General features: G+C 61.9%; 48 protein-coding genes (1 of these 48 running past the window's edge). 7 read left to right on the forward strand and 41 right to left on the reverse strand.

Going from position 1 to position 57,671, the window contains the following annotated elements; genetic code table 11:
• The 7 genes from MOV61_RS03095 to MOV61_RS03125 form a co-directional block, all read right to left on the reverse strand.
• Nucleotides 1-1,066 (reverse strand): beta-galactosidase (locus MOV61_RS03095; RefSeq protein WP_247135494.1); only part of this gene is annotated, 1,066 nt, incomplete at its 3' end.
• Between the two features lie 109 nt (nt 1,067-1,175).
• Nucleotides 1,176-1,967 carry a 2-oxo-tetronate isomerase gene (gene otnI, locus MOV61_RS03100; RefSeq protein WP_247135495.1) on the reverse strand — a complete coding sequence of 264 codons (792 nt, stop codon included), beginning with the start codon at nt 1,965-1,967 and terminating at the stop codon, nt 1,176-1,178.
• Nucleotides 1,968-1,979: 12 nt separating this feature from the next.
• Nucleotides 1,980-3,686: an ABC transporter ATP-binding protein gene (locus tag MOV61_RS03105; protein ID WP_247135496.1), complete on the reverse strand. Its 1,707-nt coding sequence runs from the start codon at nt 3,684-3,686 to the stop codon at nt 1,980-1,982.
• Nucleotides 3,687-3,696: 10 nt separating this feature from the next.
• Nucleotides 3,697-4,887, reverse strand: a complete 1,191-nt coding sequence (locus tag MOV61_RS03110; protein WP_247135498.1) for an ABC transporter permease — start codon at nt 4,885-4,887, stop codon at nt 3,697-3,699.
• 10 nt (nt 4,888-4,897) lie between these two features.
• The gene (locus MOV61_RS03115) at nt 4,898-5,884 is read right to left on the reverse strand and encodes an ABC transporter permease (protein ID WP_040124307.1); all 987 of its coding nucleotides are present in this window, start codon (nt 5,882-5,884) and stop codon (nt 4,898-4,900) included.
• 109 nt (nt 5,885-5,993) lie between these two features.
• Nucleotides 5,994-8,102, reverse strand: coding sequence for an alpha-amylase family protein (locus MOV61_RS03120; RefSeq protein WP_247135499.1), 2,109 nt, complete (start codon nt 8,100-8,102; stop codon nt 5,994-5,996).
• An 87-nt stretch (nt 8,103-8,189) separates the two neighbouring features.
• Nucleotides 8,190-10,115, reverse strand: coding sequence for an ABC transporter substrate-binding protein (locus MOV61_RS03125; RefSeq protein ID WP_247135500.1), 1,926 nt, complete (start codon nt 10,113-10,115; stop codon nt 8,190-8,192).
• A 171-nt stretch (nt 10,116-10,286) separates the two neighbouring features.
• On the opposite strand from MOV61_RS03125, the gene MOV61_RS03130 reads away from it, so the two are divergent.
• The gene (locus MOV61_RS03130; protein ID WP_247135502.1) at nt 10,287-11,336 is read left to right on the forward strand and encodes a LacI family DNA-binding transcriptional regulator; all 1,050 of its coding nucleotides are present in this window, start codon (nt 10,287-10,289) and stop codon (nt 11,334-11,336) included.
• Nucleotides 11,337-11,378: 42 nt separating this feature from the next.
• Here the strand turns inward: MOV61_RS03130 and kduI are convergent, their stop codons facing one another.
• From kduI to MOV61_RS03170, 8 genes are read right to left on the reverse strand one after another with little or no spacing between them, the layout of a single operon-like run.
• Nucleotides 11,379-12,227, reverse strand: a complete 849-nt coding sequence (gene kduI / locus MOV61_RS03135) for a 5-dehydro-4-deoxy-D-glucuronate isomerase (RefSeq protein ID WP_247135503.1) — start codon at nt 12,225-12,227, stop codon at nt 11,379-11,381.
• Between the two features lie 35 nt (nt 12,228-12,262).
• Nucleotides 12,263-13,408 carry a glycoside hydrolase family 105 protein gene (locus tag MOV61_RS03140; protein WP_247135504.1) on the reverse strand — a complete coding sequence of 382 codons (1,146 nt, stop codon included), beginning with the start codon at nt 13,406-13,408 and terminating at the stop codon, nt 12,263-12,265.
• 6 nt (nt 13,409-13,414) lie between these two features.
• Nucleotides 13,415-14,929, reverse strand: coding sequence for a glycoside hydrolase family 28 protein (locus MOV61_RS03145; RefSeq protein WP_247135505.1), 1,515 nt, complete (start codon nt 14,927-14,929; stop codon nt 13,415-13,417).
• A gap of 4 nt (nt 14,930-14,933) precedes the next feature.
• Nucleotides 14,934-16,190 (reverse strand): ABC transporter substrate-binding protein, encoded by a 1,257-nt coding sequence (locus MOV61_RS03150; protein WP_247135506.1) that lies wholly within the window; start codon nt 16,188-16,190, stop codon nt 14,934-14,936.
• A 33-nt stretch (nt 16,191-16,223) separates the two neighbouring features.
• A complete protein-coding gene (locus MOV61_RS03155; protein WP_247135508.1) occupies nt 16,224-17,333 on the reverse strand; it encodes an ABC transporter ATP-binding protein in 1,110 nt (369 codons plus the stop codon).
• Nucleotides 17,334-17,337: 4 nt separating this feature from the next.
• Entirely contained in the window at nt 17,338-18,243 is a 906-nt protein-coding gene (locus tag MOV61_RS03160; protein WP_247135509.1) for a carbohydrate ABC transporter permease, read from the reverse strand.
• A 2-nt stretch (nt 18,244-18,245) separates the two neighbouring features.
• Nucleotides 18,246-19,130: a carbohydrate ABC transporter permease gene (locus MOV61_RS03165; RefSeq protein ID WP_040124324.1), complete on the reverse strand. Its 885-nt coding sequence runs from the start codon at nt 19,128-19,130 to the stop codon at nt 18,246-18,248.
• Nucleotides 19,127-19,300 (reverse strand): hypothetical protein, encoded by a 174-nt coding sequence (locus MOV61_RS03170; protein ID WP_247135510.1) that lies wholly within the window; start codon nt 19,298-19,300, stop codon nt 19,127-19,129. The genes MOV61_RS03165 and MOV61_RS03170 overlap by 4 nt, the downstream gene beginning before the upstream one ends.
• A 164-nt stretch (nt 19,301-19,464) precedes the next feature.
• Here MOV61_RS03170 and MOV61_RS03175 point away from each other — a divergent pair, with 164 nt between their 5' ends.
• The gene (locus tag MOV61_RS03175) at nt 19,465-20,373 is read left to right on the forward strand and encodes a helix-turn-helix domain-containing protein (protein ID WP_247135511.1); all 909 of its coding nucleotides are present in this window, start codon (nt 19,465-19,467) and stop codon (nt 20,371-20,373) included.
• Between the two features lie 26 nt (nt 20,374-20,399).
• Here the strand turns inward: MOV61_RS03175 and MOV61_RS03180 are convergent, their stop codons facing one another.
• From MOV61_RS03180 to hutI, 5 genes are read right to left on the reverse strand one after another with little or no spacing between them, the layout of a single operon-like run.
• Complete coding sequence (locus MOV61_RS03180) at nt 20,400-20,978, reverse strand: HutD family protein (RefSeq protein ID WP_247135512.1); 579 nt, start codon at nt 20,976-20,978, stop codon at nt 20,400-20,402.
• 3 nt (nt 20,979-20,981) lie between these two features.
• Nucleotides 20,982-22,655: a urocanate hydratase gene (gene hutU, locus MOV61_RS03185; RefSeq protein ID WP_247135513.1), complete on the reverse strand. Its 1,674-nt coding sequence runs from the start codon at nt 22,653-22,655 to the stop codon at nt 20,982-20,984.
• Nucleotides 22,656-22,668: 13 nt separating this feature from the next.
• Nucleotides 22,669-23,487 (reverse strand): N-formylglutamate deformylase, encoded by an 819-nt coding sequence (gene hutG, locus MOV61_RS03190; RefSeq protein ID WP_247135514.1) that lies wholly within the window; start codon nt 23,485-23,487, stop codon nt 22,669-22,671.
• A 1-nt stretch (nt 23,488) separates the two neighbouring features.
• A complete protein-coding gene (gene hutH / locus MOV61_RS03195) occupies nt 23,489-25,024 on the reverse strand; it encodes a histidine ammonia-lyase (protein WP_247135515.1) in 1,536 nt (511 codons plus the stop codon).
• Nucleotides 25,021-26,274, reverse strand: coding sequence for an imidazolonepropionase (hutI, locus tag MOV61_RS03200; RefSeq protein WP_247135516.1), 1,254 nt, complete (start codon nt 26,272-26,274; stop codon nt 25,021-25,023). The genes hutH and hutI overlap by 4 nt, the downstream gene beginning before the upstream one ends.
• A gap of 97 nt (nt 26,275-26,371) precedes the next feature.
• On the opposite strand from hutI, the gene MOV61_RS03205 reads away from it, so the two are divergent.
• On the forward strand, nt 26,372-27,718 hold the full coding sequence (locus MOV61_RS03205) for a formimidoylglutamate deiminase (RefSeq protein ID WP_247135517.1): 1,347 nt from the start codon (nt 26,372-26,374) through the stop codon (nt 27,716-27,718).
• Nucleotides 27,715-28,440, forward strand: a complete 726-nt coding sequence (hutC, locus tag MOV61_RS03210) for a histidine utilization repressor (RefSeq protein ID WP_247135518.1) — start codon at nt 27,715-27,717, stop codon at nt 28,438-28,440. The genes MOV61_RS03205 and hutC overlap by 4 nt, the downstream gene beginning before the upstream one ends.
• Nucleotides 28,441-28,501: 61 nt before the next feature.
• Here the strand turns inward: hutC and MOV61_RS03215 are convergent, their stop codons facing one another.
• The 13 genes from MOV61_RS03215 to MOV61_RS03275 form a co-directional block, all read right to left on the reverse strand.
• Nucleotides 28,502-30,139: an FGGY-family carbohydrate kinase gene (locus tag MOV61_RS03215; protein ID WP_247135519.1), complete on the reverse strand. Its 1,638-nt coding sequence runs from the start codon at nt 30,137-30,139 to the stop codon at nt 28,502-28,504.
• A 2-nt stretch (nt 30,140-30,141) separates the two neighbouring features.
• Nucleotides 30,142-30,870 (reverse strand): SDR family oxidoreductase, encoded by a 729-nt coding sequence (locus tag MOV61_RS03220; protein WP_247031375.1) that lies wholly within the window; start codon nt 30,868-30,870, stop codon nt 30,142-30,144.
• Between the two features lie 86 nt (nt 30,871-30,956).
• The gene (locus MOV61_RS03225) at nt 30,957-32,018 is read right to left on the reverse strand and encodes an ABC transporter ATP-binding protein (RefSeq protein WP_247135520.1); all 1,062 of its coding nucleotides are present in this window, start codon (nt 32,016-32,018) and stop codon (nt 30,957-30,959) included.
• A gap of 152 nt (nt 32,019-32,170) precedes the next feature.
• On the reverse strand, nt 32,171-33,604 hold the full coding sequence (locus MOV61_RS03230) for an FAD-dependent oxidoreductase (protein WP_309493642.1): 1,434 nt from the start codon (nt 33,602-33,604) through the stop codon (nt 32,171-32,173).
• 109 nt (nt 33,605-33,713) lie between these two features.
• Nucleotides 33,714-35,009: an extracellular solute-binding protein gene (locus tag MOV61_RS03235; protein ID WP_247135524.1), complete on the reverse strand. Its 1,296-nt coding sequence runs from the start codon at nt 35,007-35,009 to the stop codon at nt 33,714-33,716.
• A gap of 39 nt (nt 35,010-35,048) precedes the next feature.
• The gene (locus MOV61_RS03240; RefSeq protein ID WP_040124357.1) at nt 35,049-35,882 is read right to left on the reverse strand and encodes a carbohydrate ABC transporter permease; all 834 of its coding nucleotides are present in this window, start codon (nt 35,880-35,882) and stop codon (nt 35,049-35,051) included.
• Nucleotides 35,872-36,741: a carbohydrate ABC transporter permease gene (locus MOV61_RS03245; RefSeq protein WP_244447595.1), complete on the reverse strand. Its 870-nt coding sequence runs from the start codon at nt 36,739-36,741 to the stop codon at nt 35,872-35,874. Before MOV61_RS03245 ends, MOV61_RS03240 begins: the two co-directional genes overlap by 11 nt.
• A gap of 57 nt (nt 36,742-36,798) precedes the next feature.
• Complete coding sequence (locus MOV61_RS03250) at nt 36,799-37,899, reverse strand: LacI family DNA-binding transcriptional regulator (RefSeq protein ID WP_247135525.1); 1,101 nt, start codon at nt 37,897-37,899, stop codon at nt 36,799-36,801.
• A gap of 95 nt (nt 37,900-37,994) precedes the next feature.
• A complete protein-coding gene (locus MOV61_RS03255) occupies nt 37,995-39,731 on the reverse strand; it encodes a M14 family zinc carboxypeptidase (protein WP_247135526.1) in 1,737 nt (578 codons plus the stop codon).
• On the reverse strand, nt 39,728-40,573 hold the full coding sequence (locus MOV61_RS03260) for an ABC transporter permease (RefSeq protein ID WP_247135528.1): 846 nt from the start codon (nt 40,571-40,573) through the stop codon (nt 39,728-39,730). The genes MOV61_RS03255 and MOV61_RS03260 overlap by 4 nt, the downstream gene beginning before the upstream one ends.
• Before the next feature lie 5 nt (nt 40,574-40,578).
• Nucleotides 40,579-41,502 carry an ABC transporter permease gene (locus MOV61_RS03265; protein ID WP_247135530.1) on the reverse strand — a complete coding sequence of 308 codons (924 nt, stop codon included), beginning with the start codon at nt 41,500-41,502 and terminating at the stop codon, nt 40,579-40,581.
• 68 nt (nt 41,503-41,570) lie between these two features.
• Nucleotides 41,571-43,106, reverse strand: a complete 1,536-nt coding sequence (locus MOV61_RS03270) for an ABC transporter substrate-binding protein (RefSeq protein WP_247135531.1) — start codon at nt 43,104-43,106, stop codon at nt 41,571-41,573.
• Nucleotides 43,107-43,143: 37 nt separating this feature from the next.
• On the reverse strand, nt 43,144-44,976 hold the full coding sequence (locus MOV61_RS03275; RefSeq protein WP_247135533.1) for a dipeptide ABC transporter ATP-binding protein: 1,833 nt from the start codon (nt 44,974-44,976) through the stop codon (nt 43,144-43,146).
• 349 nt (nt 44,977-45,325) lie between these two features.
• Between MOV61_RS03275 and MOV61_RS03280 the strand changes: the two genes are divergently transcribed.
• Both MOV61_RS03280 and MOV61_RS03285 read left to right on the forward strand, forming a co-directional pair.
• The gene (locus MOV61_RS03280) at nt 45,326-46,528 is read left to right on the forward strand and encodes a mandelate racemase/muconate lactonizing enzyme family protein (RefSeq protein ID WP_247135535.1); all 1,203 of its coding nucleotides are present in this window, start codon (nt 45,326-45,328) and stop codon (nt 46,526-46,528) included.
• A 33-nt stretch (nt 46,529-46,561) separates the two neighbouring features.
• Nucleotides 46,562-47,455 carry a DMT family transporter gene (locus MOV61_RS03285; protein WP_247135576.1) on the forward strand — a complete coding sequence of 298 codons (894 nt, stop codon included), beginning with the start codon at nt 46,562-46,564 and terminating at the stop codon, nt 47,453-47,455.
• A gap of 61 nt (nt 47,456-47,516) precedes the next feature.
• Here the strand turns inward: MOV61_RS03285 and MOV61_RS03290 are convergent, their stop codons facing one another.
• The 5 genes from MOV61_RS03290 to MOV61_RS03310 form a co-directional block, all read right to left on the reverse strand.
• Nucleotides 47,517-48,524, reverse strand: coding sequence for a TRAP transporter substrate-binding protein (locus MOV61_RS03290; RefSeq protein WP_247135536.1), 1,008 nt, complete (start codon nt 48,522-48,524; stop codon nt 47,517-47,519).
• Between the two features lie 33 nt (nt 48,525-48,557).
• The gene (locus MOV61_RS03295; RefSeq protein WP_247135537.1) at nt 48,558-49,835 is read right to left on the reverse strand and encodes a TRAP transporter large permease; all 1,278 of its coding nucleotides are present in this window, start codon (nt 49,833-49,835) and stop codon (nt 48,558-48,560) included.
• Entirely contained in the window at nt 49,835-50,368 is a 534-nt protein-coding gene (locus tag MOV61_RS03300) for a TRAP transporter small permease (protein WP_247135539.1), read from the reverse strand. Before MOV61_RS03300 ends, MOV61_RS03295 begins: the two co-directional genes overlap by 1 nt.
• Nucleotides 50,369-50,659: 291 nt before the next feature.
• Nucleotides 50,660-51,415: a FadR/GntR family transcriptional regulator gene (locus MOV61_RS03305; RefSeq protein ID WP_247135577.1), complete on the reverse strand. Its 756-nt coding sequence runs from the start codon at nt 51,413-51,415 to the stop codon at nt 50,660-50,662.
• 35 nt (nt 51,416-51,450) lie between these two features.
• Nucleotides 51,451-52,896 carry an FAD-binding oxidoreductase gene (locus MOV61_RS03310; protein WP_247135540.1) on the reverse strand — a complete coding sequence of 482 codons (1,446 nt, stop codon included), beginning with the start codon at nt 52,894-52,896 and terminating at the stop codon, nt 51,451-51,453.
• 180 nt (nt 52,897-53,076) lie between these two features.
• Between MOV61_RS03310 and denD the strand changes: the two genes are divergently transcribed.
• Nucleotides 53,077-54,060, forward strand: coding sequence for a D-erythronate dehydrogenase (denD, locus tag MOV61_RS03315; RefSeq protein WP_247135542.1), 984 nt, complete (start codon nt 53,077-53,079; stop codon nt 54,058-54,060).
• A 191-nt stretch (nt 54,061-54,251) separates the two neighbouring features.
• Here the strand turns inward: denD and MOV61_RS03320 are convergent, their stop codons facing one another.
• The 3 genes in view from MOV61_RS03320 to MOV61_RS03330 are tightly spaced (each overlapping or abutting the next) and all read right to left on the reverse strand, a layout consistent with a single transcriptional unit that may run on beyond the window.
• Nucleotides 54,252-56,045, reverse strand: coding sequence for an ABC transporter ATP-binding protein (locus MOV61_RS03320; protein ID WP_247135544.1), 1,794 nt, complete (start codon nt 56,043-56,045; stop codon nt 54,252-54,254).
• Nucleotides 56,039-57,037 carry a glycosyltransferase family 2 protein gene (locus tag MOV61_RS03325; protein WP_247135546.1) on the reverse strand — a complete coding sequence of 333 codons (999 nt, stop codon included), beginning with the start codon at nt 57,035-57,037 and terminating at the stop codon, nt 56,039-56,041. Before MOV61_RS03325 ends, MOV61_RS03320 begins: the two co-directional genes overlap by 7 nt.
• Nucleotides 57,037-57,671: the 3' portion of a glycosyltransferase family 2 protein gene (locus MOV61_RS03330; protein WP_247135547.1), read on the reverse strand. Its footprint extends 469 nt past the window's final position; the window shows 635 of its 1,104 coding nt (coding positions 470-1,104); the start codon falls outside the window, past its right edge; the stop codon is at nt 57,037-57,039. The genes MOV61_RS03325 and MOV61_RS03330 overlap by 1 nt, the downstream gene beginning before the upstream one ends.

Raw genomic sequence — 57,671 nt, forward strand, 5'->3', positions numbered from 1 at the left:
CCGCGAACGAAGTCATGCTCCAGAGGCGGATATCCTCGGGCTCGGCGACGCGGCCGTCATCCTTGTCGCGGCCGATCACCTGCGGCTGCAGCCACAGCGGACCGCCCTGGCGCTCTGCATGCCAGAAGGGTTTTCCACGCGCGGCGGCGCGGTTGATGTCGACGCCGTACCAGTTCTTCCAGGCTTCCGAACCCTTGCGCGCCTGGATCCAGGTAAAGCCGTAGATCTCGACCTTGGAGGCCGCAAGCCAGTCGTCGCAGCCGTTCGCTGCCATGTTGGGGATCGCGCCTGATATGCCGTGGGCGGCGATCGTGTTTTTCGGATCGACGGCGCGGATGGTGTCGATGCGCCATTGCATCTGGTCGTAGAAATTGTCGCGCTTGAACTGCAGCCAGTCTATGCATTCCGGATAGGGCGCCATGTGGACCGGCGGTTCGACATCCTCCCATTCCGCATAGCTGTAGCGATGCCAGGCCTTGGCGAGCACTTTCAGCGTGCCGTATTTTTGCTCCAGCCACTTCCTGAAAGCCGATTTGGCGTAGCTGCTGTAATCGACATCGGCGGAATAGTTGCACTCGTTCCAGACGTCGTAGCCGTAGATTGCCGGATGGTCCTTGTAGTGGGTGGCGAGCGCGGTCAGGAACCTGCCGGCCGCTTCCTTTACTTCGGGGCAATTGAGCGTCAGCGCGCCGGCGCCGCCGCCATTGTTGGAAAAGCCGCCGGTCGCCGCCGAGACGCCCATATAGGAGCCGAGCCTGGTGCCGTCGGCATTGACCTGCAGCGCATCGGCATATTTGCGCACCGCCCAGTCGGGCACGGCGTGGATCAGTTCGGCGATGACCGTCTTGATGCCATTCTGGGCCGCGAGGTCCATCTGCCGGTCGTATTCCTCCCAGTCGTAGACGCCGGGCGCGGTTTCGATCGCACTCCACATGAACCAGTGGCGGAAGATGTTGAGGCCGTCTTCTCCCGCCGTTGTGTAATCGCGCTCCCAGTCTTCGCGGGGCGGATTGGACTTGCGGAAATAGACGGCGCCGTAGGGGAATTGGATATCGTTTCTGAGCATGGTCCTGTCCTTCTTGATCGATGTTCGGACATGGCTCCGCCTTCCGGAGAAAGGCTCCGGTATGGAAGTGGCGTCGATGGTGTCCGGTTAGGTCGGAAACGCGTTGATCTTAGCGTGGCCCTCCGCCGAGATGGGGTTTCATCCACCCAAGGCCTTCGCTGGTGCCGGCCTTCGGCCGGTATTCGCAGCCGACCCAGCCGTCGTAACCGAGGCGGTCGAGTTCGCGGAATATGAAATCGTAGTTGATCTCGCCGGTGCCTGGCTCGTTGCGGCCGGGATTGTCAGCGATCTGCACGTGGGCGATCCTCTCCTTCAGGCGGGTGAAGGTCGGGATGAGATCGCCCTGCATGACCTGCATGTGGTAGAAATCGTACTGGATGTAGAGATTGTCGGAGCCGACCTTGTCGAGGATGCGTTCGGCATGATCCGTCGTCGACAGGAAGAATCCGGGAATGTCGCGCAGGTTGATCGGCTCGATCAGCAGCCTGACGCCGGCATCGGCGCAACGCGGCGCGGCATATCTCAGGTTGCCGACCAGCACCTCTTCCAGAACATCGACATCCGCACCCTTCGCCACGAGGCCGGAGATAACGTTGACCTGGCAGCAATCGAGCGCCTTGGCATAATCAAGCGCCAGGGCCACGCCGTCGCGGAATTCCTGGATGCGGTCCGGCAGGCAGGCAATGCCGCGCTCGCCGCCGGCCCAGTCTCCCGAAGGCACGTTGAAGAGCGCCTGGACGAGGCCGCCCGCCTTCAATGCATCGACGACCTTTTCCTTCGGCTCGGCATAGGGGCCGAGATATTCGAGCCCGCCGAAACCGTCCTTCGCGGCGGCCGCGAAGCGATCGAGGAAGGGCAGGTCCTGGTAGAGGAAGGAGAGATTGGCGGAGAATTTCGGCACTGGCGCTGTCCTTTAGAGAACGGGTGCGACGAAGCGGTGCCGGTGCAGCATGCGCTTGTCGCGGGGGTCGGGATTGGGAACGGCGGAAATCAGGCTCTTGGTATAGGCCTCCTGTGGCGCCGTGCAGATCTGCTCGGCCTCGCCGAGTTCGACGATCTTGCCGCGATGCATGACGGCGACACGATCGCAGAAATAGCGCACCACCGAAATGTCGTGCGAGATGAAGATGAAGCTGAGGTTCAGCCGTTGGCGGATATCGAGCAGCAGGTCAAGGATCTGGCTGCGGATCGACACGTCGAGCGCCGACGTCGCCTCATCGGCGATGATGATGCGCGGATCGAGCGCCAGCGCCCGGGCAATGCCGATGCGCTGCCGCTGGCCGCCGGAAAAGGCGTGCGGATAACGTTCCATGCCCATCGGATCGAGCCCGACGAGGCGCATCAGTTCGGCGACGCGTTCCTCGAGCGCCTTGCCCTTGGCGAGACCGTTGATGATCAGCGGGTCGCCGATCACTTCCTTGACCGTCATGCGCGGGTTGAGCGAGGCGAACGGATCCTGGAAGACGAGGCGGACCTCCCGATGGAAGCCGCGCAACTCCTTCTTGGTCAGGCTGGTGACCTCGACCTCGCTGCCATCCTTGTTGCGGTAGACGACGGTGCCGGTGGTGGGCTCGACGGTGCGCAGGATCAGCCGGCCGAGCGTCGTTTTGCCCGAGCCGCTTTCGCCGACGATGCCGAGGTTTTCACCGGGATAGAGATCGAAATTGGCGTCGTCGACGGCGCGCAGAGAACTGGTTTTGCCGTGCCAGCCGAACGTCTTGCCGAGATTGCGCACCGAAAGGATCGGCCGCAGCGGCTGCGACGACAGGGCCACCGCCGGCACCCTGCTTTCGACATGCCGGGTGAGCTTCACCGTCGAGGCGAGAAGCTGGCGGGTATAGGGATGCTGTGCGTCATGGTAGATCGCGTCGACCGGCCCACGCTCGACGATATGACCGAAGCGCATGACCGCGACGTCGTCCGCCACTTCGGCGACGATGCCCATGTCGTGGGTGATCAGCAGCATCGCCATGCCGCGTTCCACCTGCAGCCGCTTGATCAGATCGAGGATTTCGGCCTGGGTCGTGACGTCCAGCGCCGTCGTCGGTTCGTCGGCGATCAGGATGTCTGGATTGCCGGCGAGCGCCATGGCGATCATCGCCCGCTGCCGCATGCCGCCGGAAAATTCGAACGTGTAGCGGTCCGCCATCTGTTCCGGATTGGGGATTTCCACCTGGCGCAGCAGTTCGACCGTTTTCGCCCGCGCGGCGCGTTTGTCGAGATCGCTGTGCAGGCGGACGGCTTCGGTGATCTGCGAGCCGATCGTGTGGACCGGAGACAGCGAACTCATCGGTTCCTGGAAGATCAGGCCGATCCTGCGGCCGCGGATGGCGCGCATGGCTTGGCCATCCGGATCGAGCCTGGCGATGTCGGTGACTGCGCCGGCGTTGCGCAAAAGGATGCGCCCGCCGACGATGCTGCCGGGCCGGTCGACGATCTGCAGCAGCGAACGGGCGGTGACGCTCTTGCCCGAGCCGCTTTCGCCGACGAGGCAGAGCGTCTGGCCGCGCTTCAGTTCGAAACTGACATTCTCGACGGCATGCAGGATATGGGTCCGCAACCGGAAATCGATCGAGAGGTTTTCGACGGAGAGGACGACGTTTTCGGCCGGATCGGTCATGGTTTCCTCCTCAATTGTCATAGGGGTCGGCGGCATCGCGAAGGCCGTCGCCGAAGAAATTGAAGGACAGCACGGCGACGATCACCGCAAGCGAAGGCCAGATCAGCAGCCATGGCGCCGTCGCCACCGTGCGGATGTTCTGGGCGTCCTGCAAAAGCACGCCCCAGCTGACGACCGGCGGTTTCAGGCCGATGCCGAGGAAGGAAAGCGAAGTTTCGGCAACGATCATGGTCGGCACGGCAAGCGTCACGACGGCCAAGATATGGCTGGTCAGCGACGGCAGGATATGGCGGAAGATCAGCCGCTTTTCACTCGAACCGTCGAGCATGGCAGCGGTGACGAAATCCTCGCTGCGAAGGGCGAGGAAACGGCCGCGCACCTCGCGCGCGAGACTGGTCCAGCCGAGCAGCGATACGATGATGGTGATGACGAAATAGACGTTGACCGGCGACCATGTGAGTGGGATCGCCGCAGCAAGCCCGAGCCAGAGCGGGATGGTCGGCATGGCGCTGACGACCTCGATCATGCGCTGGATCACCGTATCGACCCAACCGCCGTAAAAGCCCGATATCGACCCGAGCACGACGCCCAGCACAAGCGACATGACGACGCCGACGAGACCGATCGACATGGAAATCCGGGTGCCGTAGACCAGCCGCGAGAAGACGTCGCGCCCGAGGCGGTCGGCGCCGAGCAGATACATCGGATCGTTCGGATTGATCGGGCCGATCAGGTGGCGGTCCATCGGGATCAGCCCCCAGAGTTCGTAGCGCGGCCCTTTGACGAACAGGCCGACCGGCACGACTTTGGTGTCGTCGACGACGAAGGTTCGGCGCAGCGCCACCTTCTCGATCTCGACCTTGTAGCCCTTCACATGGAAATTGAACTCCGTACCGCCGTCCGGCTTGGTGATAAAGAAGCTCAGACCCTGCGGCGGCGCATAGGTATATTGCGGCCGAGAGGTCGAGGGCAGGCTGGGCGCCAGGAATTCGGCAAACAGGCCGATCAGATAAAGCATCAGGATGACGATGCCGGCAAACATCGCCACCTTCTGGCGGATCAGCTTGCCGGCGATCAGCTTCCAGGGGCCGACGGTTGCGGTCGAAACGGTCTTGCCGGCTTTGAGCGGACTGATCGAAGGGCCGTCGGCGACGGTGTGGACGGGGCCGGAATAGGTTCCGAATGTCTCGTGCGTGCTCATGCCACCTCCCTCAATTGAACCGGATGCGCGGATCGAGCAGCGCCAGCAGCAGATCCGATAGCAGCATGCCGACAAGGGTGAGGGCACTCAAAAGCAGGATGAAACTGCCGGCGAGATACATGTCCTGCGACACCAGAGCCCGGAACAGCAGCGGGCCGGCGGTCGGCAGGTTGAGCACGATGGCGGTGATCGTCACGCCGGAGACCAGATGCGGCAGCACCCAGCCGATCGCCGAGACGAACGGATTGAGGGCGATGCGCACCGGATATTTGAGGATGACCTTGTATTCCGGCAGGCCCTTGGCGCGGGCGGTGATCACATAGGGCTTGTGAAGCTCGTCGGTCAGGTTGGCGCGCAGGACGCGGATCAGCGCCGCCGTCCCTGAGGCGCCGATGATGATGATCGGGATCCACAGATGGGCGAGGAAATCGCCGACCTTGGCAAGGCTCCAGGGGGCCTCGGCAAATTCAGGAGAGTTGAGGCCGCCGACGCTCTGGCCGAGATAGCGGTAGGCGAAATACATCAGCACCAGCGCCAGGATGAAGTTCGGCACCGCAAGCCCGATGAAGCCGAAGAAGGTGAAGACGTGGTCGCTGATCGAGTGGCGGCGAACGGCGGAATAGATGCCGATCGGCAGTGCGACGATCCAGACGAACAGCAGGCTCAGAAGCGAGATGACCAGCGTCGAACCCATCCGGCCCCAGATCAGGCCGGAGACGGGCTGGTTCCACTCGAACGAATAACCGAAGTCGCCGCGGCTGACGATGCCCCAGATCCATTTGAGATACTGGATGTAGAAGGGGTCGTCGAAGCCGTAGATTTCCTTCAGCCGCTCGATCTGGGCCGGATCGACCGCCTGGCCGCTGTCGCTCATCGTGGCGATCATCGACGTCAGGTAGTCACCCGGCGGCAGCTGGATGATCAGGAACGATATCAGCGACATGCCGAACAGGGTCGGGATCATGTAGAGCACGCGCTTGAAGATGTAGCCAAGCATCGGAATAGTTCTCCTCCCGTTGAAGGCACCGCGCAGGCGCCACCTTCGGATCTCCATCCGCTACCGGCCCTTTGAGGCCGGCAACGCTCCTCCATTTTAGGCTCCCACCCTATTTCCAGGTGAGATGCAGTACCTCCAGCCGCTCTATTCCCGGCACGTCCACCTCCGCGCGTCCATCCTTCACGCTGAAGCTTGCCGCCCGGTCTGCAACGACGAGCCAGGCTTTCGCCACCGACTTGCCTTCTGGAACTTCCACCGAAACGGTCTGGGCCGCCAGGGGGTAATTTTCGCGTATCGGCCCTTTCATCATCATCGGATTGGTAAGGTTGAAGAGGCTGAGCGCGATCCCCTCGGCGTTTTCCCTTAGCGCGAGGTCAATGACGCCCGGGCCTTTGACGGTGACGCGCGGGGTGTTGCCGAGCGCCCAGTGGACGGCGTTGGACAGAAGCCGGGCGTGATCGACGGCAAACACTTCCCAGAAGATTTCGCCGATATTCCAGGGAATATAGACCGTGCGGCCACCCCTGCCGGTTTCGCAGGCGACGACGGCCGCCCCTTCCGGGTCTTTACGCGGATAGACTTCCTCCATCGGCAGATCCGGGAAGTCGGGCACGTACAGGAAAGGTGTTTCAGCGCCCGCCGCAGGCTCGACATGGATCAGCCTTGTGCCGCCCATGATCCGCTCGGCGCCGTCAAAGCCCTTGTTGACCGGGTGGTCGCCGGACAGTGCCACATAGGTGTTCTTGACGATGCCGCGCGGGCCGGAGACGAATTTCGCCCCAAGCACGTCCGACAGGCCGAATTCGGGCCGGGTCTTGCCGAATTCGTCGCGAAGCGAGGTCTCGTAGGAGGCAACGATGCTGCCGCCGCGCGCTACATAGGCGCGGATCGCCTCGTTCTGCGCATCCGAGAGGCAGGAGGCATTGGCAAGGATGATCACCTTGAAGCGGTCGAGATTATCCCTGATGAGCACCTGATCGGACAGCAGCTCGAAGGGCAGGCGTGCCTCGACCAGCGCATGGTAGACGCCAAGGTCGTGTTTCTCTGCCGCGTGACGTTCTTCCGGCGCCCAGTGGCGCAAGGTCGTCGACGGGTCGATCACAGCGATTTCCGCGGTCGGCGTCATGCTTTCGAGGACCGGCTCAACGGCCGACTGCAGCACGAAGGCCTCGGCGACCGGCTCCACCCAGCGCTTGTCGGGCACCACGCCGTTGAATTTCGTGAACCAGGCGAAAAGCCCATGGGCCGTGCCGTTGTTGATCCACAGCTGCATTTCCTCGCCGGAGGTCACCGCATCCTTCCAGCGGTATTCCTCCTCCGGACCGATCGAGGTGATCAGCACCACGGGGCGATCGGCGAAGGTGGCGCGGATGCGCTTGCCGTTGCGCCCCGCCGACCAGCCGAGCTCCAGTCCCTTGCGGCCCTGGTGGTCGACGACGAGGAAGGGGCAATGTTTGGTGATGACGGAGAGGTCGAACTCCATCAGCGACGCGCCGCTCATGTTGGGGATGAAGCTCGCATGCGGTCGGATGGCTTTGACCGCGTCGTCCCACTGGGCGATCATATCGGTCAGCACGCGGCGGCGCCATTGCAGCCAGGCCTGCCAGGCCGGGTCTTCGGCATCCGCCTTCTTGGGCAGGGTGTAGCCGGACATGTCCTTGAAACGGCGGGCGCTGTCTTCGCTATAGTCGACGCCGTGGCCCTGCCAGCGATTGGCGAAGATCGCGTCGATATCGTATTCGCGGACGATCTCCTTCACCACCTCCGGCATGAACACCGAGCTGTAGTCGCCATAGGCGTTGGCGACCCAGACATCCGGATAGGCCCAGTGACGGCGCGGCGCGCCGTCGGCATTGATCATCACCCATTCCGGATGGGCCTTGGCCGCATCGTCATGAATGGCATGCGGGTCGACGCGGGCCATGACATGCATGTCGAGCTTGCGGGCCGCATCGACGAGCGCGCCGAAGATGTCCTTGTCGCCCAGATATTGGCTGACGTAGTGATACGGAACCTTGCTTGGATAGTAGGCGATGTAACCGCCGGCGCTGAGGCAGACTGCGTTGGATTTCGTGCGCTTGAAGACGTCGATCCAGAAGGCGGGGTCGTATTTGTCCGGATCGTCCTCGACGAAGGTCAACTGGGTCCAGCGCGTCGCGGTCCTGAACCAGTCCGGGGTCCGCAAGGTATCGGTGTTCTGTCGTCTCGCCTCAAGCATGATAGCGTCCAATCATCGGAAAAGGGGTGCCCTCGGCGCCGGCCGGGTGAGACCGGCGCCCGGAAAACATCGGAATGTGCGAGGCCGTCAGACCTTGTAGAACTGCTCCGGCATGGTCGGGGCAGGGGTCGGCCAGCCGAACGAATTCGGCATGGTCTTGGTGATGTTCTTCATGTTGTTCTTGACGATGCCGTAGCCGTCCGGCGGCTGCGAAATGCCGAACACGTAGAAGGTTTCCGCGGCTCCCTGCAGGAGCTGTTTCATGATCTCGCGCTGGCCTGCCTGGTCCGAGGTCGCCTTCAGCTTGTCATAGAGTGCAAGCTGCTTCTTGGTGTCTTCCGGCGGTTCCTCGGCATTGGCGTTCTTGGGATCGAGATACCAGAGCTGCCAGGCCGGGGCATACATCGCATTGCTGTCGGTCGGCACGTAGTAGCGCGGATCGAGCATCGCCGCGACGCCGCCATTGGCGCCGAACTGGTGTGCGGTGGCGTCGAAGTCGCGGCCCTGGCGAACGCGGGTTTCCCAGAGGGAACGGTCCATGGTGCGCATCTGCGCATCGATGCCGACCGCCTGGAACATCGGGATGACCAGCTGGAAGAGATCGAGGAAGATCGGCCGCGCCTGGTCGATCTCGAAGATGATCGTCAGTCGCCGGCCCCTTTCGTCGAGACGGAAATTCTGGCTGTCGCGCTTCGGGATCAGTTCGTCGAGCATGGCATTCGCCTTGTCGACGCTGTACTCGGTGAACTGCTTGGCAAGCTCTTCGTTATAAAGCGGATCGCCTTCCTTGATCGATGGCTGGGCGGGCGCGCCCTGGCCAACAAGCACTGCGTCGATCAGGGTCTGGCGGTCGAGCGCCGTCGACAGGGCCGCGCGGAACTTCTTGTTGCGGAAGAGCTTTCGCTTCGTCTCGTCATTGTGGTTCAGGTTGAAGATGAAGTTCATCACGTTGGCCTCCGTCGAGGTCAGCGTGTAGAAGTCATAGCCGCCCTGCTTGCGCGCGTCGTAGAGAACCGACTTGTTGTTGGGGGTGGCGATATACTGGTCCATCAGGTCGATTTCGCCCTGCATGCATTTCAACAGCAGTACCTGCGGATCGGCGACCATCTGGTAGACGATGCGGTCCATATAGGGGAGCTGATTGCCCTCGGTATCGACCTTCCAATAGTAGGGATTGCGCTCGGCCACCACTCGTTCGGTGTTTTCGCCCGGCGCGATCGTGAACATCCAGGCGTTGAGGCAGGGCTTCTTCGAGGAATTGAGGAAGAAGGCGTTGTCGTCCTGGAAGCCGGAGGCCGATTGGAATGCGGCGATCCAGCTCTGGAAACCGCGCTGTTTGGCCAGCTCATCCGCCTTCGGATTGTAGTCGATATGGAACTGTTCGAGATAGTGCTTGGGGCAGCGGGTGGTGTGGTCCAGGTTGGACCATGCGACCTGCAACGGGAACATACCGTTAGGTTTTTCGAAGATGACCTTGAAGGTCTGCTCGTCGACTACTTCCAGCTTGGCGGGCTTGCCAGCGGTTTTCCAGTGGCCCTGGCTGGTGACGGCGACGCGCTTGTCGGTGAGCACCGTGTCATACCAGAACTTGACGTCGGCCGTGGTGTAGGGATGCCCGTCCGACCATTTCATGCCCTTGCGCAGCCGGATGGTGTAGACGGTCGAGTCCGCGTTGCCTTCGAAGGCTTCCGCGACATTCAGCGTCACGCCGGACCAGTCCGGCGTATAACGCAGCAGCGGTTCATAGGCCTGGTAGCGGAACAGCATGGAGAGCGAACCGCCGCCGACCAGCGCCAGCTTCCAGTCGCCTCCGTATTTCCCGACGCTTTCGACCGGCTTGATGACAAGTGGGTTGGCGGGCAGCCGGTCCTTGATAGGGGGCAGGGCGCCGCTGGCGACCTTGTCCTTCAAAAGGCTTGCTTCCTTGTAGTCGACGGCTAAGGCCGGCAGAGCCGGCAAAATCAAAACGGCCGAAGTCCCGGCCAGAAACGCGCGACGTTTCAGCTTGATCATGGGTGTCTCCTCCACACAGTCCCCGCCGTCACCTATTATTTCCCTTGGGCGTGGATAACGAAAAGTTTGCATTCGAATACTGTTAGGTAAAGTGTTATGTAGCGTTGTTTGGCAAAATTGCGTTTTGCAGTGCAGCAGTGTAGCCACACGGTAGCTGCAGGGGGATGGGCAATGAAGAGCAGGGGGCGGGTTACCTTACAGACCATCGCGCGCGAGGTCGGCCTTTCGAAATATGCGGTATCCAGATCGTTATCGGGCAAGAGCGGCGTCAGCGAGGAAACCCGCGAGCGGATCCGCGAAACAGCCCTGCGTCTCGGCTATAGCAAGCCCGCCAGCCAGACCACGCCGGGCGATATCGCGGTGGTGTTTCACGATCTCGATCCGGTCAATAGCGAGCTGCACATGCAGATCCAGAACGGCGTCCAGGCAGAGGCGCACAGGCTCGGCATGGCTCTCAGGATGCTGTGGACCCATAGCCAGGGGCAGCTTGAAGAACTGGCCCGAACCTGCGCCGGGCTGCTGCTGGTCGGACCTCACGACCGCGAGGCGATCCGCGCCGCCATGGCGACCGGCACTCCGATCATCCGGTTCGGCTGGGTCGATCCGCTGGAGGATGCCGATCAGGTCTCCGGCACCGACCACGAGGCAGGACAGGCGGTGATCCAATACCTGGTAGACCTCGGTCACCGTTCCATCGCCTATGTCCATGGCACACCCGGCTATCGCGGCCGCCGCGAGCGCTTTTATGGCGCCCGCGAAATCGCCGAACGTCACCCGGATGTCACGTTGCATGTCCTGCAGTTCGAGGAGGAGAATGGTTTTGCCGAAACCTATCGCGCACTGAAGGAAGAAGGCGCGCGACCGACCGCCTTCTTCTGCGCCCATGACGGCCTGGCGCTTACCGTCGTTTCCGAGCTCCTGGGCCAGGGCTATCGCATTCCCGATGATGTCTCGGTGGTCGGTTTTGGCGATTTTTCGCCGGCAAAACAGATCTCGCCGGCGCTGACGACGGTGCGCATGGAAGGCCAGGAATGCGGAGCTGTCGGCCTGCGGCTGCTGCTCGAGCGGATCGAGAACCCCCGCCAGCCGGGAACCCCCGCCCGCAGGGTCCAGGTCGCGTCGAGGATCATCGAGCGCCGCTCCACCGGGCCATGCAGGGACCCGGCGCATCCACGCGATCGTGCGGCGCCTCGGCAGGAGCCACGCATCGTGTCCGTCTGACGGAGCAGATCGGCGCTCCGCTGGCGGATCGATTTCGAGGGCCTATTTGAGGCTCTTCATATCCACCATGTCCATGTCGGTGAAGGACTGGTTGTCACCGGCCATGCTCCAGATGAAGGCGTAGGCGCCGGTGCCGGCACCGCAATGGATCGACCAGGGCGGCGAGAGCACGGCCTGTTCGTTGCGGATGATCAGATGGTTTGTCGCCGCCGGTCGGCCCATCAGGTGAACGACGAAGGCATTTTCCGGGATTTCGAAATAAAGATAGGCCTCCATCCGCCTGTCATGCAGATGCGCCGGCATGGTGTTCCAGACGCTGCCAGTCTCCAGCCGGGTCAGCCCCATCAGCAACTGGCAGGTCGGCAGCACCTTCGGATGCAGGTACTGGTAGAGCTTGCGCTTGTTCGATGTGGCGCTATCGCCGAGATTGTTCTCGATCGCTTCTGCGCTGCTGATGACTCGCGAGGGTAAGGCGGCGTGCGCCGGCGCGCTGTTGATATAGAATTTCGCGGGCGCAGCCGGGTTGTCGCTCTCGAACAAGATTTCCTTCGTTCCCATGCCGAGATAGAGCCCGTCCATCGGCTGGAGTGCGTAAGCCCTGCCATCGGCGATGACGCGACCCGATCCGCCGATATTGATGAGGCCAAGCTCGCGGCGTTCCAAGACGTAATCCGCGCCGACAAGTTTCGCCAGCTCGCTGCCGATGCCGACGCTTGTCTGTGTCGGCGTGACGCCTGCCACCAGCATGCGGTCGTAGTGGGTATAGACAGCCTGCAATGTCCCCGCGACGAAGAGATCCTCGATCACGAAATTTTCGCGCAGCTCCGCACTCGTCATGCGCTCCGACTGGCTGTAGTGAACGGCATGGCGCGTCCGGACATCGATCGTCATGGTCTGTTTTCTCCTGTTTTTTGGCGCGTACGCTGCTATCGCTTGAGGGCAGCGGTGAGCTCGACCCGGCCCTCCGGCTGCGCAGACTGTGACATCATCGATTGCGTGTCCAGCAGCGTTTCCGCATAGGCCATCATCATCGGTCCGACACCCTTGATGTCGTCGGCGCGGATTTCCTCGGAGAGGTAATAACCGACGGTGCCGTCGCGATAGCGGCCGTTGAAGCCTCCGAGACCCGCAACGCAACAGATGTTATGGAGCCGGAGCCGTCCATCCGCATCCCGCCGCAGTTCCTGTGCGACGAGCGATTGCAGGCTCGCCCGACCGGCCTCGGAAACACCGGCCGGGCCGCCGAGCCGCGCGAGCTTCTGGAGGAAATAGGAGAACATCGCGGTCGCCGAGCTTTCCGGGTAGTTCTGCGCTTCGTCCGGCCGGTCGATCACCTGCAGCCAGCGGTGATCCGCAGTACGAAGAGCGATGATCCGGGACGCCAGTGCCGCGGCGCGGTCGGTCAACTCCCGCCGCGCAGCGCCGACGGACAGGTTTTCGATGATGTCGACGAAGGCCATCGCCAGCCAGCCGATCGATCTTGCCCAATGGGCCGGGGAAAGGCCGCTTTCGGCGTCCGCCCAAGCCTGTTGCCGGGCCTCGTCGTAACCATGGCGATAAAGATCCGCCTGCCGGTCATGGGTGAGGTCGAGCGCGGTGGTGAACTGCCGAAGCGCCTCCTCGACCATCTGGGGATCGGAAGCCGCGCGGGCATATTCGACCTTGAAGGGCAGCGCCATGTAAAGCCCGTCCAGCCAGATCTGATGCGGGTAACGCAGCTTGTGCCAATAGACGTTGCTGCCGGTGCGCGGATGCGTTTCGAGCTGCCGCGCCAGTGGGGCGGCGGCGTCGAGCCAACGGGGTTCTCCCGTCAGCCGATGGAGAAAGACAAGGGCCCGGCCGGGCAGGATGTTGTCGATGTTGAACTCGTCGATCTCGTAGCCGACAAGCCGGCCCTGCGCATCGATCTGGCCGCTCACCAGCCGGATGAGATGATCCAGCCATGGGCGCTCGCCGGTCGCCTCGTAAAGCGCGATCAGGCCGCGATAGAGGCAGCCGTCCTCGTAACACCAGGCGCCGCCTTTGTAATATTGGTAATCGCGGGCGTAAGTCTCGAAATAGTCCTGAAGCATCGGATTTCAGTCTTGAGCTGGATGAATGGAAACCGGAGAAAGTCGCGCAAGGCGGCTGAAAACGGCGTTTTCCGCAATGATCCCGGCATGCCGGAGCGGCAGGAGGAGAGAGGCCATTTCCGGCACTTCGGCCTCGGCATCTGGCGCGAAGGAGACGGAGTAGTTTTCGAAGGCAATGTCCCGGATTGCCGCCTCCGGCAGTCCGTAGAAGACGGCGGCGGCCGTTCGCGCGCCTGAAACGGTGACGTTTTTCACGGTGATCGAGCTGATGCTCGGTGTTTCCGTGGAGACCGGCAGCGGCGACCGGGACTGGACGTAATCGGACCGGCCGTCGGTATCGCAGAAATAGAAGGAATTGACGGCGACCGGGGTCGCCACGTCCTCCATCAGGCTGTCGGTCAGCCGGATGTCGGCGACCGTGCCGCCGCGTCCCCTGCGCGTCTTGATGCGCAGCCCGCGGTCGGTGCCCCTGAAGTGACAGTTGCGGATGGCGATGTCGCTGATGCCGGCGCTCATCTCGCTGCCGATGACGACCGCACCGTGGCCGCGTTCCATCAGGCAGTTCTCGATCCGCACATGCTCGGTCGGGCGGTCCGGTCCGCCGAACGGGCTGCGTTTGCCGGCCTTCAGTGCGATGCAGTCGTCGCCGACCGAAATGTGCAGGCCGACAAGATGGATATCGGAGCTGCTTTCGGGGTTGAACCCGTCGGTATTCGGAGAATCCGGATCGTTCTTGATCGTCAGGTCCGCCGCGACAAGCCCCTTGCAGAGGACCGGATGGACCGTCCAGGACGGCGAGTTGCGGATGGTGAGGCCGGAAAGCGTGACGTTTTCGCAGGCCGAAAGGAAGACGGTACGGGGGCGTCTGGCGCCCTGGCGGGTCTCCTTCGGCCATGACCACCAGTCGCCACGATCACCGCCGCCATCAATGACGCCGGTGCCGGTAAGATGCAGGTTCCGGCAATCGATCGCGTTGATCAGGCTGGCGTAACAGGGCTCTGCCACGCCTTCCCATGTGCCGAGAATGCGGCCATCCGCATGACGCGCCGGCAGGATCGGAAAGTCTTGCCTGCTGGCGATTGCCGCGAGCTCCGCGCCGTCCTCGACGAGCAGGGTCATGTCGCTCTTGAGGAAGATCGGACCGCTCAGCCAGCGCCCGGCCGGTATTCTCAGCGTGCCGCCGGGAGCGAGCACCGCGATGGCCCGCTGGATCGCCAACGTGTTGTCTCGTGCTTCAGTCGAGGCGCCGAAATCGCGGATGTCGATCAGGGCCGTTTCCTGCCGTGTGGTAAATTCGAGCCGGGCTTCGCCTGTATACAGGTGATAGGCAGCGCCCGGCTCAAGGGAGGCGACGGTGAAGACGACCTTCGACGTCGTCCCCTCGGCGACCAACGCGCCGTCGATCTCCCGAACCTGCCAGGCAAGCGCTTCCTCGCGCGTGTGGAGATGCCTTTCGGCATCGACGCGGAAGGTCGCGCTGCGGGGGCCGGTGATCAGGAGTTCGATGGCGACGTCCGTCACGTCCTCAGATCCCCGTCAGCGCCTGGTTGATGCCAGCGATGATCTCGGTCGCGGCATCCTTGGAGGATTGCTGGCCATAGGCGAAGGCTTCGAAATTGGTGTCGAAGACTTCAGTGACGCGCGGATGCTCGTTGAGCGGCGAGACGCCGGGGCTGGTCGGCTCCATCACCCGCTTGTAGGCTTCGATCTGCACCGGCTTGATCTTGCCTTCCTTGGTCAGCGTATCGAGCGCTATCTTGCTGGAGGGAATGCCGCGCGTGGCGCCCATGATCTTGACCGCTGCCGGATCGTTGAGCAGGCAATTGAGCACCTGGGCCGCGCCCTTCGGGTCCTTGCTGTTCCTGGAGATCGAAAACAGCATGGAGGGCTTGCGATAGACGCCGTCGGTCTTGGCGCCCTCGATCGTCAACAGCTTCACGGGCACCAGTTCCTGGCCCTTTTCCATCGGCGTGGCGATCTTGCCGTAGGTGCTGTCCCACTGGTAGGTGCCGGCGATCTGACCCTTGGCCCATTTCTGGTTTTCATGCAGCGGGGTGTTGCCGCCGGCAGCAACCGTCTTCCAGCTCTCGATGACGCCCTTGTCGACCAGGGTCTTGTAGAATTCCAATCCTTCGACGAGTTCGGCTTCGCTCCAGGCGACCTTGTTGGTGGCCGGGTCGATCAGGTCCTTGCCGGTCTTCTGGGTGGTGCGCAGGATCACCATCAGGCGGGCATCGAGGGCGGCACCTTCGAAGGGATAAAACTCCTTGCCGAGCTTTTCCTTCATCTTCGGCGCGGCGGCGATCAGCTCCTCCCAGGTTTTCGGAATCGGGATGCCGGCCTTGTCATAGGTGGTCTTGTTGAACATGAAGACCCGGCCGGTGGTGGAGACGGAAATGCCGTTCAACTTGCCCTTGACGGTGCCGCTGTCGAGGTCCGGCTTCGACCACTGGCTGAGGTCGATGATGTCCTTGTACTGGTTCAAATCGGCAAAGCCGTCGCCGTTCTTGGTGAACAGCGGCAGCCAGGGCCAGTTCACCTGCATGATGTCGGCCTCGGTGCGACCGGCGAGCTGGGTGGCGATCTTTTCCTGATGGCCTTGGAAGCCGGTGAATTCAGGCGCGATCGTGTGGCCGAACTTGGCACCGCAGAGTTTCAGGGCCTCCTGGGTTGCGATATGGCGGTCGTCGCTGCCCCACCAGGACATGCGCAGATCCGAAGCGAATGCGGTCGAAAGGCTGGTGGCGGCAAACAAAGCCGCCGTCATGATCATGGTTCTCATTTTGGCTCCTCCCAAGTTGGAACGATGCAGTTTTCAAATCGCCAGGCTGATATTTTCCCCGGACTGGCGGTCGAACAGATGGACGCCCTTCGGGTCGGCGGAGAGCCAGACCCAGTCGTCGCGAAGTGCTGCGCGGTCGTAGGACGCGGACGGCACGACGGCGATCAGGCGTTTCGGGCCGATGTCGACATAGAGGTAGACTTCGTGGCCCATGAACTCGATATGGGTAAGCTTGCCCCTGATGGTGCCGGGCGTTTCAGCTACGGCGATGCGCAGATGCTGCGGACGGATGCCAAGCGTGACGTGCTCGCTGCGTCCGGAAATCCGCTTGGTGAACTCGTCGCCGAGCGTGATCACCTGGTCTGCCGCCCGCACGCTGTTGTCGCCCTCGAACGTGCCGTCGAGGAAATTCATCTCCGGGCTGCCGATGAAGCCGGCGACGAAGGTGTTGGCCGGGCGGCTGTAGAGCGTCACCGGGTCGGCGACCTGCATGATGTGGCCGTCCTTCATGACGCAGATGCGGTCGCCCATGGTCATGGCTTCTGTCTGGTCGTGGGTGACGTAGATGACCGTCGCCTGCTGGTTTTCCGCCTTCAGCCGCTTGTGCAGGTCGGTGATGCGAACGCGCATCGAGGCGCGCAGCTTGGCATCGAGATTGGAGAGCGGTTCGTCGAACAGGAAGACCTGCGGTTTCTTGATCAGCGCCCGGCCGACCGCGACGCGCTGCGCCTGGCCGCCGGACAGCTGTTTTGGCAGCCGGTCAAGCAAGGGGTCGATCTCCAGCAGGCCGGCGACATGGTTCGTCGCCTGCTCGATCTCGGCACTGGGACGGCGCTTCAGCCGCATGCTGAAGGAGAGGTTCTTGCGCACCTTCATATGCGGATAGAGCGCGTAGTTCTGGAAGACCATGGATATGCCGCGGTCGCCCGGCGTCTTGTCATTGACCAGTTCGCCGCCGATGCGGATCTCGCCGCCGGTGACCCGTTCCAGCCCTGCGATCATTCTGAGCGTGGTGGACTTGGCGCAGCCGGAGGGGCCGACCAGCACCATGAACTCGCCGTCTTCGACATCGAGATTGATGCCATGCACCGCGCGGAAGGTACCATAGTCTTTTTCGAGGTTTCTCAGCTGAAGACGCGCCATGTGACTATCCTTTGATCCCGCCGGAGGAGATGCCGTCGATGAAATATTTCTGGGCGAGGAAGAAGACCGCGAGCGCCGGCGCCAGCGACAGCACCGACATCGCCAGAACCCGGTTCCATTCGAAGGCTTCGGTCGTGTCGATCGACAGTTTCAGCGCCAGCGAGATCGGGTATTTTTCGACCGAAGAGATGTAGATCAGCGGCCCGAGGAAGTCGTTCATCGTCCACATGAACTGGAACAGGCATACCGAGATCAGCGCCGGCATCAGCAAAGGCACGACGATGAAGACCAGCGTCTGGATGGTATTGGCTCCGTCGACGCGAGCAGCCTCTTCCATGTCGCGCGGGATGGCGCGCAGGAACTGCACCAGCATGAAGACGAAGAAGGCATCGCCCGCCAGTGCCGAAGGCACCCAGAGCGGCAGGTAGCTGTCGAGCCAGCCGAGATCGCGGAAGATCAGGTATTGCGGAATGCGGGTGACCACGTTCGGCAAAAGCAGCGTCGCGATCAGCGCGGAAAACAGCACTTTCTTGAACGGAAAATCGAAACGGGCAAAGCCGTAGGCGACCGCCGTGCAGGAAATCGCCGTACCGATCACCTTCGGGATGACGATCCACAGTGTGTTGATGAAGAACGTGCCGAAGGAATAGGGCGTCGAGGTCTTCCAGCCCCTGATATAACCGTCGAGCGTCGGGTGTTCCGGCCAGAAGCCGGGGTTGGAGAAGATCTCCGAATTGGTCTTGAACGAGGCGCCGATCAGCCAGATCAGCGGATAGAGCATAAGCAACCCGACCACGGTCAGCAGTGCGTAACGCAGCACGGCATTGAAGCGGTGGCGGCGCGTTTCGCGGCTGCGGACGACGTCGATGTCGCGGGCTGCTGGAGAATTGGAGAGGATGTGATCGGTCATGGTCAGCTCCTCTTGTCGCCGGCGTAATAGACCCAGTGGCGCGAAGACCAGAAGGCGATGAGGGTGAGGGCCATGATGATCAGGAACAGGACCCAGGCGATCGCCGAGGCATACCCCATGTCGAAGCGCTTGAAGGCCTCGTCATAGATATAGATCGGCAGGAGATAGGTGGATTTCAGCGGGCCGCCTTGGGTGATGATGTAGGGACCGTTGAACTCCTGGAAGGCCTGGACCATCTGCATGATCAGGTTGAAGAAGATGACGGGCGTGATCAGCGGCAGGGTGATGTAGACGAAGCTCGTCCATTTGCCGGCGCCGTCGATCGAGGCCGCCTCGTAGAGCGTCTTGTCGATGCTCTGGAGGGCGGCGAGGAAGATCACCATGGCCGAGCCGAACTGCCAGAGGCGCAACAGCGTGATGGTGAACAGCGCATTGGTCGGGTCGCCGAACCAGTTGACCGGCTCGAAACCGATGAGCTGCAGGCCCATGTTGACGAGGCCGACATCGGCGAAGATGTAGCGCCACAGGACGGCGATGGCGATCGAGCCGCCGAGGATCGACGGCACGTAATAGGCCGTCCGGAATACGTTGATGAACTTCAGCTTGTAATTGAGGATCACCGCCATGAACAGCGCGAAGACGAGCTTCAGCGGCACCGTGGTGAACACGTAAACCAGCGTCACCCAGAGGGATTTGCGGAACGTCCGGTCGTTGGTGAACAGCCTTATATAATTCTGCAGGCCGGTGAAGACCGGCTCGTTCATCAGGTTGTAGTTGGTGAAGCTCAGATAAAGCGATGCTAGGAAGGGGAGCGCCGTGAACACCAGCAGTCCGATGATGAAGGGCGACAGGTAGAACAGCCCCAGAAACTTGTTGTCGCCGCTCATGCCGGCTGCCCCAGTCCGGCCGGCGCTTCCGGCAGGCGCAGCATCCGGCCGGCATGCGCGGTGACGGTTCCGTCACAGGCGACGTCGCCCGTGGATTTCGTCGCGCAGTTGAGCGAACCGCCGCCGATAGAGGCGACGTTGAACGAAGAGACACTTGCTATATTGTGCATCGCGACCTCTGGCTCTTCTATCTGCGGACACGCCGGTCCATCAGGCTTCCGCAATTGAAGCGCCATTTCCTCCCATTAATGTCTCAGACGTGTTGAGTTCTCAGCTCCCGGGCTGATATTCTCACTTTGCCAGTCAGATCAAATCGACGAATTCGGGGAAAAGGATGGAGAAAATCGAAGGTAGCATTCTGTCTGCCATTCCGATGAACGCGATGGCGTTGACGCTGACGCGTTCAACCATAAGGATGCAGCATTCGCATACCTGGGGCGTCGACAAATCGAACAGCGTGCACGACCTGATCATCTGCCTGACGGGTTCGGCGCGTTACGAGGTCGAAGGCGAGACGATCGACATGGCGCCGGGCAGGGCGATGCTGCTGCCTGCGGATACCTGGTTTTCCGGCCATTCGACCTCGATGGAGGCCTATACCGGCATCGCCCAGCATTTTACCCTTGACCTCTTCGGGCGGCTCGACCTTATCGCTCAGATGAACCTGAAACATGCCGTCACGCTCGCCCGGTGGGAGATGATGGAGCCGCTGACGCGTTATTACCACGACAACGCGCCACCCTATTCGACGACGCTCCTCCAGCACCATCTTTTCATGTTCCTGTTGATCGAATTCATCGAGCAGGCCCATATCGGCTGGAAGGAGCAGTCGGTCGGCAATGTCAACAATCCGGATGCGCTGTCGTTTTCGGTGATGGTGGCCGCCAGCCAGATCGCCGCCGATCCGTTGGGCGAGGAGATCGTCGAAAGGACGATCAACTCGGCGCCCTATAATCCGGACTATTTCAAGCGGGAATTCAGGAAGCGGGTCGGCTGGACGCCCGACAAGTTCCAGGAATTCAAGCGGATGGAGCGGGCGATGGGCCTGATGGCCGGCGGCTGCACGGTGAAGCGCGCCGCCGAGCTTTCCGGCTATACGGACGCCTATTATTTCTCCCGCATGTTCAAGCGCTATATCGGCATCAGCCCACAGGGCTATCAGCAGTCCGAAAAGCGCAGCCGCGAGGGTGCATTTCCCCGAGGTGAGGAGGATGGCCAGTTGATCTATCCGCTGACGCGCTGACGAGGCTTGGCTCAGTCAAACGTAAATCACTCATCTCCGACTTTGGGGCCCAGTTCTATCAGGAGAACGTCAAGTCCTCCTGAGATAACGAGGTCGCTGGCCGCGTCGGCCTCATGGGCCAGGCAATCAAGCGGCCCGAGGTCAGCTTTCTCCGACCCGAACGCGATCGTGTGTTTTCCTGTCGCAAGAACGAACCGCAAGGAGGCGGATGGCGGCAGCGAGACGGGTGTCGGCTGCCGGATGACGCGGTGGGAAAACCGGCCGCGCCGTGTCATCACGTTGAGGTCGGTTACGATGCCGTTCGCAAGCCTTGCCGAAGCCGGTTTGTCGGCCGGAAATGGGAAAGGCTCGGAATCGAGATCGAAGATCAGGGGCTCGCCGCCATCGATCGTCAGCTCCATGCCGGCGCCGGAGAGGATCGACAGGGTTCGGTCCATGTCCGGAAAGACCGAGAACGGTCCGTCGGAGGCGACGATCGCCATGCTGATGCGCCAGTCGAAATCCCCGATCGATGCGCCGGCCGGAAAGACGGCGATCTCCACCGTCTCGCCGCCTCCGTTCTTCCACGGCATTCGCTTGTGATCGGAGGCGCGCAGGATTTTCATGGGTTAGTTGCCGAGGATGCCGGGCAGGCGCAGTCCGTTTTCCTTGGCGCAATCCACGGCGATCTCGTAGCCCGCATCCGCATGGCGCATGACGCCGGTGGCGGGGTCGTTCCACAGCACCCGTTCGATCCGGCGGTCGGCGTCCTCGCTGCCGTCGCAGCAGATGACCATGCCGGAATGCTGCGAATAACCCATGCCGACGCCGCCGCCGTGATGCAGAGACACCCAGGTGGCACCGGACGCTGTGTTCAAAAGCGCATTCAGCAGGGGCCAGTCGGATACCGCATCCGAGCCGTCCTTCATCGCTTCCGTCTCGCGATTGGGAGAGGCGACCGACCCTGAGTCCAGGTGGTCGCGGCCGATCACGATCGGCGCTTTCAGCTCACCGTTGCGGACCATCTCGTTGAAGGCGAGGCCGAGCTTGTGGCGCACGCCGAGGCCCACCCAGCAGATGCGCGCCGGCAGGCCCTGGAAGGAAATCCGTTCGCGCGCCATGTCGAGCCAGTTGTGGAGATGCGCGTTGTCCGGCAGCAGTTCCTTCACCTTGGCGTCGGTGCGGTAGATGTCTTCCGGATCGCCGGAAAGGGCGGCCCAGCGGAACGGGCCGATGCCGCGGCAGAACAGCGGACGGATATAGGCCGGCACGAAGCCGGGGAAGGCGAAGGCGTTTTCCAGCCCCTCGTCCTTGGCGACCTGGCGGATATTGTTGCCGTAGTCGAGCGTCGGGATGCCGGCGTTCCAGAAGGCGATCATCGCCTCCACATGCTCGCGCATCGATGCGCGGGCGGCTTTTTCCACCGCCTTCGGATCGCTTTCGCGTTTGGCCTTCCATTCGGCGATCGTCCAGTCCTTCGGCAGGTAACCGTTGATCGGGTCATGGGCGGAGGTCTGGTCTGTCACCATGTCCGGACGGATGCCGCGACGGACCATCTCGGGGAGGATTTCCGCGGCATTGCCGAGCAGGCCGACGGACTTTGCCTCGCCGGCGGCCGTCCAGCGGGCGATCATCTCCATGGCTTCGTCGAGCGTTTCCGCCTTGGCATCGACATAGCGGGTGCGCAGCCGAAAATCGATGCTGTCCGGATTGCATTCGACGGCCAGGCAGCAGGCGCCGGCCATGACGGCGGCAAGCGGCTGGGCGCCGCCCATGCCGCCGAGGCCGCCGGTCAGGATCCATTTGCCTTTAAGATTGCCGCCATAATGCTGGCGTCCGGCTTCCACGAACGTTTCGTAGGTGCCCTGCACGATGCCCTGGGTGCCGATATAGATCCACGAACCGGCGGTCATCTGGCCATACATGGCCAGCCCCTTCTTATCGAGCTCGTTGAAATGGTCCCAGGTCGCCCAATGGGGCACGAGGTTCGAGTTGGCGATCAGCACGCGTGGGGCGTCCTTGTGGGTGCGGAACACACCGACCGGCTTGCCGGACTGCACCAGAAGCGTTTCTTCCTCCGTCAGCGTCTTCAGCGTCGCGACGATCCGGTCGAAATCGTCCCAGGTACGGGCAGCGCGTCCGATGCCGCCATAAACGACCAGTTCATTGGGGTTTTCCGCCACGTCCGGATCGAGATTGTTCATCAGCATGCGCAGGGGCGCTTCCGTCATCCAGCTTTTGGCGTTGAGCTGGTTGCCGCGCGGGGCGCGGATTTCGCGGATATTGTGGCGGGGATTGGTCATCGGAACGTTCCCTTTATCGGTTGTTGTTTTTCTGTGACGCGAGGCCGAGGGCGATCCGCTCGATCCGCGTCAGGATATTTTTCAGATGGACGCGCAGCCGCTCCGCCTTGGCCGGATCATAGGCAAAGGGCAGGGCCTCTGCCGCGAGATGGGTGGACTGGGCAAGTTCCATCTGGATGGCATGGACGCCGGTTTCCGGCTTGCCGTAAAACCGTGTCGTCCAACCGCCCTTGAAGCGGCCGTTCAAGATGCTCGTGTAGCCCGAAGCCGCAGTTGCCACATCGAGCGCCGCCTGTTCGATGGCCGGGGCGCAGGTTTGGCCCATATCCGTGCCGATGTTGAAATCGGGCAGGGTGCCCTCGAACAGGAACGGAATGTGCGAGCGGATCGAGTGACAATCGTAGAGCACCGCAATGCCGTGGATGGATTTGACCCGGTCGATTTCGGCCGCAAGGGCCGCGTGATAGGGCGCATGGAAATCGCGCAGCCGCTCTCTGGTGTCGGCCTCGGTCGGCGCGGCGCCCGGTTTCCAGATGCTCTTGCCGTCGAAATCCGTCTCCGGGATCAGGCCTGTTGTGTTCTGGCCGGGATAGAGGCTGGTACCTTGCGGATCGCGGTTGGCGTCGATCACGTAGCGGTGGAACGTGGCTCGCACCGTCGTCGCATCCGCCAGAAGGCCGTCGTAGAGTTGATGGATGTGCCAGTCCGTATCGGCAAGCAGGCGACCGTTGTCGTTCAGCCGGTCCCAGATCACCGGGGGCACATCGGTTCCCGTATGCGGAAAGCCGAGAATGACGGGAGACGTGCCCTGTCTGGTTTCAAGGACAGCCATTTCACGCCTCCAGGACCGGCAGGATATCCGCTGAAACGGACGCGGCGAGCGCGCCTGAAGCGACGAGATCTGTCGCCGCCTTGAGGTCGTTTGCCATGTAGCGATCCTCTTCCAGGCTCGGAACGACGGAGCGGATGGTGGCGATCACCTTCTGAAGTTCGGGACTGGTCGTCAGCGGCTTGCGCAGTTCCACGCCCTGCGCTGCCGTCAGCGCCTCGATGCCGATGATGGTCGCAAGATTGTCGGTCATCTGCAGAAGCCGGCGCGCGCCGTGGCAGGCCATCGAAACATGGTCTTCCTGGTTGGCGGAGGTCGGCGTCGAGTCGACCGATGCCGGATGCGACATCTGCTTGTTTTCCGACATCAGCGCGGCGGATGTGACTTCCGCGATCATCAGCCCGGAATTGAGCCCCGGCTTTTTCGCAAGAAACGCCGGCAGACCGTAGGAAAGGGCCGGGTCCACGAGCAGTGCAATGCGGCGCTGGGAGATCGCGCCGATTTCGCAGACGGCAAGCGCGATCTGATCGGCGGCAAAGGCCACCGGTTCGGCGTGAAAATTTCCGCCGGAAACCACGGTGTCATCAGAAAGCACCAGCGGATTGTCGGTTACCGCATTGGCTTCGATCTCGAGCGTGCGTGCGACCGACCGCAGCAGATCGAGGCAGGCGCCGTCCACCTGCGGCTGGCAGCGGATGCAATAGGGATCCTGCACCCGTTCGTCGCCCTGCAGATGGCTTTCGCGGATGACCGAGCCCGACAATAATGCGCGCAGAGCCGCGGCAGCATCGATCTGGCCCTTGTGGCCGCGAAGCGTGTGGATATCCGGATGGAACGGTGCGGAAGAGCCCATGGCGGCGTCCGTCGACATCGCGCCGGTCACCAGCGCGGTCTGGGCGGCGCGATGAGCGCGGAACAGGCCGGCCAGCGCCAGGGCCGTCGAGGTCTGGGTGCCGTTGATCAGGGCAAGGCCTTCCTTGGCGGCAAGCACGACCGGGTTCAATCCTGCCTTCGCAAGAGCCTTGGCGGCGGGCAGCAGATTGCCTCGATAGAAGGCTTCGCCTTCGCCCATCATCACGGCCGCCATATGCGCAAGCGGCGCGAGATCGCCCGAGGCGCCGACCGAGCCTTTTTCCGGGATGAGCGGGATCACGCCGGTTTCCAGCATCGCCTCGATCAGGCGCACAAGGTCGAGCCGGACGCCGGAGGCGCCGCGGCCGAGCGAGACGAGTTTCAGCGCCATGATCAGGCGGACGATATTCTCCGCAAGCGGAGCGCCGACGCCGCAGCAATGCGACAGGATCAGATTGCGCTGGAGCGTCGCGACATCGGCGCTGTCGATCTTGATCGACGCCAGTTTTCCGAAGCCGGTGTTGATGCCGTAGACCGGCTCGTTGCCGGCCGCAATCTGGGCGATCCGCGCCGCAGCCTTCTCAATTCCTGCGTCGAACGAAGAATCGATCCGTGCCGGCGTGCCGTTCCAGTAGATGTCCTGAAGCTCGCGAAGGCTCACCGAGCCGGGTGTCAGAACAATGCTCATGCGGAAACCCTCTCGCCCTTGAAGATCCGTGCCGTCAGCGGATTGAAGCCGATGCGATAGACGAGCTCCGCCGGCCGCTCGATATCCCAGATCGCGAAGTCGGCGGATTTGCCGACCTCAAGCGTGCCGGTTTCTGCCTGAAGACCGAGTGCGCGCGCGGCCTCCCGCGTGACCCCGGCAAGACATTCCTCGACCGTCAGGCCGAACAATGTCGCGCCCATGTTCATGGTCATGAGCAGCGAGGTCAGCGGCGAGGTGCCGGGATTGCTGTCGGTCGCAAGCGCGATAGGGGTGCCGGCGTCGCGTAGTGCCTGGACGGGCGGTGCCTGCTTTTCGCGCAGCGTATAGAAGGCGCCCGGCAGCAGCACGGCGACCGTACCTGCCTGCGCCATCGCCCTGGCATCCGCCGCCGAAAGATATTCCAGATGATCGGCCGACAGTGCGCCATAGGAGGAGGCGAGGCGCGCGCCGCCGAGATCGGAAAGCTGTTCCGCATGCAGCTTGACGGGAAGGCCAAGCGCTTTCGCTTTGTCGAAAACCAGGCCGATTTCGGCCGGCGAAAAGGCGATGCCTTCGCAGAAACCGTCGACCGCATCGACGAGCCCTTGCGAATGCGCAGCCTCAAGACCCGGCAGAACCACGTCGGTGACGTAATCGCCGTTGCGGCCCTTGTAGTCCGGCGGTGTCGCGTGGGCGGCAAGCCAGCTGGTAACGATCCGCACCGGCCTGATTTCGCCCAGCCTGCGGGCGACCCGCAGCATCTTGAGTTCACCTTCGATATTCAGCGCATAGCCGGATTTGATCTCGACCGTGCAGAGGCCCTCGGCCAGAAGCGTGTCCAGCCTGCGGAGCGCTTGCTCAAGGAGCTCGTCTTCCGAGAGGGCATTGGTTGCCTTCACAGAGGAGATGATGCCGCCGCCGGCCCGTGCGATCTCCTCGTAGGTCGATCCCGCCAGGCGCATTTCGAATTCCATCGCGCGGTCGCCGCCGAATACCAGATGGGTATGGCAGTCGATCAGGGCCGGGGTGATCCACCGCCCGCCGCAATCGGTTTTGTGTTCAGATTTCTCAAAATCGGCAGGCAGGTCGGCGAGTGCGCCGACGAAAGCTATCCGCCCATCGCGCACGGCGATCGCACCGGCTTCGATTATGCCGAAACCGGATGCCGAGGGAGCAAAAGTGGCGATCCGCGCATTGTGCCAAAGCGATGCGGAGCCTGCTGCAGATTTTGAAGAATCTTCCCCATCCATAAGCTTTTCGCCTTTCCTTATGGAAGAACATGTATATACATAATAATCCGAGTGACAAGAAGAATTTTGGTCTCCGCGAGGAAAAGGGAAGGCGTCCATGGCCACGCTTCATGCGCAATTGGCTCTCCTGCCGGATGGATGGCAGCAGAATGTAAGGTTGACGATCGAGGCGGACCGACTTGCGGGAGTGGAGGTCGGCATCGAGGCGACGGCGGAAGACGAGTGTCACAAGGTTGTCGTGCCTGCGATGCCGAACCTGCACAGCCATGCCTTCCAGCGCGCCATGGCGGGCCTTACGGAAATTCGCGGTCCCGGCGACGACAGTTTCTGGAGCTGGCGGACGCTGATGTACAAGTTCGCGCTCTCGATAACGCCGGAACAGGTCGAGGCCGTTGCCTCACAGCTCTATATGGAAATGCTGGAAGCCGGCTTTTCGCGGGTGGGGGAATTCCACTATCTCCACCACGACAGGGATGGCGGCCACTACGCCAATATCGCCGAGATGGCCGAGCGCATCGGCGCGGCGAGTGCGGAGGCGGGAATCGGCCTGACCCTCCTGCCGGTTTTTTATGCCCATTCGGGCTTCGGCGGCGCGGCGCCGATCGAGGGCCAGCGCCGTTTCATCCACTCGATCGACGATTTTGCCAAGACCATGGACGGCTGCCGTCATCTGACTGCGGCCATACCCGGCGCGGAACTCGGCGTCGCGCCCCATAGCCTCCGCGCCGTCACTCCGCAGGAACTCGATGGGGTCGTGCAAATGGCAGGCGACGGCCCGGTGCATATCCACATCGCCGAACAGGTGAAGGAGGTCGAGGACTGCCTTGCCTGGTCCGGCGCCCGGCCCGTCGACTGGCTGCTTGCAAACATGCCGGTCACCGAACGCTGGTGCCTCATCCACGCAACTCACATGACCGAGGATGAAACCCGCCGCATGGCGGAAAGCGGCGCCATCGCCGGGCTTTGCCCGATCACCGAGTCCAATCTGGGCGACGGCATCTTTCCCGGCGAAGACTTCGTCGCGCAGAACGGCCGCTTCGGTATCGGTTCGGATTCGAACCTACTGATTTCCGTGGCGCAGGAGCTGCGTCAGCTCGAATATTCCCAGCGCCTTGGCCTGAAGAGGCGCAACGTCCTGGCAAAACCGGAGGGTTCGACGGGGCGGCGGTTGTTCGAGACGGCGCTTTCGGGCGGCGGAACGGCGCTTGGTGCGGCCGCCGGCTTGGCTCCGGGCAACTACGCCGATATCGTCTCGCTCGACGTCAATGACGTTCCCTATCTTGCCGCCGATCAGATTCTCGACCATTGGATATTTGCGGGCGGCATTGTCGTGGATTGCGTCTGGTCGCTTGGCCGCAAGCAGGTCGAAGGCGGGCGGCATGTCCGGCGGGACGCGATCGGCCGGCGGTTCAGGATGGTAATGCAGGAATTGCTGACACTATGACGAATGGCAAGGAAGCCACCCTCCATCATCGCATTTTGAGCGACATAGAGGGGCGGATCGTCTCCGGCGAATGGCCTCCAGGATATCGCCTGCCTTTCGAGGTCGATCTTGCCGTACAATACGGCTGCTCGCGGATGACCGCCAACAAGGTGCTGACGCATCTGGCGAGGGCTGGGCTGATCGAGCGGCGCAAGAAATCCGGCAGCTTCGTTTCGCAACCGGTGACCCAGGCCGCGGTGCTCGAAATCCATAGTATCGAGGCGGAGGTCCGCTCCCTTAAGCTTGCCTATTCCTACCGGCTTGAAAATCGGGTTCGACGCGAAGCAACCCCCCTAGACCGGCAACATCTGGAGCTTTCGGAAACGGCCTCGGTCCTCGATCTCGTCTGCCTTCACCACGCCGGCGAACGGCCGTTCTGCCTTGAGGAGCGGCTGATCAACCTGACGACCGTGCCCGAAGCGGAGAGCGAGGATTTTTCGAAGTCGGCGCCGGGGACCTGGCTCATCAGCCAGATCCCGTGGAGCACTGCGGAACATCGGATCTATGCCCAGTCGGCCGGCGCGGAGGTCGCAAAGAGGCTCGACATTTCCAGGAACGCTGCCTGTCTGGCCATCGAACGACGGACCTGGGGCAGCACCGGTCCGGTAACATTCGTGCGCTTCACCTATCCGGGCGACCGGCACGCATTGGTCGCCCGCTTCACGCCGGGCGGAGAGAACTAGGCGGCGCTACGGTACTACCCATGTCATGTGGAGCTGGAAGCGAGCCCTCAGTCCAGATCTCTCAAGACGATAGCGTTCTGCGATCTGACCGTATCTGCCGTTCCATCTCCTGAAGCCGACTAAAAGCGCGGTATCGGTGATCGTGCATTTGGCGGACCGTGCCGCCGGCAGGCCTGTAGAGCGTCGAGAGACGCGACATCGCGCTCATGGCTTCCTGCAGCGACCCGTATCGGCCAGCGGCGGCGGCTCCAAGCATCGCGCTGCCGAGCAGAACCGGTTCCTCCGTATCGGCGACAGCCACCGGCAGATTTGTCGTGTCCGCCAGGATCTGACGCACGAGGTGACTTTGCGCCGCACCGCCGCTGGCGATGATCAGGTCGAAGGCCATGCCGTTCTGCGACAGCTTGTCCAGCAGCTGCCTGAGGCCATAGCCGATGCCGCAGAGCCCGGCGACAAACAGCGAAATCAGGCTGGCAATATCGGTTTCCAGCCCGAGCCCCGCAATGACGGCGCGCGCATCGGGGTCCGCATGCGGCGATCGGTTGCCGATGAATTCGGGCAGGACGTGGACAGTGCCTGCAAGTTCGACGGCCTGGGCGAGATTTGGACACAGTCTCGTCGCTTCATGGTCGAGCCAGGCAACGAGCGAGATCCCATCGGCTTCGGCCCTGGAGCGCGCTTCAGCGGATGCCGGGTGCATCGTGACCAGGTGATCGATGGCAGCGCCGGCTGCCGACTGGCCACCTTCGGTCAGCCACAGTCCGGGGACCATTGACGAATAATACGGCCCCCATACACCATCGACAAACACGGGATTGTCGCTGGAGGCCATGGAACAGGCGGATGTCCCGAAAATATAGGCGAGCCTGTTTCGAACGTCTGCGCGGCCTTCTGGATCTTGACCGCCGAGCGTGCCGATGCCGCCCGCATGGGCGTCGATCAGGCCGGCACCGACAGGGGTTCCCGGCCTCAGGCCGAGATCGGCAGCGGCCTGTTCCGTCAGGCCGTTTGCAACCGGCGTTCCCGGATCGACGATGTCGGTGCCGATCCGCTTGAAACCCTCATCGGCCAGTTCTCCAAGGCCGATCGCCCTGAAATATGAGGCATCCCAGCGCTGCTCATGGGCGAGATAGGTCCATTTGCAGGTGACCGTGCAGGCCGACCGGCTGAGCGATCCCGTCGCGCGAAAGGTCAGATAGTCGGCGAGATCGAAGAAATGTCCGGCATCGGCAAACGATCGTGGCAGGTTGCGCTTCAGCCAGAGAAGCTTCGGCGTTTCCATCTCCGGCGAAATTTTGCCCCCCACATAACGCAGGACCTCGTGCCGCCCACCGTTGATCTCGGCCGCCTCGCCGGCGGCGCGGTGATCCATCCAGACGATGACGTTGCGGTCGGCCTCTCCCGAGGGGCTGACCGAGACCGGCTTCCCATCAGCATTGACGACGACCAGCGAGCAGGTCGCGTCGACACCTATTCCCGCAACCGCCGACAGCGGGATACGGGCAGAACCGACGGCTTCCCGGACGCTCTCGCAGACCGCCTGCCATATCTGTTCGCCGGATTGCTCGACGATATGGCCGGGCTCGTGCCAAATGGTGATCGGGTGTTTGGCGGATGCCAGTAGCGTCCCGGCCTCATCGAACACACCGGCCCGCGCGCTGCCTGTTCCCACATCGATGCCGATAAAGAAGCGGGTCATGACTAGAGATCCGTGCTGAGAGGCAAAATGACGAGATCGCGAATAGTGATGTTGCGGGGTCTCGAGAGCATGAACATCACGGCTTCGGCGACTTCCGTCGCCTCCATCAAACCTCCCGCCGCGATCGCCTCATCGAGTTTCGCCTGGGGCCAATCGCTGATCAATGCGGTGATGACAGGCCCGGGTGCGACCGCGCCGACGCGGATGCCGTGTCTGGCGACCTGGCGCCGCACGGTGTGAACGAACGCCTGCACCGCATGTTTGGAGGCGGTGTAGATCGGCTCCCAGACGACCGGCACCAGGCCGGCAATCGAGCTGGTCATGATGATGTCGCCGGTCTTGCGCTCGACCATATGCGGCAGCACGGCCTGGACGGAACGGAAGGCGGCATTGATGTTGAGATTGAGCATGCGGTCCCAGGCATCCGGGTCGCCCTCGACCACCTCTCCGCCGATATAGGCGCCGGCATTGGCGTGGAAGATATCGAGCTTGCCGAACCGGTCGAGGATGCGCGGCATCATCGTTGCGACGCTGGAGGAATCGGTCAGATCGATCGCCAGCGGAAAGGCGTTCGGCCCCAGTTCAGAGCATAGCTTATCGAGCGTATCGCCCGCCCTGTCGACAAGTGCGACGCTGACGCCTTCGGCCAACAGGGCTCGGGCGCATTCGAGGCCGATGCCCGACGCCGCACCGGTCACTGCGGCCACCTTTCCGGAAAGATCCTGTCTCATGTCGTTCCTTGCTTCAATATTATTACAGTCGGTATGGGAGCCGCGTTGGAGCCGATTGCCGTGGCCCGGCTCGGCTTGTGCTCCGATCAGTGAAATAGATGCGCAGCCTGCGGGTTGAACTGGAACTCGGCGGCATCCCCGAACGCCAGTTCGACATCCACAGGGATTGCGGCGACCACTCTCTCGTTTTCGGCGGTATCGACCGCGATAATCGTCTCGGTTCCCAGGCGCTCGACCAGCGCAATGCGCCCGCGAAGAGCTCCTTCGCCGTCCGTCGGCGGGCCAGGTTTCAGGAATTGCGGCCTGATCCCGAGCCAAGCCGGATCACCGATCGAAAAGCCTCTTCCCTTGACCGGGATGGGGGACATCGTATCGGAGGCGACGGTTGCGGTATCGCCAGCGACGGACTGCACCTTCACTGGCAGGAAATTCATCTTCGGCGCGCCGATGAAGCCCGCGACGAACTTGTTTGCCGGGTTCTTGTAGAGTTCCATCGGCGAGCCGACCTGCTGCACCAGACCACCGTCGAGCACGACGATCTTGTCGGCAAGCGTCATCGCCTCGATCTGGTCGTGGGTGACATAGATCATCGTCGCCCCCAGGTCGCGATGCAGCTTGGCAAGCTCCATGCGCATATCCACGCGAAGTGCGGCGTCAAGGTTGGAAAGCGGTTCGTCGAACAGGAAGACGCCGGGCTTGCGCACGATCGCCCTGCCGATGGCGACGCGCTGGCGCTGGCCGCCGGAAAGCTGGCTCGGCTTGCGCTCCAGCAGATGCTCCATCTTCAGGATACGGGCCGCCTCGCGCACCCGCGCATCGAGCTCGGGTTTCGGTGTCTTGTTCAGGGAAAGCCCGAAGCCCATGTTTTCGTAGACGCTCATATGCGGATAAAGCGCATAGGACTGGAACACCATGGCGATCCCGCGCTCGCGCGGCTGCACCTCGTTGCAGAGCCGGTCGCCGATATAAAGCTCGCCGCTTGATATGTCTTCGAGCCCCGCGATCATCCGCAGCAGCGTGGACTTGCCGCAGCCGGAAGGCCCGACAAACACCACGAATTCGCCGTCCTTGATATCGAGGTCGACGCCCTTGATGATATCCACGGCACCAAAACTCTTCTTGAGCCCGGCCAGACGCAAACTTGCCATGCTTCCTCACTTTCCTTGAAATCTTCGGGCGCGGCACCGTTGGACAAGCCGCCGGACCGCACCCGTCGCCCACGGTCCGCCTGTGGGCAAAACAAACGTTCCAAACCATCCCATTCCCGGCAGCGTGCACCGCCGGGCCTGCCGGTTTGCGGTCAGGCGTCTTCCAGTTCCCTTGCGCGCTCGGCACTGTCCTTGACGCGCAGATAGGCGCCCTTGGCGATCAGCTGGCGGCGAAGCTCCCTGACATCGATATCGGCGGGCGCGCGGTTACTGCGCACCGAGATCTTTGCCGCCCGCCCTGCCGCTTCGCCCATCGCCATGCAGGTCGCCATGACGCGGATCGCGCCCATCGCCTCATGGGTGGTGGAAATAGCCCGGCCGGCAACGATCAGGTTGCTGACCTTGGTCGGGATCAGCGAGCGATAGGGAATGTCGTAGCAGTCGCCGCACCAGATCAGCGTGCAGCCGTCGTCGGCAGGGCGGTGGATGTCGATCGGATAGCTGGCAACGGCAATCGAGTCGTCGAAATGGCGGCAGCCGAGCACGTCCTCCTGGTTCATCACATATTCGCCGATGATCCGGCGTGTTTCGCGGATGCCGAGGAACGGCGCCGTCTTGGTGAAATAGGCCTTCTCGAAACCGGGGACGTAGTTGATCAGGTAGGTGACGATGTCGTCGATCTGGCCGCGGGCCTCGATTTCGCCCATCGTGAGGCTGGATGCATCCGTCCCATCGACGCCCTTGACGCGGGTCATGTTGATCCAGACTTCGCCGGCCTTCAGGCCGGTGATGATGATCGTGCGTTCATTGGCGATCTTCAGGCCCATCTCGGCCTCCGCCTTGATGATCAGCTCACGCAGGCCAACCACGATGAACTGGTTGTTCTGACCGAAATATTCCGCCGGGATGAAGTCGGTGAGATAGGTGCGTGCCTGTGGCGGCTGGTTGGCGATGCTGAGGCGCAGCTTTTCGGTATCGACGCCGGCGATGCAGAACATCAGCGTCGGCGGCTGCATGCCGCCGTTTTCGTTGCCCTTCTCGCAGGGGACGCCGGCGCGATAGGCGACGTCCGCGTCACCGGTGCAGTCGATGACGACCTTGCCGAGGATCGCGCCGCGGCCGCTCTTGCTCTCGGTGATGACGCCGCGGATCATGTCTCCATCCATCACGACGCCGGCGCAGAACGTGTAGAACAACACCTCGACGCCCGCTTCCGTCAGCATTTCGAGCGCCACGGTCTTCACCGCTTCCGGTTCCACGAGCGTGATGCCCATGTGGAGCGGGCAGGGGCGGTGTTCGCTGGCGCCGTCGCGGGCCTTGAGGCGATCGATGAATTTTTGTGGCAGGCCTTCGATGATCTGGTTGCCCTTCTGGCCGAGGAAACCGAGGACCGGAAGGCCGATGGTCATGTTGCCGCCGACGAAGCTGCGGCTTTCGACAAGCCCCACCCGAAGCCCGTCTTCCGCGGCGGCGAGCGCCGACGTCAGACCGGCCGGTCCGCCGCCGATAACGAGCACGTCATATTCCGCCATGACAGGGGTTGCCCGGGCGGGCTCCTGGATCGATCGACTGCTGGTGTTCAACATTGTCCTTGTCTCTTTCGTGGATGGACCTTCAGGGTCCCGCATCAATCATGCTAATTTCGGCGATATCCGACGTCCGGGCGGTTGGCGCCCGGACGGTCTTCACAAATGTTCAGGCCTGAAGCAGGGGCTTCACGCGCGTGGCGATCGAGGCCACGGCTTCCTTGACATCCTTGCGGCCGAGGACGGCGAGCTGGACTTCCTCCAGGAAGATCGACTGGGCGCGGGCCGCTTCGGGGAAGGGCGGGAAGGCGCCGCGAGCGTTCTTCAGCACCGCGGCCTCGACGGCGGCGACCGGGCTGTTTGCGGCGAAGGACTGGTCCGCATAGGTGGAGACGCGGACGGGGCCATTGCCATTCTTGGCCATGCCGAGCGTTGCGCGCTTGCTGGAGACTTCCTTGATGAATTTCCAGGACAGGTCCTTGTCCTTGGAGTTCGCGGGGATGACCATGCCCCAGGCCTCGACGATCGAGGACATCGGCATCTTGCCCTTCAATCCTGCGGAGATCGGGAATTCGATCGCCTTGATCTTGCCGGGGAACTTGCTCTGTTCCTTGTTGTTGAGCTGCGCGAACCGGGCAAAGGGCAAGACTGTGAAGGCGGCGCGGCCCTGCTGCAGCCAGGTCACCTGGTCGTCGTTCTTGGTGGTCGCGTAGCTGCGCGGCAGGGCGCCGCCCTCGAACATCTTGCGAAGGATGGTCAGGCCCTTTTCCATGGCCTCTGGATTCGGCAGCAGTTCGAACTTGGCGTTGATGAAATCGCCGCCGAAGGCGCGGGCGAACATGACCGGGAAGACGGCGAGGTCGCTCGCCAGCACCATGCCGGCGACCGGCGTGCCGGCCTTGGAGGTGAAGGTAAGCTTCTGGGCCTGCTCCACCAGTTCTTCGAGTGTCGTCGGCGGCGCGGTGATGCCCTGCTCTTCGAGGAGCGCTTCGTTATAGAACAGGCCTTGGGTCGCGTGGCGGACCGGAATGCCGATCAGCTTGCCGTCGACGGTCATGCCCTGCACGAGGCCCGGTGCGATATCGCCGAAGTCCTCGATGGTATCCTTCTTGAGATAGGTATCGAGCGGCTCGAACATCGCGGCGATCTGCTTGGTCGGGCGATTGTCGACGATGTAACCGACATTGAAATCGGTAGCGCTGAGGCTCGCCTCGCGGAACAGGCGGTCCTGGAGCGGATTGGAATCAAACGTCGTCCAGACGACGTCGGCATCGTTGGTCGCGCGCCAGTCCTTGAGCAGGTCACCGTCGCCGGTGCCGAGCACCGTCTGGTGCACCTTGTGGCTCAGGACGTTCAGCGTCTTGCCCGCCGCAAACGACGGCCCTGCGGCGAGCATCGCCGCTCCTCCCATAGCGGTGCCTAAGAAGCCGCGCCGTGTGATGTTGGTAAGCAATTTGTCTGACATGATTTCCCTCCCTTGCAGACAGTTGAATAACCCGGGTGACTAACCCTTGGTCGCGCCGGCGGTGAGGCCGGCCACGAGATAGCGGTTCATGAAGATGACGAAGAGCAGAACCGGTATGAGCTGGACGGTGGACGCCGCAAACAGCACGCCCCAGTCGACGCCGTCGATCGATCCGATCATTTCGGAGATCACCAGCGGTGCGGTCTTGGCCTTGGTCGCGGTGAAGATGAAGGCGAACAGGAACTCATTCCAGGCAAAGACGACGACGAAGACGGCGACCGCGAGAATGCCGGGTGCCGCGAGCGGCACGATGACGCGCCTTAAGATCGTCAGCCGCTTGGCGCCATCGATCTGGGCCGCTTCGTCGAGTTCACGCGGAATCTGGTCGATGAAGGTGCGCATCAGCACCGTGCCGAGCGACACGAAGAAGGTCGCGTAAAGCACCATCAGCACGATATGCGTGTCGTTGAGGCCGATCGCGTTGATGATCGGAAACAGCGGCAGCGTCACCACGATCGGCGGAATGAGGCGCACGATGATCAGGAACATCACGCTCGCATCCAGCATCCGGCTGCTGTAGCGCGAATAGACGTAACCCGCCGCCGTGCTGGTGGTGATCGCGATGATGGTCGCGCCGGCGGTGATGATGGTGCTGTTCAGAAGTCCGGAAAAGAACACGCCCCAGCCGTTCCAGAGTTCGACATAGTGCTGCACTGTCGGCGAAAAGACGAGTTTCGGCGGCACGGCGAAAATGTCCTGGCCGGGCTTGAACGACGACATGACGAGGAAGGCGATCGGAAACAGCGACCAGACGAGGATGACCGCGACCGCGACTGTTTTTCCAAGGCCGATGGCGAGCTTGTCAGTGCGCATTGCCGGCCACCTGCTTGCGAAGGAGGAAGACATAACCGGTCGCCAGAAGCAGCGACGCGAGCACCATGATCCAGGCGGTGGCGGCCGCCGTGCCGAAGGCGTTGAAGCTGAACGCCTCCTGATAGAGATAGACCGCGACCACTTCCGTCGAACGGGCAGGCCCGCCCTGGGTCATCAGCCAGACTTCCGAGAAGATGCGGAAGGCGAAGATATAGCGGAACAGCAGCGCCACGACGATCGCCGGCCCGAGCAGCGGTATCGTCACGCGGCGGAAGGCATCGAAAGGTTTGGCGCCGTCGATGCGGGCCGCCTCGTAGAGATCCTTCGGGATCGCCAGGCGCGCCGCATAAAGAATGATGAAGGTGAAGGGCAGGTGCAGCCAGATGGTCAGCAGGCCGATCATGATCAGCGCGTGAGACGGCTCGAAGGACCAGTCGAGCATCGGCAGCCCGAGCCATGTCAGCATGGCGGTGACCGGACCGACATCCGGATCGAACAGGAAACGCCACATGGCGACGGCGATGACTTCGCTGACGGCATAGGGCGCCAGGACCGCAACAAGGAGAACGCGCCGGCACGGCAGGCCGCTTGCAAACAGCAGCGCCATTCCAAGCCCGAGCGCCAGTTCCAGATGCACGGCGAAGATGACGATGAGGACGGTGTTGCCGAGCGCCAGCAGGAAGGCCGGATCGGTCAGCACCTTGATATAGTTCTGAAGGCCCACGAAGGTCGCGGACTGCCCGAAACTGGAGGCATGCAGGCTGAGCCATACGACATAAAACGACGGTATGACGATGACGCTGAGGATCAGTATCTGTACCGGCGCCAGGAATGGCACGACCTCGGTGATCTTGTTCAAACGCAAAATGCTCCTCCCATGCGAGCGTAGTCTTTGACTGGCGTTCTTGCCCGACGCCTAGTGGATGCGGTTCGGTCGCTCCTTGACCTTGTCCGGCGTATCGGCCGCCTGTTCCTCCACAACTTTCAGAAGCCCCTCCACGGGCGGTGACACGAGGCGGCGGGTCGAATCCCGGACCTGAAGGCTGGTGTTGAGAATGCTCGGCGACGGCGCCGAGGCATCGCCCCGCATGCGTTTCTGCAGCCGCTCCCAGGCAAGGTGAGCGATCTCGTCGACCGGCTGCCGGATCGCGGTCAGCGCCGTCTTGCGGGCGCTCATCCATGTGTAGTCGTCGAAGCCGATGATCGAGACCTGGTCGGGAATGTCGATCCGCTGCCTTGCGAGCGCGGTGAGGACCGCAAGCGTGGTGACGTTGGTCAGGGCAAAGACCGCCGAAGGCAAAGGATGGCGCTCGAGCCAGTGGGCAAAGATCTCGGCGCCCCGTTCGGCATTCGAGCCGAGCGCGATCGCCACGGGCTCGCGGCCGATCATCTCGCGCGCGATCGACGTCGCGCCGCGGACACGCTCGCGGATCGGCGCGATATCGAGATGCGAGGCGGCAAGCACGATATCGGTATGGCCCATCTCGACGAGATAACGGCCGGCGATTTCTCCCGCCTCGAAATTGTCGATCGTCACCGTATCGGCGGCGGCCGACTGCGGGATGACACGGTCGACGAGCACGGTCGGCAGATGCCCAACTTCGCGGGCAAGTGCTGCCGGTATCGTATCGGAGCAGGGCACCGCGATAATGCCCGAAGGCCGCCAGCCGAGCAGCGTCTGCAGCCTGGATTCCTCCAGTTGCCGGTCGTCTCGCGAGCTCGCGACGATGACGTCGTAACCGTCCTTCAGCGCCATCACCTCGATGCGCGAGATGAGCGAAGTGAAGAAGGTGTCGTCGAGATCAGGAACGAGAACGCCGACCACCCGGGCTTTGCCGGATTTCAGCTGCGAGGCCGCGCGGTCGATCTGGAAGGAAAGGTCCTTGGCAGCCTGCTCGACCTTCTCGCGCAGATCGTCGTTCACCGGCTTGCGGCCGCTGAAGACGTTCGACACGGTGGCGATCGAAACGCCTGCACGTTCGGCGACTTCCTTGAGCGTTGCACGTTTGCGGGACACCGCAGCCTCACTGTTAAACGTTTTACCGTTAAACGTTTAACACCTCTTGCCGGATAAGCAAGCGGAAATGCGCGCTGAGTGTTTGCCGGAAATAATTATGCCAAAGGTTGCAAGCTCGCGGCCGGCTCGTCGATCGTCTGGATCGCATCATAGGCGGCAAGCACCGTCTCCATCTGCGCCGTGTGCCCCTGGATGAATGCCGGTCCGTAGATGGTCTCATCCGGATATTCGGTGATCAGCGTCAGCGGAACCGTGTGGCGGTCATCGATCGAGATCAGGCAGGGGAAGCCGTTGATGATGCGGAAACCGGTCTCGCCGGCATGGGTTTCGAAAAGCCTGATCTGGGCCGCGTTATAGGCGACGAGGCCGGGAATGGCGGCGAGGTGGCGGCTGACGCGGTCGATCAGGATTTCCGCCTGCGCCGTCCATTCGGCGTGATGGCGCATGATGAGGAAAAAGCCCTTCGGCACCGTCCACATGGCGAATGTGCGCGGCACGTAACCGGAGAGCGGCCGCGTCCATTCATGCGAGGGATAACCGTGCAGGTTGACGTGCAGCTTGGCGCCGCTCAGGCTTTCCGCCTCGATGCGGATCGCCTTTTCGAACAAATCCTTGCCCGAGCGGTATTCGAGATCGTCGCCGAGCGCGGTGTAGCGCGCCGCATGATGCATGTGCAGCGGGTTGTCAGTGCGAAGGCGCCAATGCACCTGATAACCGTCGGGATTTTCGAGCGGGGATATGACGAAATGCGAATTTGGCCGTGAGTGAAGCGTCTGCGCCGCGCGCAGTGCGCCGACGATGCCGGTCGTCTCGTTTGCATGCTGGCCACCGCTGATCATGACCGGCTTGTCAGCGCCTGAGTGATAACGAGCTTCGACAGCGCGGCCGCTCCGCGAGCGGGCTTCGAAGGCGACGCCATCGATTGCCGCGAGTTCCTTGCGGATCTGGGCCACGGAGACCGGCGACACGGCTGAAGCGAGACGCTGCGGCTCGGTCACCGCCTCGGAAGCCCACAGCGGCCGCGTTTCGACGCGGACGGAGAGGGTCTCACCGTCGCGGATTTCCGGGATGATCTGGCCCGGCTGCAGGCCGCGGTCGCCGATCGGACGGCCGGATTTCTTCTGGAAGACTTCGAGAAGCGAGAAATAGAAATCCTCGTGCAGCGCCTCGCGCAGACTGACGACCTCCTCGCCGACGGGCAGACGCCTGTCTTCGGCAGGCAGGGTGACGGTGATGTTGAGCTCGTCGAAATAAGGCTCCGTCGCCCCCCAATCATGCGCCGCGACGGCTTCGACGGCTGAGGAGAACAGCAGTTCGTAGTCGGTCTCCAGCCGTTCGCCGGCCCGGCCGTCGACGCGTAGCCAGCCGGTCGGCGACAGCAATGTTTCGCCGATGAAATCCGTGTGGAGCCGGTTCGGTGCGAAAACTTTATGGGTTTCGATGCTGCCGTCCTTTGCGGTCAGCGTCAAAGCGTAAAAGGCATCTTCGACCCCCGCTTCGAAGGTCAGCCGCGCTTCGTTTACAAGACCGGCCAGAGGATAGGCCTCGAGCAGGAAACGGTTTTTCGGGCAGGCCGTGTGAACCGGATAAACAATGTGCAGGGCAGAGAGGTTGTCGAGATCGACCTCTTCGAGGAGGAAATGCAACAGGGGCTTATAGGCGCTGCGGAACTTTGCCTCGACGCCGGTGGCGGCCAGCTTCGCTTCGGCCTGCCTGCGGGTCTTTTCGTCGTCGAACACCCAGGCTTCGATCCTGGTACCCTTGGCGCCGGAAAAGCGCGCGATGAGGATGTCGAGCGTGCGCTCGACCTGCTGTTCGTGGATCAGTGTCATGCGGAGGTTCTGCCTGTGGGATCGAGACTGTCGCGTAGCCAGTCGCCGAGGAGGTTGAGGCCAAGGACGGTGAGAAGGATGGCAAGGCCCGGGAAAACGCTGACCCACCAGGCGGTCTGCAGATAGGTGCGGCCTTCGGCGAGCATGCCGCCCCAGCTCGGGATGGTCGGGTCGATGCCGAGGCCGAGGAAGGTGAGGCTCGATTCGAGCAGGATGTTGGTGGCGACGTTGAGCGTCATCAGCACGATGACCGGGCCGATCAGGTTGGGCAGCAGGTGCTGGACGATGATGCGCCAGTTCTTGACCCCGATCGCACGCGCCGAAAGGATGAACTCCCGCTCGCGCAGGGTCAGCACGGAACCCCGCACCAGGCGGGCATATTGCACCCATTGCGAGACGATCAGCAGGATGATGGTGTTCGCCAACCCGCCGCCGACGATGGCGATGAAGGTAATGGCGAGCAGGATGAAGGGGAGCGCCAGCTGGATGTCGGCAAAACGCATGACCAGCATGTCCCAGATACCACGGTAATAACCGGCGATCAGGCCCATGAAGACACCGAAAACGACGCCGCCGGCAACCGATACGAAGCCGACCAGCAGCGAGATCTTGCCGCCGGCCATGACACGGGCGAGGACGTCGCGCCCGAGCGGATCGGTGCCGAAGACATGCGCAGGCCTCACGAACGGCGGAACGAGGCGCGACATCAGGTCGATCTTTTCGGCGCCGCCGGGAAAGATCACGCCGGAGAAGATGACGGCAAGACCGATGACGCCGACCAGCAGGGCGCCGAGGACGAATTCGAGCTTCAGGAAATTCGAGGAAGCAGTGCGCGAGGCCATGGCTCTCACTCCGTCCGGATGCGGGGATCGACGAGGCCGTAGGCAATGTCGACGAGGAGGTTGATGCCGATGATCATTAGCGACAGGACGGTGATGACCGCCTGCAGCACCGGATAGTCCCGGGCGCCGACGGCATCGAAGGCGAGCGTGCCGAGGCCCGGCCAGTTGAAGACGCGCTCGACGACGACGATGCCGCCCAACAGGCCGCCGAACTGCAGGCCGAAATAGGTGATCAGCGGAATGGCGCAGTTGCGGAGTGCATGTTTATAAAGCACGGCGTTTTCGCTGAGCCCCTTGGCGCGGGCGACCATGATATATTGCGAGCGCAGCGTCTCCAGCATGGTGGTGCGCACCAGGCGGACATTGGTCGCCGTCAGGATGATGCCCATGGTGACGGCCGGCAGGATGAAGCTTTCAAATCCGTCCATGCCGCTCGGCGGCAACAGCGGCAGCGCGATCGCAAACAGCAGGACGAGCATCGTCGCCAGCCAGAAATTCGGAAACGACAGGCCGACGAGCGACAGGATGCGGATCAGCTGGTCGGCCCATTTGCCACGCGCGGTGGCGGCCTTGATGCCGAGCGGAATGGAGATCACGATCGAGACGAACAGCGAGGTGAAAGCGAGCGCCAGCGTCGCCGGCAGCGCCTTGCCGATCAGCAGCGACACCGGCGTGCCGCCCAGAAAACTCTTGCCGAAATCGAGCGTGAAGATGCCCTTCAGGAAATTCAGGTACTGAACGAAGAACGGTTCGTTGAGGCCGAGACCCTCGCGGATGCGCACGAGATCGGCCTCGGTGACGCTGCCGGCGCCTTGCGTCAGCATCAGCGCCGGGTCACCGGTGAGGCGGATCGCGAAAGCGACCGTCAGCGTCACGGCAATCACGACGAAAACCGCCTGCAGAAGGCGTTTTACCAGGAATGCGGCCAATTCTCTCGTTCCCTTGTTTTCTTGTCGGAGCCGCCGCCTCCGATTGGAAGGCGGCGGCTCGCGAAGTCTTAGTCGACGGTGACGTCGGTGAACTTCAAACGGCTGTCCGGCACCGGCGTAAAGTTCTTCACGCGCTTATTGATGCCGAAGATGGCGTTCAAGTTGTAGAGCGGCATTTCCAGCGCCCGGTCGGCAGCGTAATGGGCGATTTCCTGCAGAACCTTCTCGCGCTCGGCGACATTGGTGATGGTGCGCTGCTTGGCGAGCAGTTCGTCCATCTTCGGGTCGCTGTCGTAGGGGTTCCACTTTTCGCCGGTGTGGTACATCGCGACGGCCGTGTTGTCGTAGTCGAGCGTCCAGCCGCCCCAGGACTGTTGGAACATCGCACCGGTCTTGCCGCCCGGGATGATGTCGTTCAAGAGAACGTTGGTCTCATAGGGCTTGATCGTTGCGGTGATGCCGATCGTCTGCAGATAGGCGGAGATCGCCTGGGCGACTTCGATGAAGGTCGCTTCGTTGCCGCGAAGGTCGATCTGCAAGGATGCGCCCGGCGCGACGCCGGCTTCCTTGAGGAGCGCCTGTGCCTTGACCGGATCGTAGGGGAGCGGCTTCATGGCCTTATCGAAGCCGAAGGACAGCGGTCCCTGGAAGCTTGCGATCGGCTGTGCCTGGCCGCCGAGGATCGACTTGATGATTGCGTCGCGATCGACGCCCATGATCAGCGCCTGGCGAACCTTCGGATCCTTGGTGATGCCGTCGCGGGTGTTGAAGCGCAGTGCATAGACCGTCGGGCCGGGCGAAGTGACTACGGCGAGCTTGGCATTGCCCTGGATGGTCGGGATCATGCCAATCGGAATGGTCGGCGGGATGACGAGATCGACACGGCCGGCCTGGAGTTCGGCAACCGCTGTCGCCGGCTCGGAAATGAACTTGTATTCCAGATCCGAAATTTTCGGCGCGCCGCCGAAATAGTCCGGGTTGGCGGAAAGCACGATGTTCACCTTCGGCTCGTAGGAGACGAATTTGAAGGCGCCGGTGCCGACTGGATGGGCGTTGAAATAGGCGTCGCCCTTTTCGGCGATGTATTTCGGCGGCACGATCATCGCGCCGTAACCGGCGAGCTTCGTCAGGATGACCGGATCGGCCACCTTCAGCTTCATGTCGATCGTGGTGGCATCGATAACGTCGACGCTGCCGATCGAATTGTAGTTGGACTGCTGCGGCCCCTTGGCGCCTTCGGCGCCGAGCAGGCGGTCGAAGGTGAATTTGACGGCATTGGCGTCGAAGGCCTCGCCATTGTGGAATTTCAAGCCTTCACGTAGCTTGAAGCGGATGCGCATACCATTGTCGAGCACTTCCCAGGAGGTCGCAAGGCCCGGGACGAGCTTAAGGTCGGGGCCGCGATAGGTAAGGCCGTCGAAGATGTTGGTCGAGACCGAGGCCCAGTTGACCAGGAATGTGTCGATCGGATCCCAGCTGCCCGGATCCTGCGGCGAAGACACGGTCAGCTTGCCGGCGGCGAGAGCCGAGACCGGCGCGAACGCCGTGCCTGCGAGCGCCATCGCCACGAATGCCGTCCGCAAACCCCTCTGTATTTTTATCATCGTTTTTGCTCCTGTTGAAAAACCGAATGTCAAATCGTCATGCACCGCGCGCCACGAAATGGCCTGGCGCGATTTCCTCCCGGGCGAGAAGCACCGGTTCGTTTCCGACCGCCCGGACCGGGCTTGGAATGTCTCCCTCGATCATCGCCAGCGGCTTGCGACGGCGCGGATCGGCGACCGGCACTGCCGAAAGAAGCCGCCGCGTATAGTCATGCGTCGGCGTTTCGAAGATCTGGCGGCGATTGCCGAATTCCATGATCTGGCCAAGATAAAGCACTGCCACCCGATGGCTCATCTTTTCGACCACGGCCATGTCGTGGCTGATGAAGAGATAGGCGAGGCCGCGCTCTTCCTGCAGGTCCATGAAAAGGTTGATGATCTGCGCCTGGATCGAGACGTCGAGCGCCGAAAGCGCCTCGTCGGCAATGATCAGCTTCGGCTTGGAGGCGAGCGCCCGGGCGATGCAGACACGCTGGCGCTGGCCGCCGGAAAATTCGTGCGGATAACGGCGGGCGTGCGCGGAGGTGAGGCCGACCCGCTCGAGCAGCGCATCGACGGTTTTTGCGATCTCCTTCTCACTGTCGAGAAGGCCGTGGGTGCGGATCGGCTCGGCGATCGAGAAACCGACCGTCTTGCGCGGATCGAGCGAGGCGAACGGATCCTGGAAGATATATTGTACGTCCCGGCGCAGGTTGTGCCGTTCCGCCATGGTCATTGCCGAGAGCGGCTTGCCCGAAAAGGTGATATTGCCGGCCGTTGCCTTCTGAAGCTGCTGGATGGTGCGGCCGATCGTCGACTTGCCCGATCCGGATTCGCCGACCAGCGCCAGCGTCTCTCCCGGATGGATGTCGAAGGAGACCTTTTCCACAGCGTGGACGCGGTGGGTGACCTTGCCGAGCAGCCCCTTCTTGATGTCGAAACGAACCACGAGATCGCGCACCGATAGCAGAGGGTCGGCATCGTAGCGGGCGGTATCCTGGATGCGTTCGACGCCTGAAAGCTTCGGCTCTCCATCTTCGAGCACGGTCAGTGGCAGGCGCTTCGGAAACTCCTCGCCGGTCATGCTGCCGAGCTTCGGCACGGCCGCGAGCAGCGTGCGGGTGTAGGTATTGGTGGGCTTCTCGAAAATGTCGAGTGCCTTGCCCTTTTCCACCGCCTTGCCCTTCCACATCACCACCACGTCGTCTGCCATCTCGGCGACGACGCCCATGTCATGGGTGATGAAGATGACGGCGGCACCAAGTTCTTTCTGCAGGTCGCGCAGGATATTGAGGATCTGCGCCTGGATGGTGACGTCGAGCGCGGTGGTCGGCTCGTCGGCGATCAGCAGCCTGGGCCGGCAGGCAAGTGCCATGGCGATCATCACGCGCTGGCGCATGCCACCGGAAAGCTGGTGCGGATAACGGGTCAGCAGTTCCGCCGCATCCGGCAGGCGGACCATGTCGAGAAGCCGCTTCGCCTCGGCGAGCGCCGCGCTGTTCGACTTACCCTCGTGCAGCTTCAGGATTTCGGCCACCTGATCGCCGATCGTGAAGACCGGGTTCAGCGAGGTCATCGGCTCCTGGAAGATCATCGAGATCTCCTTGCCGCGAATGCTGCGCATCTTCTTCTGGTCGAGTTTCAGGAGATCGATCTCGCCGCCTGATGTCTGGAACAGGATGCGCCCGGTCGGGTAGTTGGCGCCGAGCATGTCCGCAAGCCGCATGATCGACAGCGAGGTCACCGACTTGCCCGAACCGGACTCGCCGACGATCGCGACGGTCTGGCCGGCCGAAACGGAAAAGCTCAGGTTCTCGATGACGCGCGAGGCGCCGAACTCGACCGAAAGGTCATCCACGGCCAGAAGCGGGGTGGGGGCGGTTGGCGTCACTCGGGGAGCTCCTACCAGATAATGGCGGCGCAGGCCGCTCGAATGAGGGCGTCGACAGGGGGACCCACAAGATGCGCATGACCTTCGGCACGGCAGCTGTTGGCAGCCACGCTCACCGTCATCTGCCTGCTCTCCCATGTATGGCGGCCCCGAATTTCTTTCGGTTTTTCCGTCACCTGCCTCACCCTTGCCTTGATAAGAATATGTCATCACTTTGTCGACATTTTGTCAACGGCGCAATAGGCTGATTTTGGCCGGTCTAGGTGGCGGTGTTCAGGGAGCGGGAAAATGCAAATCCTGCCTTACCAAAGACCGCGGCCTGTGGTTGAATTTCGCAAAGGGAGGAAACATGAAAATCACCAAGCTTGAAACTGTGCGCGTCGCAGAGCGTGCGAACCTGTTGTGGGTCCTTGTCCACACCGACGAGGGTATTACAGGCCTCGGCGAAACCTTTTTCGGCGCCGAGACCGTGGAGAGCTACATCCACGAATATGTGGCTCCGCGGGTCATCGGCCGTGATCCGCTGCAGATCGACCTTCTGGCGCAGGAACTGGTCGGTTATATCGGGTTTCGCTCTTCGGGAGCGGAAGTGCGGGGCAATTCGGCGTTCGATATCGCCCTCTGGGACATTTTCGGAAAAGTCACGGACCAGCCGATCGCCCAACTGCTCGGAGGCTTCAGCCGTAGGGAAATCCGCACCTACAATACCTGCGCCGGCACGGAATATATCAAGAAGGCCACCGGCCAGGCGACCGCGAACTACGGTCTGACCGGCGGCACAGCTTACGACGATTTGAACGGCTTTCTGCATCGTGCCGACGAACTGGCCTTGTCGCTGCTCGAGGAGGGCATCACGGCGATGAAGATCTGGCCGTTCGACGCGGCTGCGGAAAGGACGAAGGGCCAGTATATCTCGATGCCGGACCTGAAGCTTGCGCTTCAGCCTTTCGAGAAGATCCGCAAGGCCGTTGGCGACAGGATGGATATCATGGTCGAGTTCCATTCCATGTGGCAGCTCCTGCCGGCCATGCAGATCGCCAAGGCCCTGACCCCTTACCAGACCTTCTGGCATGAAGATCCGATCAAGATGGACAGCCTGTCGAGCCTCAAGCGTTACGCGGAAGTATCGCCGGCGCCGATCTCGGCCTCCGAGACGCTCGCGACCCGCTGGGGATTTCGCGATTACCTGGAAACCGGCGTCGCCGGCATCGTCATGCTCGACATTTCCTGGTGCGGCGGCTTGTCGGAAGCCCGCAAGATCGCGTCCATGGCGGAAGCCTGGCATCTGCCGGTCGCGCCGCATGACTGCACGGGCCCGGTGGTTCTCTGCGCATCGACCCATCTGTCCCTCAATGCACCGAATGCACTGGTGCAGGAAAGCGTGCGCGCGTTCTACAGGACGTGGTATCGCGATCTGGTGACGGCGCTGCCGGAGGTGAAGAACGGCATGATTACTGTTCCGCCAGGTCCGGGTCTTGGGCTGGAGCTCAACCCTGAGCTCGATCGTGCCTTCACCGTCAGCCGGCGGACGTCCGACGCCTCCATTTTCTAAGGTGCGACTGAAATGACGATATCCTCGGCGACCATGCTCAGAACCGCGAGCATGACCGGCCCGATGCTGATGCTTCTCGGCATGTTGATGTTTGCCTTGAACGACGCCATGGGCAAATGGCTCGTCGCGAATTATGGGCTCGGTCAGGTTGTCCTGATCCGCAGCCTTGCGGCGCTGATCATCCTGGTGCCGATGGTCTGGAAGGCGGGTTTCGGCAATCTGCTGACCGTCGAACGGCCCGGCATGCAGTTCTTCCGCGTGGCGTTTTCGACGGCTGAAGTGTTCAGCTTCTATTATGCGGTCATGTATCTGCCGCTCGCCGACGTCATGACCTATTGGCTGGCGGCGCCGATCTATGTCGCGGCGTGCTCGCCCTTTCTGCTTGGCGAGAAAGTCGGCTGGCGACGCTGGACGGCGATTGCCGTCGGTTTCGTCGGCGTCATCATCACGCTCGAACCTTCGAGCGCCATGTTCAGCATGCCGGCGGTCATTTCGATCGTCGGCAGCGCCGCGTTTGCCTTCATGCTGATTTCCGGCCGTTTCCTGCGCGGTACGCCGGATAGTGCGCTGGTGTTTTTCCAGGTCGTGGGCGCCGGCATCGCCGGCCTCGCCTTCGCGCCGATGAACTGGTCGCCGATCGCGTCGAACCGCGACCTTCTTCTGCTCGGACTGCTCGGCATCGTCGCCATGGCGGCGCATATGCTGGTCAACCGCGCCCTCAAGATCTCCGATGCTGCGACCGTCGCGCCGCTTCAATATACGCTGCTGCTCTGGGCGGTGATCTTCGGCTGGATGTTTTTCGGCGATATGCCGCGGCTCGGCATGATGGTCGGGGCGGCCCTGATCGTCGCTTCCGGCCTCTTCATCTTCATCCGCGAACAGATGCTCAAGAAGCGGCAGAGCGTGCTTCCCGCCATTCCCGAATAGAGAAAGCCCGCGATCGCTCGCGGGCTTTCCCAAATGGTCGCTGTCGCGCGAAGCCTTCGGCTTACTTCTTGCGGACTTCCTTGAGCTCGGCGACAATGTTGTCGACCACCTCGGCGCCGATTTCAGCCTTGTGCTTCTCATAGACGACCGCGGACTTTTCGCGGATGCGCTGCTGCTCTTCCGGCGACAGCGTGTTGACCTGCAGGCCGGCCGCCTTGATCTTCTCGAGCGACTTCTTGTTCAAATCGCCGATCACCTGGCGCTCCACGTCGCGTCCGACGACTGCGCAAGTGCGCAAGGCTGCCTGCTCGTCCGGCGCATAGGTGTTGAATATCGCCTTGGAGAACAGGAAGAGGAATGGGGTGTAGGCGTGGTTCGTCTCCGTGACATATTTCTGCACTTCGAAGAACTTCGACGTGTCGATCGTCACGTAGGGATTTTCCTGCGCATCGATCGCCTTGGTTTCGAGAGCCGAGAAGACTTCGCCGAAAGCCATCGGGGTGGCGTTGGCGCCGAGGTTCTGGAAGGTATCGAGGAAGATGTTGTTCTGCATGACGCGAACCTTCATCCCGGAGAAGTCTTCCCACTTGGTGACGGGGCGAACCGAGTTCGACAGGTTGCGGAAGCCGTTTTCCCAATAGGCGAGGTTGACGAGACCGGCAGCGTCGAGCTTCTGGTTCATCATGTCGCCGAACTTGCCGTCGAGGACCTTGTAGGCTTCCTGGGCGTTGCCGAAGAGGAAGGGCAGGTCGAACACGCCGAGGGCGGGGACGATGCCGACCAGCGGCGACGACGACGTCACCACGGCTTCCTGGACGCCGGAACGCAGCGCCTGGGTGGCCTGCAGATCGCCGCCGAGTGCGCCGCCCCAGAAGGCGGTCAACTTCATCTTGCCGCCAGACTTCTCGTCCAGGCATTTCTGCATCGCATTGATGCCGTTTCCAACCGGATGATCGGCATTGATGCCGTTCGAGACGCGGATGTTGCGCGCCTTGAATTCGGCAAAGGCCGGTACGGCCGACGCGCAGGCGATGGCAAGGGCGGTGGTCGTCAGTAACAGTTTTCTCATATTATCCTCCCATGGATTGAGCTTGAGACAGGTTTAATGGAGCCAGCGTGCAGGCACGAGCACGAGGTCTGGAAACAGGACCAGCAGGAACAGCACAATCGTTTCGGCGATCAGGAACGGCCAGACCCCGGCCGTCACCTTGCCGAGCGGAATGCGCGCTACGCCGCTGACCACGTTCAATACGACGCCGACCGGCGGAGTGATGAGGCCGATGGAGTTGTTCATGATGAACAGCACCCCGAAATAGACCGGATCAATTCCCGCCTGCTTGACGATCGGCATCAGGACCGGCGTCAGGATCAGGATGGTCGGCGTCAGATCGAGCGCCGTGCCGACGACCAGCACCAGGATCATGATGGCGAACATCAGCAGCATCGGACGGTCGATCAGTGGCTCGATATAACCGACGATCTCGGACGGAATATTGGCGGCGGTGATCAGCCACGAGGACACCAGTGCCGAAGCCACCAGGAACATGATGACCGATGTGGTCTTGGCAGCCTGCAGGATGACGTGCGGCAGTTCGCTCGGTTTGAGCTCGCGATAGATGACCATGCCGACGAAGAGCGCATAGGCGGCGGCAACCACCGCAGCTTCGGTCGGCGTCATGATGCCGGCCTTGATGCCGCCAAGAATGATCACCGGCATGCCGAGCGCCCAGGCGGCCCTGCCGGTCACATGCAGCCGCTCGCTCATCGGCGCTTTCGGTAACGGCTGGACCTTGTCCCGGCGCACGGTGATCAACCAAGCGATGACCAGCGCAACGCCCATCAGGATGCCGGGAAAGATGCCGGCGAGGAAAAGCTGGGTAATCGACACGTTGGCCGCGACGCCGAATACGATAAAGGCCATCGACGGCGGAATGATCGGCGCGATAATGCCGCCCGCCGCTATAAGACCGCCGGAACGGGGCACGTTATAGCCAGCCTTCGCCATCATCGGGATAAGGATGGCGGCAAGGGCTGCCGTATCGGCAGCGGCCGAGCCCGAAATGCTGGCCATGATGACGGCTGCCATGATCGCGACAATGCCGAGGCCGCCGCGGATATGGCCGACACAGGCAATCGCGAAATCGATGATGCGGCGCGACAGGCCGCCGGAGTTCATCAGCTCACCGGCCAGGATGAAGAATGGAATGGCAAGCAGGGTAAAGGTGTCGACACCGGCGATCATGTTCTGGGCGATGATCTGGGTGTTGAACATGTCCATGTACCACATGAGCACGACGCCGCAGAACATCAGTGAGAACGCGACGGGCACGCCAATCGCCATGGCTCCGAGAAGCGATACGATGAATACGATAAGTGTCATCAGGTACGCTCCGCCATCTGCTCGATCGTCAGGTTTTCACCGGCAAAGATGCTGATCTCCTCCGCCGTCGCGCGGCCGGTGACATAGCGGAACAGCCGCTCCAGCGCGATCAGCGACAAGCCGGCGCCGGTAAACAGGCCGATGCCGTAGACCCAGATCATCGAAATGCCGGTCACCGGCGCGCTCATGCTGGCGTTGATCTCGAACTGCTGCCAGGTCCCCCAGAAAAAGATCATCGAGCAAGCGAGGATGATGAGGTTAGACAGGATCATGCAGACCAGCCGGCCCTTGCGGCCGAAAAGCGCCACGACACTTTCGACGCCAAGGTGACCATGTTCGCGAAAGGCGACGACTGCGCCGACGAAGCTCAGCCAGACGAAGAAGTAGCGGGACAATTCCTCGGAGACGGACATGCCGGAATTGAAGGCGTAGCGAAGAACCACATTGGCAAACACCATGATCGCCATTGCTGAAAGCAGCAGGATCAATAGGACTTCCAATGCCTTAAAAAATAGATCGATTGCCTTTTGCATATTCCCCTCCCGAATTCCTACAAGAGCCCTTGCCGGTTGAGCGTCTTCGTCACCGTCGACAACCTCAAATTCCGCTCCGGGCATTTGCCCCGATGATCCGCTTCATCGATCAGCGGCTCAAGCGGCAGGCTGGACGTCACGATGCGGTTTCCTATTTGATATGCGATCAGCCTCTCCTCCATCGCAAAGACCTCTCCAGCGCTCCCTCAATTGTCAGGATGTCTGACAACCCTCCACCTGCGGTATCTCTAAAGACAGTTTTACCCGCTGTCCAGCGGCCCTTGGCCTGTTTCAGGAAATCGCTGGATCGATCCAACTTGAGCCCCGGCCGACACCCCAGTAAACCTCCAATTGAAGGTCGAGGCGGCTTGCCGCGCCGTGGAGATGATGGCGCATCGCTTCCCGGGCACGGACCGGATCGCGGCTCGCGAGGGCGTCGCGGATCGCGACGTGTTCGGCGATCGTCACCTCGACGATTTCCGTCAATACGGCTGCCTCCCGAGCCGTATTGATGGCCAGGTGAATTCGCTCCGCGATGAAACCGATGAATAGCAGGAAGTATTCGTTATGCGTGGAAGCCGCGATCTGGCGATGAAAGGCGAGGTCGGCGAGAATGCCTTTTTCGGTCCACTTCTCGCCGCCCGTCATCTGCTCGAGCGCTTCGTCGAGCCTCACAAGGTCTTCGTCCGTATGATTGACGGCGGCGAGACCGGCAGCTTCGATCTCCAGTGGCAGCCTCAGCTGAAACAGGCTTTGAAAACTGGTTCGGTGGGCGAGATTGCCCTGTTCGATGCGAATCGAATGGCGGTGCTCGATATCGGTGGCGAACGCTCCGACACCCTGCCGGGTCTCGACCAGGCCCTCATTGCGAAGCTGCGCGATCGCCTCGCGCACGACAGACCGGCTGACGCCAAAGGTCTTTGCCAGAATATGTTCGGTGGGCAATTTTTCGCCGGCCGTTATCCGGCCGTCGCTGATCTCGCGTCCGATCTGCGACGCGATCCGGGCGGGCAGGTGTTCGTTTCGTCTGATCTGGCTGAAGTCCATTACCACGGCGCCGGCTCTCCCCTTGTGACGCTCTTCTACGACTTCCCGGTAAAATTCAACTGGCAGCCCGGGTTCATCACCATGTCAGGATCGATGGCATTCTTGATAGCCGTCAGCAGTCGGCGCTTGGTTTCGGGGAGGCGGGCATCGAAATCCGCCCGCTTGAGCCGGCCGATGCCATGTTCGGCGCTGAGGCTGCCGTGGAAACGATCCAGCACCTGGTTCAGGATCGTTTTCGACTGATAGATCCTTTCGAGCCGCTGCTGATGGGGCAGTTCCACGGACGGCAGAACGTTGAGATGAACATTTCCATCTCCGACATGACCGTAGGAGACACAGACGCAATCGGGCAGCGCTTCGTGGATCGCCTTTTCGGCCTCGGCGACAAAGGAAGGTACCTTGGAGAGCGGAACCGAAACGTCGCTGCGCATATGAACTCCACGTTTCGCCTGACCCTCGTTCATTCCTTCACGAATCAGCCAAAGGTTTCTCGCCTGCGCCTGTGACGAGGCAATCGCGCCGTCGACGACGATGCCATCTTCCATGACCCCTTCGAGGAACCGCTGCATCAGGTTGTCGATATCGACGAGCCCGGAACCGGATACCTCCATGAGGACATAGCAGGGATAATCGGTCGCCATCGGGATCGGCAGGTCCGGAATGGCCTCACGGGCGAGCGTGAAGGCAAGGGGCGGCATGAATTCGAAGGCGGACATCAGGTCGCTGCAGTCGCGCCGGGCACGGCGATAGAGGGTGATCGCATCCTCCAGGGATGCGAGACCGACAAGGGCGGTCGCAACCTGATCCGGATTGGGCGTCAGCTTGATCGATGCGGCTGTGACGATGCCGAGCGTTCCCTCGGCGCCGATGAAGAGCTGCTTTAGATCTATGCCGCGATTGTCCTTCCGGAGCGTTGAAAGCCCGTCGAAAATCGTGCCGTCCGGCAGCACGACCTCCAGGCCCAGCACCAGTTCGCGCGTCATGCCGTATCGGAGCACGTTGATGCCGCCGGCATTGGTCGAGATATTGCCGCCGATCCGGCAGCTTCCCTGCGCACCGAGGGCCAGCGGAAAGAACATCCCCTGCGCGGCGATCGCCTCCTTCAGTTCCCACAGGATGCAGCCCGCCTCGACGACGGCGGAGAAGTCCTCGGCGTCGATCTTGCGGATGCGGTTCATGCGTTCCAGGCTGAGAACGACCTGTCGCTCCGGCATATCCGGGATAGCGCCCAGCACCAGGCCGGTATTGCCTCCTTGCGGGACAATCGCGAGGCCGAGCTCACGGCAGGCTTTGACGCAAGCGGCCACGTCTTCCGTCGACCGCGGCCTGAGGACGGCAACCGCCGAACTGGTGACGTCCCCGTGCCAGTCGCGACAATATCGCGCCATCGCATCCGCATCCGTCAAGACAAGGTCTTCGCCAAGCATCGATCGCAGGAGGAGGCGATGCTCTCCGGACGGGTCAGTTTGCAGGCTCGTCATTCTCGGTGGTTCCTTCGGAAGATCCGTCCCTTGGCTGGATAGTTTGATTTGCTCTGCGCCTTGTCCCGGCGCACAACTATCCTGTTTTCAACCGAAGCATATAAGGTTATCAGACAACCGTACAATATAAATATTGGCGTATCCGGGCAGTTGTCGCCTCGGGTCGAGACGGGAGGAAGCATGCATATTCTGATCATAGGCGCGGCCGGGATGGTAGGCCGCAAACTGACGGCGCGTCTCATTGCGGAGGGCGGCATTCTCGGCAAGCCGATCGACAAGCTGACCCTCGTCGACGTCGTGAAGCCCGAACACCCGCAGAGTTTTTCCGGGTCCGTGGTGACGAGCGACGCCGACCTCTCGATGCCGGGCGAGGCTGAAAAACTCATCAAGACCCGCCCCGACGTGATCTTCCACCTTGCCGCGATCGTTTCGGCGGAGGCTGAACTCGATTTCGAAAAGGGCTACCGGGTCAACCTGGATGGCACCCGCTACCTGTTCGATGCGATCCGCCTCGCAAATGGCGAGGACGGCTACAGGCCGCGGGTCGTCTTCACGTCGTCCATCGCTGTCGCGGGTGCCCCGCTGCCATTCCCCATTCCCGATGATTTCCACCTGACGCCGCTCACCAGCTATGGCACCCAGAAGGCCATTTCAGAGCTGCTTCTTTCGGACTACACCCGCCGCGGTTTCTTCGAGGGCATCGGCATCCGGCTGCCGACCGTGTGCATCAGGCCCGGCAAACCCAACAAGGCCGCATCCGGCTTCTTCTCGAACATCCTGCGGGAGCCGCTGATCGGGCAGGAGGCGATCCTGCCCGTGTCGGATGACGTGCGCCACTGGCATACATCGCCTCGCTCGGCCGTCGGATACCTCGTCCATGCGGCGAATATGGATCTCGATCAGGTCGGCCCGCATCGCAATCTTTCCATGCCGGGCGTCAGTGCGACCGTCGGCGAGCAGATCGATGCGCTCCGCCGGGTGGGGGGCGAAAGAGCGGTAAACCTCATTCGTCGGGTACCGGACGAGATGATCATGAGAATGGTTGCGGGCTGGGCGCCCGGTTTCGAGGCAAAACGCGCCACCGCCCTCGGCTTTACTGCGGAGAAAAATTTCGACGAGATCATCCGGGTCCACATCGAGGATGAGCTCGGAGGCTGCGCGTGATGAGAAATCCGCGCGGCGACTAAAGGGTTTGTCCTTCAAAACGAACGGTGGCCTTCGCTCAGATGTCCGAATGTTTCAGAGCGAGGCCGCTGCCGACACACCCCGATCGTCAGATCATCAGGGGCAGCGTCGATTATCGCCTGGCAGTTGATTGTGAGAGCGCAGCAACTTTGCGGATTTGAACGGGATTTTCACGATTGGCTGCCATGCGACATCTCATGTTCGTAAAGCTGTTCCATGCTTAAGGTTGCCACTTCGGCAAAGGGCGTCTGATTGCGGACGCGGCCGGCACCAAGAATGACAACCTCGTCGCAGAAGGAAATGGTGCTGTGATGATGGCTGACAACGATCGTGGTGCGGCGCCCGGCTCTTAATTTCAACGTCTCCACGATCGATGCCTCGGACAAGCCGTCCATGGCATTCGTGGCCTCGTCGAGGATCAGGATTTCCGGATCGCGGACCAGAGCTCTTGCCAAGGCGATCCGCTGTCGTTGACCGGCAGACAGGCTCGCTCCCCGGTAGCCGACGACAGTTTCATATCCGTCAGGCAGCTTCTCGATAAATTCATGCGCCTCGGCAAGTCTGGCCGCGCTTTCCGCCGCGGGAAGCGAGGCCTCGTGGCCGTAGACGATATTCTCGAAAATGGTGCCATCCACCAGTTCAAGATCCTGGCTGGCAAGCGCAATCTGTCGGCGCCACGCAGCGGGATCGATTTGGTCGAGTGGAATGCCGTCGACAAGAATATTCCCCCGATCAGGCTCCACAAACCGGCATAGGAGATTGACGATCGTGCTCTTGCCGGCGCCCGACCGTCCGATAATTGCCGTCGAGCGGCCCTGGCGAATGTCGAAGCTTACCGAATGCAGGACCACGGGCCGTGTGCTGGAACCCGGATACCTGAATGTCACCTGGTCGAACTTGATCTGCCGGCGGAGCCCCTGGATGGGGTGGCTACCCTGGGGCGCCGCTGGTTTGTCGGAGGAATCCAGCAGCCATCCGACTTCTTCCAGCGCCCCACTCCATCCCTGAATCTGGCTCCAGGCCATCTGCAGCGCGCGGACATGCGGTTGTAGCCTATAAAGCAGGACGACAAAAGCCACGATGACCGGGAAACCGACCCCAACCCGCCATGCGCTGACAACCACACCCAGAAAGAGGGCGGAATGCAGGACTTCGGTTAGCGGTGGGAGAGCTGCCTGGCGGCTGTTAAGAACGAAACCCGCCTTTCGCACGGCATTCGAAGCCCCATCGAAGATCGTTCCTTCACGCCGTTCCTGCCCGAATGCGCGGACGAGGCGCCCGGCATGAACGAGGTGAAGCATCCTCGCGGCAAGTTCACTGTTGAACGACGTGACGTTGCGGCTCGGGCCCTTCAGGCCTGCCGATAGCAAAGCATGGATGGCCTGGATCAGGACAAGCCCAAGTGTGACACACAGCGACATCTGCCACGAAAGAAGCAGCAGAAATGCGAGCAGGATAACGGCCGCCGATGCATTCACGATCGCCGCAAGGATGGTCTGGACCGCATCCGAGGCCCGCCAGGACTCGTTGGAGATGATGTTCAGCAGCCGCCCCGGGCTTTGTTGCAGGAAGAACGGGTAGCCGATCGTCAAAAGCTGGTCGGCGAGACGGTTCCGGATCGAATGGCCGGCCTTGCCGTATATGAAATTGGCAAGCACCGCGTTGGCAAAAGCCAGCACGTTCTTCACGGTGATCAATCCGAGAATGGCGGCCGCGATGACGATCAGCCGGGTCTGATCGTCCAGCCCGGTTCCCACCCGCTGAAAAACGGCGGAAAGGCCGGCCATTCCCGAAGCATCATTTTCACCGGCAATGATGCTGAGCATGGGGATGACAAGACCGATGCCGGTGCCTTCGAGAACGGCGCTGCTCAGTCCCAGGATGACGACGATAGCCAGCAGGCCGGTGTTTTTCCCCAGAGCGTTGCGCAGGAGGTGAGAACTCGATGTGAGGACATCTAGCATGGCGGCGATTCCCGTTGCGGGCGGGGCAGACGGCTGGTCGTACCGGGATCCGCCTGTTTGGGCCACCGAATGGCAAGCAAGGCAAACTTGGCTGCTCCGACCAGGTTCATGCCCACGATCGTCAGGTGGGAGAGGGAAATCTCCGGATCGAAACGGTAGCCGCCGAACAGTTCGCGCCAGGCCGATCGGGTCGTCCAGCAGAAATGACGAAGCAGCCAGGGAGCCTTGAACGCATGCTTGATGCAAAGACCGCCGTTTCCAAGGCTGTAATCCCGGTGAAGTTGTTCGATTGCATCGCGTGTGGTTCGCCCGTGAAAATGCTGGACCGTCATGTCGGGAACATATTCGATTGGAATGCCGAGTTGATAGGCACGGACGAGGTAATCCGTGTCTTCTGCGGACCGTAGCGGGCCGCCGGCCCCGAACCGTTCGTCAAAGCGCCCGATGCGGGCTGCCGCTTCTCGATGCATGGTCATGTTGCAGCCAAGCACGAACCCGCCGGGATGAACATCCGGCGTGAAACGGGCCCGGAATCGCGACCGCTTGATTGTGAAAGGCAGATCGTGCGGGCTGCCGAGATCGACGCGGCCACCCCGGACAATACATCGCTCACCGGCCGAATAATGTCGGCTCAGATCCTGGAGGTACGTGCTCTCGATGACGCAGTCATCATCGATAAAGATCAGAAGCCTGCCTCGCGCCCGCTCCATTCCCGTATTGCGCGCGGCAGCAAGGCCAGGCCGCAGTTCCACCATCCATCTGACGGGAACAGCGGATTTCGCCGCGATACGGGATAAACGCGTGGCTGTATCGTCGGTGGATCCATTGTCGACCACCACCAGTTCGCAGTTTAGGGAACAGGCTTCGCAGGCGGCTTCGATCGAGCTGATACATGCCTCGAGCGCGGCTGCCCTGTTGCGGGTGCAGACGATAAAGCTTGCATCGATGGGGTGACCCCCATCGGGGGACAAGGGGGGATGCTCCCTGGACATCAGGCGAGCCCTCGAAGCGGCAACACCGTCTTGGCCGGCACCGATTGATAGTACCTTGCCACCCCATCGAGCCTCCGGATCGCCTCTTCCGACATGCGGCTCAACCAGGGCGCAGCGACGGCGGCTCGAAGGCCATAACGCTCCCGCCGTCGGATGACGTCCCATTTTCCCGTTCGCATAAGAAATGCGTGGGTCAACTCCGGACGTTGCTCATCGGCAATGAATTGGTAGAGGAAATAGAAGAAGCACAAGGCGCCCTCTGCGTAGCTGCGAGCGCTCGCACCAACTTGCTCGGCGACCTTTTCTTCGATCGCGAGCACGCAATCGGCGGCTCGGCGCACCGTTTCCGGCGTAACGGCTGCGCCGATAGCAAGAAGAGCACCGGGATCGTCGTTAAGAGCCTCGCGTTCGAGGTTCTCGGCGACGATCTTCAGGTGCGTTCGGCGCATTTGTCGCCTGTGCTTGTTGGTAACGCTGTCGCTGTGGATACGATAGGCGATCAGGGCCTCGTCGATCATCGCCGCCGGAAACGCGCGGGTAATGCGCCTGAAGAGATCGAAGTCCTCCGCATGGACATAGCTTGCGTCATAAACCAGCATATCTTCCGGAATGATCTTGCGATTGTACATCACCG

Source organism: Neorhizobium sp. BETTINA12A, from assembly GCF_023006485.1.
GTDB lineage: Bacteria > Pseudomonadota > Alphaproteobacteria > Rhizobiales > Rhizobiaceae > Neorhizobium.

What these genes read in the sequence shown, in the direction of transcription:
- MOV61_RS03310 (WP_247135540.1), bottom strand. Translation starts at nt 52,896, where the DNA reads ATGACGAGCCTGCAAACTGACCCGTCCGGAGAGCATCGCCTCCTCCTG.
- MOV61_RS03230 (WP_309493642.1), bottom strand. Translation starts at nt 33,604, where the DNA reads ATGTTGAACACCAGCAGTCGATCGATCCAGGAGCCCGCCCGGGCAACC.
- MOV61_RS03125 (WP_247135500.1), bottom strand. Translation starts at nt 10,115, where the DNA reads ATGATCAAGCTGAAACGTCGCGCGTTTCTGGCCGGGACTTCGGCCGTT.
- MOV61_RS03295 (WP_247135537.1), bottom strand. Translation starts at nt 49,835, where the DNA reads ATGACACTTATCGTATTCATCGTATCGCTTCTCGGAGCCATGGCGATT.
- MOV61_RS03305 (WP_247135577.1), bottom strand. Translation starts at nt 51,415, where the DNA reads ATGGACTTCAGCCAGATCAGACGAAACGAACACCTGCCCGCCCGGATC.
- MOV61_RS03140 (WP_247135504.1), bottom strand. Translation starts at nt 13,408, where the DNA reads ATGCTTCAGGACTATTTCGAGACTTACGCCCGCGATTACCAATATTAC.
- MOV61_RS03115 (WP_040124307.1), bottom strand. Translation starts at nt 5,884, where the DNA reads ATGCTTGGCTACATCTTCAAGCGCGTGCTCTACATGATCCCGACCCTG.
- hutI (WP_247135516.1), bottom strand. Translation starts at nt 26,274, where the DNA reads ATGGATGGGGAAGATTCTTCAAAATCTGCAGCAGGCTCCGCATCGCTT.
- MOV61_RS03290 (WP_247135536.1), bottom strand. Translation starts at nt 48,524, where the DNA reads ATGAGAAAACTGTTACTGACGACCACCGCCCTTGCCATCGCCTGCGCG.
- MOV61_RS03175 (WP_247135511.1), top strand. Translation starts at nt 19,465, where the DNA reads ATGGAGAAAATCGAAGGTAGCATTCTGTCTGCCATTCCGATGAACGCG.
- MOV61_RS03255 (WP_247135526.1), bottom strand. Translation starts at nt 39,731, where the DNA reads ATGACACTGATCCACGAACAGCAGGTCGAGCGCACGCTCGACATCCTC.
- kduI (WP_247135503.1), bottom strand. Translation starts at nt 12,227, where the DNA reads ATGACGATCGATGTCCGGACGCGCCATGCCGTTCACTACAGCCAGTCG.
- MOV61_RS03160 (WP_247135509.1), bottom strand. Translation starts at nt 18,243, where the DNA reads ATGACCGATCACATCCTCTCCAATTCTCCAGCAGCCCGCGACATCGAC.
- hutU (WP_247135513.1), bottom strand. Translation starts at nt 22,655, where the DNA reads ATGACCAATCCCCGCCACAATATCCGCGAAATCCGCGCCCCGCGCGGC.
- MOV61_RS03240 (WP_040124357.1), bottom strand. Translation starts at nt 35,882, where the DNA reads ATGCGCACTGACAAGCTCGCCATCGGCCTTGGAAAAACAGTCGCGGTC.
- MOV61_RS03165 (WP_040124324.1), bottom strand. Translation starts at nt 19,130, where the DNA reads ATGAGCGGCGACAACAAGTTTCTGGGGCTGTTCTACCTGTCGCCCTTC.
- MOV61_RS03235 (WP_247135524.1), bottom strand. Translation starts at nt 35,009, where the DNA reads ATGTCAGACAAATTGCTTACCAACATCACACGGCGCGGCTTCTTAGGC.
- MOV61_RS03300 (WP_247135539.1), bottom strand. Translation starts at nt 50,368, where the DNA reads ATGCAAAAGGCAATCGATCTATTTTTTAAGGCATTGGAAGTCCTATTG.
- hutC (WP_247135518.1), top strand. Translation starts at nt 27,715, where the DNA reads ATGACGAATGGCAAGGAAGCCACCCTCCATCATCGCATTTTGAGCGAC.
- hutG (WP_247135514.1), bottom strand. Translation starts at nt 23,487, where the DNA reads ATGGCTGTCCTTGAAACCAGACAGGGCACGTCTCCCGTCATTCTCGGC.
- MOV61_RS03110 (WP_247135498.1), bottom strand. Translation starts at nt 4,887, where the DNA reads ATGAGCACGCACGAGACATTCGGAACCTATTCCGGCCCCGTCCACACC.
- MOV61_RS03270 (WP_247135531.1), bottom strand. Translation starts at nt 43,106, where the DNA reads ATGATAAAAATACAGAGGGGTTTGCGGACGGCATTCGTGGCGATGGCG.
- MOV61_RS03225 (WP_247135520.1), bottom strand. Translation starts at nt 32,018, where the DNA reads ATGGCAAGTTTGCGTCTGGCCGGGCTCAAGAAGAGTTTTGGTGCCGTG.
- MOV61_RS03155 (WP_247135508.1), bottom strand. Translation starts at nt 17,333, where the DNA reads ATGGCGCGTCTTCAGCTGAGAAACCTCGAAAAAGACTATGGTACCTTC.
- MOV61_RS03180 (WP_247135512.1), bottom strand. Translation starts at nt 20,978, where the DNA reads ATGAAAATCCTGCGCGCCTCCGATCACAAGCGAATGCCGTGGAAGAAC.
- MOV61_RS03285 (WP_247135576.1), top strand. Translation starts at nt 46,562, where the DNA reads ATGCTCAGAACCGCGAGCATGACCGGCCCGATGCTGATGCTTCTCGGC.
- MOV61_RS03105 (WP_247135496.1), bottom strand. Translation starts at nt 3,686, where the DNA reads ATGACCGATCCGGCCGAAAACGTCGTCCTCTCCGTCGAAAACCTCTCG.
- MOV61_RS03150 (WP_247135506.1), bottom strand. Translation starts at nt 16,190, where the DNA reads ATGAGAACCATGATCATGACGGCGGCTTTGTTTGCCGCCACCAGCCTT.
- MOV61_RS03260 (WP_247135528.1), bottom strand. Translation starts at nt 40,573, where the DNA reads ATGGCCTCGCGCACTGCTTCCTCGAATTTCCTGAAGCTCGAATTCGTC.
- MOV61_RS03280 (WP_247135535.1), top strand. Translation starts at nt 45,326, where the DNA reads ATGAAAATCACCAAGCTTGAAACTGTGCGCGTCGCAGAGCGTGCGAAC.
- MOV61_RS03130 (WP_247135502.1), top strand. Translation starts at nt 10,287, where the DNA reads ATGAAGAGCAGGGGGCGGGTTACCTTACAGACCATCGCGCGCGAGGTC.
- MOV61_RS03320 (WP_247135544.1), bottom strand. Translation starts at nt 56,045, where the DNA reads ATGCTAGATGTCCTCACATCGAGTTCTCACCTCCTGCGCAACGCTCTG.
- MOV61_RS03205 (WP_247135517.1), top strand. Translation starts at nt 26,372, where the DNA reads ATGGCCACGCTTCATGCGCAATTGGCTCTCCTGCCGGATGGATGGCAG.
- MOV61_RS03120 (WP_247135499.1), bottom strand. Translation starts at nt 8,102, where the DNA reads ATGCTTGAGGCGAGACGACAGAACACCGATACCTTGCGGACCCCGGAC.
- MOV61_RS03215 (WP_247135519.1), bottom strand. Translation starts at nt 30,139, where the DNA reads ATGACCCGCTTCTTTATCGGCATCGATGTGGGAACAGGCAGCGCGCGG.
- MOV61_RS03325 (WP_247135546.1), bottom strand. Translation starts at nt 57,037, where the DNA reads ATGTCCAGGGAGCATCCCCCCTTGTCCCCCGATGGGGGTCACCCCATC.
- MOV61_RS03220 (WP_247031375.1), bottom strand. Translation starts at nt 30,870, where the DNA reads ATGAGACAGGATCTTTCCGGAAAGGTGGCCGCAGTGACCGGTGCGGCG.
- hutH (WP_247135515.1), bottom strand. Translation starts at nt 25,024, where the DNA reads ATGAGCATTGTTCTGACACCCGGCTCGGTGAGCCTTCGCGAGCTTCAG.
- MOV61_RS03170 (WP_247135510.1), bottom strand. Translation starts at nt 19,300, where the DNA reads ATGCACAATATAGCAAGTGTCTCTTCGTTCAACGTCGCCTCTATCGGC.
- denD (WP_247135542.1), top strand. Translation starts at nt 53,077, where the DNA reads ATGCATATTCTGATCATAGGCGCGGCCGGGATGGTAGGCCGCAAACTG.